At 60.2% G+C, this 57,671-nt stretch carries 49 protein-coding genes (1 of these 49 running past the window's edge); 22 read left to right on the plus strand and 27 right to left on the minus strand.

Annotated features, from left to right (window positions below; genetic code table 11):
- Both I6L47_RS18530 and I6L47_RS18535 read right to left on the minus strand, forming a co-directional pair.
- Window positions 1–688, minus strand: the 5' portion of a protein-coding gene (locus tag I6L47_RS18530; protein ID WP_216948069.1) for an NAD-dependent epimerase. The gene continues 326 nt to the left of window position 1, outside the view; only the first 688 of its 1,014 coding nucleotides appear in the window; its start codon is at window positions 686–688; the stop codon falls past the left edge of the window.
- Window positions 685–2,064 carry a UDP-glucose/GDP-mannose dehydrogenase family protein gene (locus I6L47_RS18535; RefSeq protein WP_216948070.1) on the minus strand — a complete coding sequence of 460 codons (1,380 nt, stop codon included), beginning with the start codon at window positions 2,062–2,064 and terminating at the stop codon, window positions 685–687. The genes I6L47_RS18530 and I6L47_RS18535 overlap by 4 nt, the downstream gene beginning before the upstream one ends.
- 243 nt (window positions 2,065–2,307) lie before the next feature.
- Between I6L47_RS18535 and I6L47_RS18540 the strand changes: the two genes are divergently transcribed.
- On the plus strand, window positions 2,308–2,919 hold the full coding sequence (locus I6L47_RS18540) for a YitT family protein (protein ID WP_005349421.1): 612 nt from the start codon (window positions 2,308–2,310) through the stop codon (window positions 2,917–2,919).
- Window positions 2,920–3,020: 101 nt separating this feature from the next.
- Here I6L47_RS18540 and I6L47_RS18545 read toward each other — a convergent pair whose 3' ends face one another.
- The 5 genes from I6L47_RS18545 to I6L47_RS18565 form a co-directional block, all read right to left on the minus strand.
- Window positions 3,021–4,067 carry an ABC transporter ATP-binding protein gene (locus I6L47_RS18545; RefSeq protein WP_139443114.1) on the minus strand — a complete coding sequence of 349 codons (1,047 nt, stop codon included), beginning with the start codon at window positions 4,065–4,067 and terminating at the stop codon, window positions 3,021–3,023.
- A complete protein-coding gene (locus I6L47_RS18550) occupies window positions 4,064–5,122 on the minus strand; it encodes an ABC transporter ATP-binding protein (protein ID WP_216948071.1) in 1,059 nt (352 codons plus the stop codon). Before I6L47_RS18550 ends, I6L47_RS18545 begins: the two co-directional genes overlap by 4 nt.
- A gap of 31 nt (window positions 5,123–5,153) precedes the next feature.
- Complete coding sequence (locus tag I6L47_RS18555; protein WP_216948072.1) at window positions 5,154–6,971, minus strand: extracellular solute-binding protein; 1,818 nt, start codon at window positions 6,969–6,971, stop codon at window positions 5,154–5,156.
- A 149-nt stretch (window positions 6,972–7,120) separates the two neighbouring features.
- Window positions 7,121–8,164, minus strand: a complete 1,044-nt coding sequence (locus I6L47_RS18560; protein ID WP_013724081.1) for an ABC transporter permease — start codon at window positions 8,162–8,164, stop codon at window positions 7,121–7,123.
- Between the two features lie 106 nt (window positions 8,165–8,270).
- Complete coding sequence (locus I6L47_RS18565) at window positions 8,271–9,296, minus strand: ABC transporter permease subunit (RefSeq protein ID WP_216948073.1); 1,026 nt, start codon at window positions 9,294–9,296, stop codon at window positions 8,271–8,273.
- 739 nt (window positions 9,297–10,035) lie between these two features.
- Here I6L47_RS18565 and I6L47_RS18570 point away from each other — a divergent pair.
- The 8 genes from I6L47_RS18570 (at window position 10,036) to I6L47_RS18605 (ending at window position 19,184) form a co-directional block, all read left to right on the plus strand.
- Window positions 10,036–12,591, plus strand: a complete 2,556-nt coding sequence (locus tag I6L47_RS18570) for a TonB-dependent receptor (RefSeq protein ID WP_042060020.1) — start codon at window positions 10,036–10,038, stop codon at window positions 12,589–12,591.
- Between the two features lie 108 nt (window positions 12,592–12,699).
- Window positions 12,700–13,464, plus strand: a complete 765-nt coding sequence (locus tag I6L47_RS18575) for a DUF3450 domain-containing protein (RefSeq protein WP_160881524.1) — start codon at window positions 12,700–12,702, stop codon at window positions 13,462–13,464.
- Window positions 13,461–14,834 carry a MotA/TolQ/ExbB proton channel family protein gene (locus I6L47_RS18580; RefSeq protein WP_216948074.1) on the plus strand — a complete coding sequence of 458 codons (1,374 nt, stop codon included), beginning with the start codon at window positions 13,461–13,463 and terminating at the stop codon, window positions 14,832–14,834. Before I6L47_RS18575 ends, I6L47_RS18580 begins: the two co-directional genes overlap by 4 nt.
- A gap of 10 nt (window positions 14,835–14,844) precedes the next feature.
- Window positions 14,845–15,372 (plus strand): MotA/TolQ/ExbB proton channel family protein, encoded by a 528-nt coding sequence (locus I6L47_RS18585; protein WP_005338936.1) that lies wholly within the window; start codon window positions 14,845–14,847, stop codon window positions 15,370–15,372.
- Window positions 15,373–15,439: 67 nt separating this feature from the next.
- Window positions 15,440–15,847: a biopolymer transporter ExbD gene (locus I6L47_RS18590; protein ID WP_005338933.1), complete on the plus strand. Its 408-nt coding sequence runs from the start codon at window positions 15,440–15,442 to the stop codon at window positions 15,845–15,847.
- A gap of 16 nt (window positions 15,848–15,863) precedes the next feature.
- Window positions 15,864–16,499 carry an energy transducer TonB gene (locus tag I6L47_RS18595; protein ID WP_064337222.1) on the plus strand — a complete coding sequence of 212 codons (636 nt, stop codon included), beginning with the start codon at window positions 15,864–15,866 and terminating at the stop codon, window positions 16,497–16,499.
- Between the two features lie 11 nt (window positions 16,500–16,510).
- Window positions 16,511–17,752, plus strand: coding sequence for a lipopolysaccharide assembly protein LapB (locus I6L47_RS18600; RefSeq protein WP_021230403.1), 1,242 nt, complete (start codon window positions 16,511–16,513; stop codon window positions 17,750–17,752).
- A 511-nt stretch (window positions 17,753–18,263) separates the two neighbouring features.
- Window positions 18,264–19,184, plus strand: a complete 921-nt coding sequence (locus tag I6L47_RS18605; RefSeq protein ID WP_005338927.1) for a L,D-transpeptidase family protein — start codon at window positions 18,264–18,266, stop codon at window positions 19,182–19,184.
- A gap of 91 nt (window positions 19,185–19,275) precedes the next feature.
- Here I6L47_RS18605 and sppA read toward each other — a convergent pair whose 3' ends face one another.
- On the minus strand, window positions 19,276–21,120 hold the full coding sequence (sppA, locus tag I6L47_RS18610; RefSeq protein ID WP_101531282.1) for a signal peptide peptidase SppA: 1,845 nt from the start codon (window positions 21,118–21,120) through the stop codon (window positions 19,276–19,278).
- 208 nt (window positions 21,121–21,328) lie between these two features.
- On the opposite strand from sppA, the gene I6L47_RS18615 reads away from it, so the two are divergent.
- Both I6L47_RS18615 and I6L47_RS18620 read left to right on the plus strand, forming a co-directional pair.
- Entirely contained in the window at window positions 21,329–23,356 is a 2,028-nt protein-coding gene (locus I6L47_RS18615; protein ID WP_216948075.1) for an NADPH-dependent 2,4-dienoyl-CoA reductase, read from the plus strand.
- 114 nt (window positions 23,357–23,470) lie between these two features.
- Complete coding sequence (locus I6L47_RS18620) at window positions 23,471–24,019, plus strand: NAD(P)H nitroreductase (RefSeq protein WP_159158291.1); 549 nt, start codon at window positions 23,471–23,473, stop codon at window positions 24,017–24,019.
- Between the two features lie 380 nt (window positions 24,020–24,399).
- Here I6L47_RS18620 and I6L47_RS18625 read toward each other — a convergent pair whose 3' ends face one another.
- The 4 genes from I6L47_RS18625 to I6L47_RS18640 all read right to left on the minus strand — a co-directional run bounded on the left by I6L47_RS18625 (window position 24,400) and on the right by I6L47_RS18640 (window position 28,635).
- Window positions 24,400–24,954 carry a sugar O-acetyltransferase gene (locus I6L47_RS18625; RefSeq protein WP_139478641.1) on the minus strand — a complete coding sequence of 185 codons (555 nt, stop codon included), beginning with the start codon at window positions 24,952–24,954 and terminating at the stop codon, window positions 24,400–24,402.
- A 66-nt stretch (window positions 24,955–25,020) separates the two neighbouring features.
- Entirely contained in the window at window positions 25,021–25,998 is a 978-nt protein-coding gene (locus I6L47_RS18630; RefSeq protein WP_216948076.1) for a D-2-hydroxyacid dehydrogenase family protein, read from the minus strand.
- Between the two features lie 202 nt (window positions 25,999–26,200).
- Window positions 26,201–27,079 (minus strand): 50S ribosomal protein L11 methyltransferase, encoded by an 879-nt coding sequence (gene prmA / locus I6L47_RS18635; protein ID WP_005358410.1) that lies wholly within the window; start codon window positions 27,077–27,079, stop codon window positions 26,201–26,203.
- A gap of 539 nt (window positions 27,080–27,618) precedes the next feature.
- A complete protein-coding gene (locus tag I6L47_RS18640; RefSeq protein WP_216948077.1) occupies window positions 27,619–28,635 on the minus strand; it encodes a zinc-binding alcohol dehydrogenase family protein in 1,017 nt (338 codons plus the stop codon).
- Window positions 28,636–28,735: 100 nt separating this feature from the next.
- Here I6L47_RS18640 and I6L47_RS18645 point away from each other — a divergent pair, with 100 nt between their 5' ends.
- The gene (locus I6L47_RS18645) at window positions 28,736–29,608 is read left to right on the plus strand and encodes a LysR family transcriptional regulator (protein ID WP_162504381.1); all 873 of its coding nucleotides are present in this window, start codon (window positions 28,736–28,738) and stop codon (window positions 29,606–29,608) included.
- Window position 29,609: 1 nt separating this feature from the next.
- Here I6L47_RS18645 and I6L47_RS18650 read toward each other — a convergent pair whose 3' ends face one another.
- The 7 genes from I6L47_RS18650 to acs form a co-directional block, all read right to left on the minus strand.
- The gene (locus I6L47_RS18650; RefSeq protein ID WP_042080616.1) at window positions 29,610–31,037 is read right to left on the minus strand and encodes a PTS transporter subunit EIIC; all 1,428 of its coding nucleotides are present in this window, start codon (window positions 31,035–31,037) and stop codon (window positions 29,610–29,612) included.
- An 89-nt stretch (window positions 31,038–31,126) separates the two neighbouring features.
- Window positions 31,127–32,584, minus strand: a complete 1,458-nt coding sequence (gene panF, locus I6L47_RS18655; RefSeq protein ID WP_139443124.1) for a sodium/pantothenate symporter — start codon at window positions 32,582–32,584, stop codon at window positions 31,127–31,129.
- A complete protein-coding gene (locus tag I6L47_RS18660; protein ID WP_216948078.1) occupies window positions 32,574–32,837 on the minus strand; it encodes a YhdT family protein in 264 nt (87 codons plus the stop codon). Before I6L47_RS18660 ends, panF begins: the two co-directional genes overlap by 11 nt.
- Window positions 32,838–33,044: 207 nt before the next feature.
- Window positions 33,045–34,385, minus strand: a complete 1,341-nt coding sequence (gene accC / locus I6L47_RS18665) for an acetyl-CoA carboxylase biotin carboxylase subunit (RefSeq protein WP_005338910.1) — start codon at window positions 34,383–34,385, stop codon at window positions 33,045–33,047.
- 15 nt (window positions 34,386–34,400) lie between these two features.
- Entirely contained in the window at window positions 34,401–34,859 is a 459-nt protein-coding gene (gene accB, locus I6L47_RS18670; protein WP_005338908.1) for an acetyl-CoA carboxylase biotin carboxyl carrier protein, read from the minus strand.
- Window positions 34,860–34,895: 36 nt separating this feature from the next.
- The gene (gene aroQ, locus I6L47_RS18675; RefSeq protein ID WP_216948079.1) at window positions 34,896–35,345 is read right to left on the minus strand and encodes a type II 3-dehydroquinate dehydratase; all 450 of its coding nucleotides are present in this window, start codon (window positions 35,343–35,345) and stop codon (window positions 34,896–34,898) included.
- Window positions 35,346–35,633: 288 nt separating this feature from the next.
- A complete protein-coding gene (acs, locus tag I6L47_RS18680; RefSeq protein ID WP_158111979.1) occupies window positions 35,634–37,580 on the minus strand; it encodes an acetate--CoA ligase in 1,947 nt (648 codons plus the stop codon).
- Between the two features lie 169 nt (window positions 37,581–37,749).
- On the opposite strand from acs, the gene I6L47_RS18685 reads away from it, so the two are divergent.
- Window positions 37,750–38,028, plus strand: coding sequence for a hypothetical protein (locus I6L47_RS18685; protein ID WP_139740026.1), 279 nt, complete (start codon window positions 37,750–37,752; stop codon window positions 38,026–38,028).
- Window positions 38,029–38,058: 30 nt separating this feature from the next.
- On the opposite strand, the gene I6L47_RS18690 is transcribed toward I6L47_RS18685, so the two are convergent.
- From I6L47_RS18690 to torC, 5 genes are all read right to left on the minus strand, one after another.
- Window positions 38,059–40,470: an EAL domain-containing protein gene (locus I6L47_RS18690; RefSeq protein WP_254204874.1), complete on the minus strand. Its 2,412-nt coding sequence runs from the start codon at window positions 40,468–40,470 to the stop codon at window positions 38,059–38,061.
- A 189-nt stretch (window positions 40,471–40,659) separates the two neighbouring features.
- On the minus strand, window positions 40,660–41,028 hold the full coding sequence (locus I6L47_RS18695) for a hypothetical protein (protein ID WP_216948081.1): 369 nt from the start codon (window positions 41,026–41,028) through the stop codon (window positions 40,660–40,662).
- A 7-nt stretch (window positions 41,029–41,035) separates the two neighbouring features.
- Window positions 41,036–41,704, minus strand: coding sequence for a molecular chaperone TorD (gene torD / locus I6L47_RS18700; protein WP_021230390.1), 669 nt, complete (start codon window positions 41,702–41,704; stop codon window positions 41,036–41,038).
- Window positions 41,705–41,803: 99 nt separating this feature from the next.
- Window positions 41,804–44,296: a trimethylamine-N-oxide reductase TorA gene (gene torA, locus I6L47_RS18705; protein ID WP_216948082.1), complete on the minus strand. Its 2,493-nt coding sequence runs from the start codon at window positions 44,294–44,296 to the stop codon at window positions 41,804–41,806.
- Window positions 44,297–44,323: 27 nt separating this feature from the next.
- A complete protein-coding gene (torC, locus tag I6L47_RS18710; RefSeq protein ID WP_080771394.1) occupies window positions 44,324–45,490 on the minus strand; it encodes a pentaheme c-type cytochrome TorC in 1,167 nt (388 codons plus the stop codon).
- A gap of 145 nt (window positions 45,491–45,635) precedes the next feature.
- Here torC and torR point away from each other — a divergent pair, with 145 nt between their 5' ends.
- Window positions 45,636–46,349: a two-component system response regulator TorR gene (gene torR, locus I6L47_RS18715; RefSeq protein ID WP_042080622.1), complete on the plus strand. Its 714-nt coding sequence runs from the start codon at window positions 45,636–45,638 to the stop codon at window positions 46,347–46,349.
- Between the two features lie 36 nt (window positions 46,350–46,385).
- Here the strand turns inward: torR and I6L47_RS18720 are convergent, their stop codons facing one another.
- Complete coding sequence (locus I6L47_RS18720) at window positions 46,386–46,790, minus strand: GFA family protein (protein ID WP_216948083.1); 405 nt, start codon at window positions 46,788–46,790, stop codon at window positions 46,386–46,388.
- Between the two features lie 37 nt (window positions 46,791–46,827).
- A complete protein-coding gene (gene torT / locus I6L47_RS18725; RefSeq protein WP_216948084.1) occupies window positions 46,828–47,874 on the minus strand; it encodes a TMAO reductase system periplasmic protein TorT in 1,047 nt (348 codons plus the stop codon).
- A 70-nt stretch (window positions 47,875–47,944) separates the two neighbouring features.
- Between torT and torS the strand changes: the two genes are divergently transcribed.
- The gene (gene torS / locus I6L47_RS18730) at window positions 47,945–50,770 is read left to right on the plus strand and encodes a TMAO reductase system sensor histidine kinase/response regulator TorS (protein WP_216948085.1); all 2,826 of its coding nucleotides are present in this window, start codon (window positions 47,945–47,947) and stop codon (window positions 50,768–50,770) included.
- Between the two features lie 50 nt (window positions 50,771–50,820).
- Here torS and I6L47_RS18735 read toward each other — a convergent pair whose 3' ends face one another.
- A complete protein-coding gene (locus tag I6L47_RS18735) occupies window positions 50,821–51,105 on the minus strand; it encodes a hypothetical protein (RefSeq protein WP_139409659.1) in 285 nt (94 codons plus the stop codon).
- A gap of 324 nt (window positions 51,106–51,429) precedes the next feature.
- Here I6L47_RS18735 and glyA point away from each other — a divergent pair, with 324 nt between their 5' ends.
- The 7 genes from glyA to nusB all read left to right on the plus strand — a co-directional run bounded on the left by glyA (window position 51,430) and on the right by nusB (window position 57,661).
- A complete protein-coding gene (gene glyA, locus I6L47_RS18740; RefSeq protein ID WP_216948086.1) occupies window positions 51,430–52,683 on the plus strand; it encodes a serine hydroxymethyltransferase in 1,254 nt (417 codons plus the stop codon).
- A 150-nt stretch (window positions 52,684–52,833) separates the two neighbouring features.
- Window positions 52,834–53,283, plus strand: a complete 450-nt coding sequence (nrdR, locus tag I6L47_RS18745) for a transcriptional regulator NrdR (protein WP_005338880.1) — start codon at window positions 52,834–52,836, stop codon at window positions 53,281–53,283.
- A 199-nt stretch (window positions 53,284–53,482) separates the two neighbouring features.
- Entirely contained in the window at window positions 53,483–54,592 is a 1,110-nt protein-coding gene (gene ribD / locus I6L47_RS18750) for a bifunctional diaminohydroxyphosphoribosylaminopyrimidine deaminase/5-amino-6-(5-phosphoribosylamino)uracil reductase RibD (protein ID WP_216948087.1), read from the plus strand.
- A 55-nt stretch (window positions 54,593–54,647) separates the two neighbouring features.
- Window positions 54,648–55,301 carry a riboflavin synthase gene (locus tag I6L47_RS18755; RefSeq protein ID WP_216948088.1) on the plus strand — a complete coding sequence of 218 codons (654 nt, stop codon included), beginning with the start codon at window positions 54,648–54,650 and terminating at the stop codon, window positions 55,299–55,301.
- 149 nt (window positions 55,302–55,450) lie between these two features.
- The gene (gene ribBA / locus I6L47_RS18760; RefSeq protein ID WP_005358461.1) at window positions 55,451–56,560 is read left to right on the plus strand and encodes a bifunctional 3,4-dihydroxy-2-butanone-4-phosphate synthase/GTP cyclohydrolase II; all 1,110 of its coding nucleotides are present in this window, start codon (window positions 55,451–55,453) and stop codon (window positions 56,558–56,560) included.
- Window positions 56,561–56,762: 202 nt separating this feature from the next.
- Window positions 56,763–57,233: a 6,7-dimethyl-8-ribityllumazine synthase gene (gene ribE, locus I6L47_RS18765; protein WP_216948089.1), complete on the plus strand. Its 471-nt coding sequence runs from the start codon at window positions 56,763–56,765 to the stop codon at window positions 57,231–57,233.
- A gap of 14 nt (window positions 57,234–57,247) precedes the next feature.
- Complete coding sequence (gene nusB / locus I6L47_RS18770) at window positions 57,248–57,661, plus strand: transcription antitermination factor NusB (RefSeq protein ID WP_005343514.1); 414 nt, start codon at window positions 57,248–57,250, stop codon at window positions 57,659–57,661.
- Window positions 57,662–57,671 lie beyond the last annotated feature (10 nt).

Here is a 57,671-nt window from a genome sequence, read left to right on the forward strand (position 1 = left end):
CGAGGATCCCCTCGACGATGTCGTCTATGTAGGTGAAGTCGCGGCTGAGATCGCCGTTGTTATAGACGTCGATAGGCTCTCCCGCGAGGATGGCGCGAGTGAACTTGATGATGGCCATGTCGGGCCGACCCCAGGGGCCGTAGACGGTAAAGAAGCGCAGCCCTGTGGTGGGCAGGCCATAGAGCGCCGAATAGGCGTGGGCCATCAGCTCGCCGCTCTTCTTGGTGGCGGCGTAGAGGGAGACCGGGTGATCTACCTGCTGCGCGGTGGAGTAGGGCATCTGATCCCCCATGCCATAGACCGAGCTGGAGGAGGCGTAGAGCAGATGCTGAATCCCGTGGTGACGACACCCCTCCAGCACCGTCAGCATACCGGTGAGGTTGCTGTCGGCATAGGCGAACGGATTGTCGATGGAGTAACGCACCCCCGCCTGCGCGCCCAGATGGATCACCCGCTCGAAACGGTGGCTGGCAAACAGGGTCGCCATGGCTTCACGATCCGCCAGATCCAGCCGCTCGAAGTGAAAATGGGGGAAACTGGCCAGTTGGGCCAGCCGCGCCTCTTTCAGACTCACCTCGTAGTAGTCGTTGAGGTTGTCGATCCCCACTACCCGATGACCTGCGGCGCACAGCTGGCTGGCCACGTGAAAGCCGATAAAACCGGCAACGCCGGTGACCATATAGATCATGGTTGGGTCTCCGGGTTGCAACTGGTGTTGGCAGGCTGCTTTTTGGCGGGAAGATGTGGCCGCCCGATGGCGCGATAGTCAAACCCGAGCTCGCTGAGCTGGCGCGGATCATAGAGGTTGCGGCCATCGATGATGACGGACTGGTTGAGCAGGGCCTTCAACTGCTGGAAATCGGGGGCACGAAACGCCTGCCACTCGGTGCAGATGAGCAGGGCATCGGCCCCTTCCAGTGCCGCTTCCTGAGTCGGGCAGAGCAGCAGATCCGGCCGCTGGCCGTAGATCTGGCGGGCACGCTCCATCGCCTTGGGATCAAAGGCCTGCACCCGGCCACCGGCAGCCCAGATGGCGGCCAGCAGCGGGCGGCTCGGTGCATCGCGCATATCGTCGGTGCCGGGTTTGAACGCCAGCCCCCACAGGGCGAAGGTGCGGCCACGCAGATCCGGGCCGAAGCGGGTCAGCAGGGTTTGCGCCATCTTCTGTTGCTGGCGCTGGTTGACCTGCTCGACCGCCGCTAAAAGCGGGGCGTCGCAGCCGACACTCGCCGCGGTATGGCGCAACGACTTGATATCCTTAGGGAAGCAGGAGCCGCCGTAGCCGCAGCCCGGGTAGATAAAGTGGTAACCGATGCGGGGATCGGCACCCATCCCCTGGCGCACCGCCTCGATATCGGCACCCAGCTGCTCGGCGAGGGCAGCCATCTCGTTCATAAAGGAGATCTTGGTGGCCAGCATGGCGTTGGCGGCGTATTTGGTGAGCTCGGCGCTGCGCAGATCCATCACCACGATCCGGTCGTGATTGCGGTTGAAGGGGGCGTAGAGGGCGCGCAACTGCTCAAGTGCCCGCTCGCTGTCACAGCCGATGATGATGCGATCCGGCCGCATGCAGTCGTTGACTGCTGCTCCCTCCTTGAGAAACTCGGGGTTGGCCGCCACCTCGCAGATGAGGGTCAGCCCCCGTTCAGCCAACTGCAGCTCAATGTGTTCTCTTACTTGCTGCGTTGTGCCGACCGGCACAGTGCTCTTGGTCACCACCAGCTTGGGGCGGCTCATCAGTCGGCCTATGGTGTCGGCCACCGCCAGCACATGTTGCAGATCGGCCGAGCCATCCTCGTCAGCTGGTGTACCTACGGCGATCAGCAGCAGGTCGGCGTGTGCCACGGCAATGGCGGGATCGACCGTGAAGCTCAGGCGGCCGCTGGCAAGATGGCTCTCGACCAGCGGGGCCAGCCCCGGCTCATAGAAGGGGATCTGCCCCAGCCTGAGGGCGGCGATCCGCTCGTCATCCACATCCACGCAGCAGACCTGATGGCCCACCTCGGCCAGAACGGCGGCCTGCACCAGCCCGACATAGCCTGTGCCAAAAATGGTGACCTTCATGAAAAGTGCCTCGTGCTGTGAATGGAGTGATGGCGCGCTTAAACCGCGGCATGCTGCATCTTGGTGCAGCGAGTGTCAATGCCAGATGACAGGCACCAGAATGGGGCGTTCAGCCTGACTGTTGTGATCCTTTTCACAAAAAATAGACTGGACCCCATAACGAAGCCCTGTGGACAGGGCTCGCAGCCCGCCCGCAACGGCAGGCGACAGACACTCTCTCTTTACTTCGCTTGGATACAGGTTATGGACAACACCTCGATTCGCACTGCCCATCCCATTTATGAGGATGTGCTGGCCCTGCTGACGGCGGCCGGCTTTGTTTCTCTCGGCATCTTTCTGTTTCATCAGGTTGGCCTGCTCACTGGCGGCACCGCCGGGCTGGCGCTGCTGCTGCAAAAGGTGACTGGCATCAGCTTCGGCCTGCTGTTTTTCGGCATCAACCTGCCCTTCTATGCGCTGGCATGGCTGCGGATGGGGCCCCGTTTTACCTTCAACACCTTTGTCTCGGTGGCGGCAGTCTCCTACATGACCGATCACCTCAACGGGGTGTTGCAGATCGGCAAGATAGAGCCCCTCTATGCGGCGCTGATCGGCGGTACCCTGATTGGCATGGGGCTGCTCATCATGTTTCGCCACAAGTCGAGTCTGGGGGGCTTCAACATACTGGCGCTCTTTATTCAGGATCGCTTTGGCATCCGGGCGGGCAAGCTGCAGATGGGGCTCGATTGCGCCATTGTTGTCGCCTCGTTTTTCGTGGTGCAGCCCTGGATTCTGGCGCTCTCCATCGTGGCGGCGGTTATCTGTAATCTGGTGTTGACACTTAACCACAAGCCGGGCCGCTACCAGATTGCCTGACAAGCGGCAGCCGTGGCTCGATAAGACAAGAGTGACCCGATAGCACGAGGCGGCCTGATGGCCGCCTCGTCTGTTTCTACCCTGGGGTTTGTTCGCTGCGCCTAGCTCGCCTGCTCCAGCCTGTTGTCACCGCTCATGGCGTTGCCACTGATGGCGCTGCCGCTGATGGCGTGACCACTGACGGCGAGCGGGGTGTGGCAGGCCACCTGATGATGGGCCTCATCACACGCCTCAAGCTTGGGCGCCTTGCTTTTGCACAGCTCGGTCGCATGTGGACAGCGCTGGTGGAAGTGGCAGCCGCTTGGCGGCGAGATGGGGGAGGGCACATCGCCGGTCAGCAGAATGCGCTGGCTGCGCCTGCGCGGGTCCGGTACCGGAATGGCAGAGATCAGCGCCTGGGTGTAAGGGTGGCGCGGCGCCAGATAGAGCGACTGGGCATCCGCCAGTTCGACGATCCGTCCCAGATACATCACCGCGATGCGATCCGAGATATGTTTAACCACCGACAGATCGTGGGCGATGAAGATGATGGAGAGATTCATCTCCCGCTGCAGGCTGAGCAGCAGGTTGACGATCTGCGACTGCACCGAGACATCGAGGGCCGAGACCGCCTCGTCGCACACCAGCAGCTTGGGCTTGAGAGCGATGGCGCGGGCGATGCCGATCCGCTGGCGCTGGCCGCCGGAAAACTCGTGGGGGTAGCGATCCACCGCGCTGCCCGGCAGGCCCACTTTCGCCAGCAGCTCCTGCACCCAGCCGCGCCGCTGCTCAGTGTTGCCTTTACCGTGGATGATAAAGGGCTCCTCCAGGATCTGGCCCACGGTGTGGCGGCTGTTGAGGGATTCTGCAGGGTCCTGAAACACCATCTGCATCTCCTGACGCAGGGATCGCATCTCCTTCGGGCTGAGGGCGGTGATGTCGCGCCCCTCGAAGGTGATGGTGCCTGCGGTCGGCTCGAACAGCTTGAGAAGGCTGCGCCCGAGGGTGGACTTGCCGCAGCCCGACTCACCCACCAGCCCCAGCGTCTCCCCCTGCTTGAGATCGAAGCTGATGCCATCCACCGCATGAACCGTATATTGCTTGCGCAGGAAACCGCCTCCCAGCCGGAAGTGCTGTTTCAGATCCCTGACCGATAACAGAGTGCTCATACGGTCAACTCCTTCCAGTAGTGACAGGCGACATGGTGGCGCGAATTGAGTTGCTCCACCGCCGGAATGGCGCTGATGCAGAGATCAGTCGCATGGGGGCAACGGTTGGAGAAGCGGCAGCCAGCGGGCATCTCGTGCAGGGCTGGCACCTGTCCCTTGATGGTCTTGAGCAGGCTCTTGGGCTCATCCTCGAGGCGCGGGATCGAGCTCATCAAGCCGTGGGTATAGGGGTGACGGGGATGGTCAAACAGCTCGAACACATCGGCCTGCTCTACCGCGCGGCCGGCGTACATCACCACCACTTCGTCGCACAGCTCAGCTACTACCCCCAGATCGTGGGTGATAAAGATGATGGCCATCCCGGTCTGGGCTTGCAGCTCTTTCATCAGTTCGAGGATCTGGGCCTGAATGGTGACATCCAGCGCCGTGGTCGGCTCGTCGCAGATAAGCAGGTCTGGCTCGCAGGAGAGGGCCATGGCGATCATCACCCGCTGGCGCATACCGCCGGAGAGGTTGTGGGGATAGACCGCAAAGCGCTGGGCAGGCTCAGGGATCCCCACCTTCTGCAGCATGGCGATGGCCGCGGCTTTGCGCTGGGCCTTGTCATACTCGGGGCGGTGGAGGCGAAACACCTCCATCAGCTGCTCCCCCACCGTCTGCACCGGGTTGAGGGCCGTCATCGGCTCCTGAAAGATCATCGAGATGCGGTTGCCGCGCACCTTGTACATCTGATCCGGCGCCAGCGTGAGCAGATCCTCCCCCTGAAAGCGGATAGAACCGGCCACCACCTGACCGTGGGGTTTGGGCAAGAGCCCCATGATGGCCAGTGAGGTGACACTCTTGCCACAGCCGGACTCGCCGACGATCCCCAGCGTCTGACCCGGGGCCACCTTGAAGCTGACCCCGTCGAGCACCTTGATCTTGCCGTCATCGACGGCGAACTCCACCTCAAGATCGCGTACTTCGAGGATTGGGGCCTGGTGCTGGCCGTTATCAGCGGCGAACTCCCCCCCGTTATCCGGTACGTCAAGAATGGGGGCCTGAGTGTTGGGCATAACGGCTGCTCCCTTCGCAATGGCCTGAATATCAATGACGTGCATAGGTCTTGTCGAGCAGGTTGATGGGCGCCAGCGCCTCCCCTGCCTCCTTGGCGTTGCGGGTATCTTCCTTCACCTTGGGATCGAGCCAGAGCAGACCACCGCTACTGTGAGGATAACCGTCCATCGGCCAGTAGAGCAGATCCGGCGTGTTCTTGGTGGCAGGCACCTCCGGCAGCATCACATAACGCCAGCTGCTGGCACGCACATAGTTGAGCTGCACCCCGGGCACGAAGATGGCGAGATCATAGATGCGCTGCTGGATCTGCTGGGAGAGCTTTGCCCGTTTGGCCATGTCGAATTCGACGTTGTAGGCATCGATCAGCGCGTCCAGCTCCTTGTCAGCCACGTTGAACAGGTTGTTGGTCTGCGGTTTGTTGGCGTTGGCGGAGTGGAAAAACTCCCAATATTGCGGATAGAGACCGCCGCCGCCCCAACCGAGCCAGGCCGCCTCGTGTTTCTTCTCCAGCATCACCTTGAAACCGGTGGCGCCATCCACCAGATTGAGCTCCAGATCCAGACCTGCCTTCTTGGCCTCCTCTTTCAGCACGGTCAGTCGCTTGGAGTGCTCCTGACTGGTGTAGGTGAGCGCCAGCGTCAGCCGCTCACCCTTCTCATTTTGCAGGATGCCGTCCGGCCCCGGCTTGTTGTAGCCGCCCTTGGCAAAGTACTCCCGCGCCTTGCTTATGTCATAAGCCCGCTCCGGAAGCGTGATGTCAGTGAACTCGCCAAAGCCCGAGTCGAAGGTGGTGGCTCTGTCATAGTCGCCGCGCAGCACGGTCTCGATCATCTTGTCGATGTTGAAGGCGTGCTGGATGCCGAGGCGCACGTTCACATCCGCCAGCTTGGGGTTGGCCACATTGAGGTGAACCCCCTGACCGCCCTGTTTGGTATCGGTCATGGCCATTACCTTCTGCACGTAGCCTTTTTTGTACTCCGGGGTGACCGCTTTTTCATGCCACCAGTTGGGCAGGATCATCTCGAAGGTATCGATCTCCCCTTTCAGGAAGTGGCGGAAGGCGATGTTGTGGTCGCGGATCACCTGCACCTTGATGGTGTCGATGTTGAATCTGTGCTGGTTATAGCGATCGTCTTTTGCCCACCAATCCTTCTGCTTGCTGAAGGTAACCGACTTGCCCTTCTTGACGTCGCTGATCACGTAGGGACCTGTGGTGGGCACCACGGCCCAGTTGTACTGCTTCACCCAGTTGGGGGTCAGCTTGTAGTAGTGCTTGGGCTGGGGCCACAGCTCGGTGGTGTTGAGCAGGTCCATCTTGGCCTTGCGGTTGCCCGCTTTGACCATAATGGTGTGATCATCGATCTTCTCTACCGCCACTACTTCAGTGGTGTAGTAGTTGTTGAACCAGGGCCCCTTGATGTGTTTGGAGCGCATCATCTCGTAGCCGAAGGTGTAGTCATCGGCATTGACCGGCTTGCCATCCGACCATTTGGCTCGCGGATCCAGCTTGAAGTAGACGGTCTGGCTGTCTGGCGCTATGGCCCAGTGGGTCGCCAGCGAGGGAATGGGGTTGCCGGTATTGGGGTGGAAGCTGATGAGTCGCAACTGGTTATCGAGAATAAAGGAGCGGAACGATCCGTTGGAGTCAGGCCCCACGGTGCGAAACGTCAGCGGAAAGCTCTCCACAAACATATTGAGGCTGCCGCCCGACAGCGCCTTGGGGGAGGCGAACACAGGATCCGTGTCGTTGGTCTCCCATTTGAGATCCGCGGGCAGGCTGGCCGCCCAGACCCAGGATCCGTTTACCAGCACAAAGAGAGCACCTATCCATTTGATTTTATTTTTCATGTTTGACTTCCAGGTCTGGCCCCTGCACTGGGGGTCTTGATTGATAACGGGATTATCCCTTGCTCCCGGGACCGCCGATGGCGGCGGCCCGTCCTTCATTTATCACTGTTCGTTATCCGGCGCCTGCCGATGCGCTGGCATCGGCTGGCTTATTGGTAACGGGTAAATTTGCGCGGATCAAACGCCTCGCGGATCGCCTCACCAATAAAGGAGACCATGATCAGCACCAGACTCACCGCGGCCACCACCGAGCTGACTATCCAGATGGCATCCAGATTGTTGATGCCCTGGGAGAGCAGCTCCCCCCAGCTCGGGGTCGGCGGTGCCAGCCCGAAGCCCAGATAGTCGAGCGCTGTCAGGGTGGAGATATTGCCCACCACGGCGAACGGCGCCAGGGTGACGATCATCATCAGGGTGTTGGGCAGGATGTGGTTGAAGATGATCCGCCCGGTGGTCGCCCCTTGCGCCCGCGCTGCCATCACATAGTCCCGCGCCCGCTCCTTGTAGGTGAGGGTGCGCATATACCAGGTGATCCCCATCCAGCCGAACAGCACGTTGATGGCGACAAACAGGCCGAAGTTGGGCTTGGCCAGTGACACCAGGATCATGATGACGTAGAGAAACGGCACCTGGGACCAGATCTCGATAAAGCGTTGCAGGATGAGATCAAAGCGGCCGCCGAGAAAGCCCATCAGACAGCCGATGGTGACCCCGATGGCGTAACTGGCCGCCAGCGCGATAAAGGCAAAGCCGATGGCGATGCGAAAGCCGTAAACCAGTCGCGCCAGCACGTCGCGGCCGCTGGTGTCGGTGCCGAGGAAGTGGCGCTCAGCCGCGCTGGGGGCGTAGGGCGGGTAGGCATCCTCCTTGAAATCCTGCTCGTAGGGATTCCAGGGCACCGGCGGCAGCAGCACCCAGTCGCCCTGGCCCTCTGCGGCAAATTTGGCCTTGAGCTGGCGGTAGTTGGTTTCGTACTCGTAATCGAGCCCGAACTGCTGGCCGGGGATCACATCGCCATAGGTGGGGAAGTGCAGCTGGCCCTGATAGCTCACCATCAGTGCCCGACTGTTGACCAGCAGCTCCGCCAGCAGGGAGAGCAGCACCAGGGTGGTGAAGATGATGAAGGAGTAGTAACCGCGCTTGATCGACTTGAAGCGCTTGAGTTTTTTCAAGGTAACCGGATTGAGCTTCATGGTCAGTCTCCAAACCGCACGCGCGGATCAACAAGGGCAACGCAGATATCGGAGACGATATGGCGTGATATCAGCATCGGCATGGCAATAGAGGTCTGGTTCATGGTCAATCTCCAAATCGCACGCGGGGATCAACAAGGGCAACACAGATATCGGAGACGATATTGCCAATCAGCATCAGCATGGAGGTGATGGCCAGAATGCCCATGACGGTGGGGTAATCCCGCTCGACGATCGCCTCGTAACCGAGCAGGCCGATGCCGTCGATGTTGAAGATGGTCTCGATGAGGAAGGAGCCGCCAAAGAAAACGGTGAGCACAGACCCCAGGTGACTGGCGATGGGGATCAGGCTGTTGCGCATGGCATGGTCGGTGACCGCCTTGCGAAACGGCAGTCCCTTGGCCACGGCGGTACGCACATAATCGGCCGACAGGTTCTCCATCAGGCTGTTCTTCATAGTCATGGTGAGGATGGCGAAATCGCCGATGGCGTAGGCGATAAGCGGCAGCAGGGCGTGGGCAAAGACAGTGCGGATCCGATCCCAGCTGCTCTCCATGTACTCAAAGTCGTCCCCCGGAAAACCTCCCATCGGCAGCCACTCCAGATGGAAGGCGAAGACAGTGATGAGGAAGATCCCCACCACGTAGGCGGGCAGGGCATAGGCCATGTAGATAAGCATGGAGCTCAACGAGTCGAAGCGGCTGTTGTGCCTGAGCGCCTTCGCCACACCCAGCGGAATGGAGACCGCATAGCTCAGCAGAAAGGTTGCCAGCCCGAAGAAGGCGGTAACGGGGAGCCGCTCCTTGATGAGATCCCACACCGGCTCGTAGTAGCGGGTCGATTCGCCCAGATCGAGTACCGCCAGCTTCTGCAGCCACTCCCAGTAGGCGACCAGCATCGGCTTGTCGAGGCCATAGAAGGCCTTGAGCTCCTCGATCTGTTCATCGGAGAGGGCCTGCGCCCCCTTGCTGCCACTGGAGCGGCCAGATTCATTCTGGGAAACCTGGGCTTGCAGCAGCATGCGTTCGACCGGACCGCCCGGCACGAAACGGGTGATGGTGAAGACGAGCAGGGTGATACCGAGAAACGTCGGGATGATCAAAAGCATCCGGCGTAGGAAATACGACAGCATGGTGGAACCTCGTCCTTGTTGTTCTTTTTTGCGGCCAGTCAAATCCGGTGACGGGCCTGTCCTTCCTGGCATTACGCGCTGGATTGGTTGGCAAACAGCAGACAATCCGCTTGGCCACTGTAAAAGCTCTGCAACAAAAATCAAGTACAAGGAAATGGAAAACTGGGACAAATGACCCGCTGAGACCAAAAGCACCGAAAAATGACGTTTTTTATCTGAAAAGTGAAAATCAAAACAAAACGCTACTGCTCAACATTATTTTAAAAAATATAAACAGCTGTTTATTTGAGTTTTTGGTGTTTTTAAGTTGTTGATTAATAGTGTTTTTGTTTGAACGGTGAAATTGAAGGAAAACGATATCATCTCGACGATTTTAACAGTTATCCCCATGGGAGCGGTCAGGTTCAACCCTCATGAAGTTAGTGTTTTATTCTCATTAAGGCCGATAAATCAAAATAAGATATAAACGGACAGCACGTTAACTAATAAGTTCATCAAATTTTAATTCAGCGCCATTTACGCCATTTAACAATGTTTTTACATTGTGTGAATTGTTTTTGGCAGAATTATTCACTAATTATGCCGGTCAAAATTAATACACTCCGCTTATTCTACGCCTGACCTCGCTACACCCCTGCTCCATTGACGTCGCTAGTCAAAGATTGATAAGCCTTACACATCGCTCCAAAGAGGGCGGTATCAGGAAGCAAACAATAAACAACCAGGAAGGATATAAGCGATGCTTAGGAAGAGCAGAATCTCTGCTGCGATTGCGTTCGCCTTGGCGAGCCTTGCAGCGGCCCCATCCGTATCTGCCGAAGAAGGGCAGAACGTCGAAAAACTGCAGAAAATCAAAGTCACTGGCTCCCGTATCTCCCGTGTTGATGTTGAGGGGGCGACTCCGGTTGTCTCTGTCAGCAAGGCTCAAATTGAACAGTCTGGTCAGCAGACTGTGGCGGATTATCTGAAACAGGCCTCCTACAACTCCTTTGGTGGTTTCTCCCCATCCTCCGGTAGTTCTGCCCAATCACAAGCCACAGTAGGGCTGCGTGGTCTTGGTGAAGATCGCACGCTGGTGCTGCTTAATGGCAAGCGTATCGCCGGTTCTCCCTCCATGGGCGGCACTGCCATCAACCTCAACACCATCCCCATGGCGGCGGTTGAGCGGGTGGAAGTGAACCTGGATGGTGGCTCCGCCCTGTATGGCTCTGATGCCATCGGCGGCGTTATCAACGTGATCCTCAAAGAGGGTTTCGAAGGGCTGACTTTCCAGGGACGTATTGGTTCACCGACCGAAGAGGGTGGTGACGAGCAGAGTGGCTCCATCGTTAGCGGCATCTCGGGTGAGAAAGGCTCCCTGATGATGGTCTACGAGCACGATGTGAAAGACGAGATCTATTACAAGGATCGCGACTATCTGGCGAAAGAGGGGGCAACTGCTCCGAGTCTCTATGGCCGCAATATCAAGGGAGTGGATGCCACTACCGGCAAGACGGTTACCCGTACCCTGAATGGTGTTGACTGTGAAGGTACCGGCACCGGTTTCGTCACCAAGGGCACGGCTTGCCGCTTCGACTTTGCTCAAGTCGCTGCCAAGACTGCCTCTCGTACCCGTGACACCGTCTACCTCAACGGTCGCTACCATATCAACGACAATGTGGATTTCGTGCCACAGATGATTGGTTCTCGCGTCACCAGTTTTGGTCGTTTTGCGCCAGCTGCCGGTGCCTTCACCGTGGATGGTTCCACCCCTGAAAGCGCAGCAGTGCTGTCTGCCAACAACTTCAGCACCGCCAAGGCTGCGACCGTTTACTACCGCTTTAACAACGTCGGTCCCCGTGACAACGATGTGACTGACTTGACCGGTACCCTGAACCTGGGTTTTGAAGGGGTGGTTCCGACCGAAGCCGTAGGCGATCTGGAATGGAATGCCGGTTACATGTATTCCAAAACAGATAACCAGAGCACCGGCAATGGTTATGTCTTGGCACCTGCCGTGGAAACTCAGGTCAATACCGGCAAGTTTGTTAATGGCAGCTTCTCTGATGCGGCGACTAAGGATCTCTCCTATACCACCAGCCGCAATTCCAAGATGGACTTCTTCCAGTGGTACGGTGGTGTAGGTTGGGATATGGGCGAACTGCCCGCTGGCCCGGTCAGCTGGTATCTTGGGGCCGAGTATAACGATTGGGTTTACTCCGATACCTATGACAGCCAGTCCGAAGCGGGTAACGTACTGGGTTCATCCGGTAACTCCGGTGGTGGTGTGCGCGATGTGTTTGCCACCTACATCGAGAGCCTGATCCCCATCACCGAGCAGATCGAACTGAACCTGGCGGGTCGTTATGACAAGTACAGCGATTTTGGCAGCGCCTTCTCGCCCAAAGCGAGTCTGCGTTATCAACCGCTCGACCAGCTGATGTTCCGTACCTCCTGGTCCCAGTCTTTCCGCGCGCCGGGTCTGAACGATCTCTACGCGGCTGATGCCCAGTCAGCGGACTTTGCCAAGGACTATGTCTACTGCCAGGCCAATGGCATTGCCAACTGTTCCGAAGCGCAGTACGAGACAACACGTCAATCCAACAAGAACCTGAAGGAAGAGACGGCTGACACCTTTACCATCGGTGCTGCTTACAACCCGCTGGACAACCTGAACCTGTCGCTCGATTACTACTACATCAAGATTGATGACGTGATCCAGCTGGCTACCACCCAGACCCAGTTCTATCAGGAGCTCAATACCGGCAGCAACCCGAACGTCATCCGTGATGCCAACGGCGATGTCGAGAAGGTCTATGCCGGCATGGTCAACCTGGGGCAGCTCAAGACCAGTGGTATCGACTTCAAGGCGGACTACAAGTACGACTTCAACTCTTTCACCCTGCGTTACGACTTTGGCAGCAGCTACATCCTGAAATATGAGGAAGGTCTGTTTGCTGGTGGCCCAATGGTCGACAAGAAGGGCTGGAATGGCAAACCCGACTTCCGCTTCAACTCCGGAATCGGTGCCAACTTCCCGCAGCTGTGGAATCTGGATACCTACCTGAGCACCAACTATATCGACTCCCAGAGTCAGGACTATGTGGATGACAAGGAAGAGGGCCATATCGCTTCCAACACCATCTGGAACCTGAACGTGGCGGTTGATACCAGCTGGAATGCCAAGATCCAGACCGGTGTGAAGAACATGTTCAACCGTGGGCCTTCCCTGTCCAACGATGGTTTCACTTACGATGAATACCTCTACGGCATCGACGGTCGCGTCTACTACATCGACTACACCCAGAAGTTCTAATCAACCCCGTTGATATACAACCTCAGCCGGCCCGGTCGGGCCGGCTGTGCCCAACGTCCAAGGAAGTTACGGAGATAGGGTAATCCTATGAAGACAAGGACCATTACAATGAAGAAAGCGCTCCTTGGCAGCCTGGTTTCGGCCGCCTTGTTGACCAGCTTCAATCTGAGTGCCGCCACTGCCGGTCAGGCCGTGGACGCTCAAGCCGCCACCGACAACGCATCCAAAGTTTCCCAGCAGAAGATCGACAGCTATGCCGAATCTGCCGAATCCGCATTGGCCCAGTACAAGGCCGCCCTGCGTCAGGTCGACAGTCTGCGCACCTACAACGAGCAGGTGAGCAAGATGGTCGAGTCCCAGAGTGCCGAGCTGGCGTCGATGCAAAAGCAGATCGCCCAGATTGATCAGACCAGCACCGAAGTCGTCCCACTGATGCTCAAGATGATCGACTCCCTCGAGCAGTTTGTGGCGCTGGATCTGCCGTTCCAGAAGGTCGAGCGCGAGGACCGCGTAGCAGCCCTGACCGACCTGATGAACCGGGCCGATGTCACCATCTCCGAGAAGTACCGCAAGATCCTGGAGGCCTACCAGATCGAGGAGGGCTTCAGCCGCACCATCGAATCCTACAAGGCGAGCCTGGACAAGGATGGCAGCGAGAAGACCTACGAGTTCCTGCGGGTTGGCCGCATCGCGCTGCTTTATCAATCCCCGGATGGCAATGAAACCGGGATGTGGAACAAGCAGACTCGCCAGTGGGAAGAGTTGCCCCAGGAGTATCGCAGTGCGGTTGAACAGGGCCTTCGCATCGCCAAGAAGCAGGCGCCTCCCGCGCTGATCAAGCTGCCGGTTCAAACTGCGGAGAAAGCATCATGAAAGGAATCAAACTTGCGATTGCCTCCCTGATTGCGGGAGCAACCCTGGTCACCCTGCCGGTGACCGCCGCCGAAAAACCGGTGGATCTCAATGCGCTGCTGAACCAGGTCAAGGCCTCCAGCCTGAGCGAATCCCAACTCAACAAGGAGCGGGAAGCCCGCTTCCTGGCTGACAAGAACGAGCAGGGGGCGCTGCTGGCCAAGGCCAAGGCCGAGCTGGCTGCCGAAACCGCCAAGGGCGAGCAGCTCAAGGCGACCTTCGATGCCAATGACAAGCAGCTGACCGAGCTGACTGAAACCCTGCGCCAGCGTTCCGGCAACATGGGCGAGATGTTCGGCGTACTGCGTCAGTTCGCCGGTGAGTTCAAGGGGATCTTCAATGCCTCCGCCCGTCGGGTCGAGCATCCGGAACAGACCGCGCTGCTGACCCGTCTGGCCGAGAGTAAAGAGCTCCCCTCCAGCGACGATCTGGAAGCTTTCTGGACCACCACCCTCAGCCGCATGGTGGACGGTGGCAAGGTGAGCCAGATCCCGGCGACCGTGGTCTACGGCGAAGGCAACCAGGCCGAGAAGACGGTCACCCAGATCGGTGAGTTCAACACTGTCTCCGAAGGCAAGTACCTCACCTTCGTGCCGGAGACCGGCAAGTTCGAGCTGCTTTCCCGTCAACCTGACAAGGGGGTGCTGGAACCGATCGCCGAGTTTGAACAGGGCGGTGACGGGGTCAAACCCATCTTTATCGACCCGTCTCGCGGCGTGATCCTCTCTCTGCTGGTACAGTCACCGACTCTCAAGGAGCGGATCGATCAGGGTGGTGAAGTGGGTTACGTCATCATGGTGCTCGGTGTGCTCGGTACCCTGCTGGCCATCTTCTGCGGTATCCGGCTGTCGTTGATCGGCTCGTCCATGCGCAAGCAGCTGAAATCCGATCAGATCATCAAGGGCAACCCCATTGGTGACATGCTGGGAGCCTACCAGAGCCATCGCGGTGACAACATCGAGGATCTGGAGTCCAAGCTCGACGAGATCATCCTGCGCAACGTGCCCAAGTTCGAGAAGGGTATCAGCATCATCAAGCTGATCGCCTCGGTCGCGCCGCTGCTGGGGCTGCTCGGTACCGTAGTGGGGATGATTGCCACCTTCCAGGCCATCACATTGTTCGGTACCGGCGATCCCAAGCTGATGGCGGGCGGTATCTCCGAGGCGCTGGTGACCACCATGCAGGGTCTGGTCGTCGCGGTGCCCATGCTGTTCCTCTACACCATTGTGCAGACCCAGAGCCGTCGTCTGATCCAGGTGCTGGAAGAGCAGAGCGCCGGTTTCGTCGCCCGTTATCAGGAACGTCTGCACGCCTCCAAAGCCGCAGCGTAAGGAGTCACCCATGTGGTTCTGGTTGATTGAAGAAGTCGAGTCGGTCCGCCGGTTTTTGGGATTGGGGGGCGATGTACTGGTCGCCCTGTTCTTCCTGACCCTGATGATGTGGGCCCTGTTGCTGGAGCGCTGGTTCTACTTCATGGCGGTCTACCCCAAGCAGGTGAAGCAGACCAAGGCCACTTGGCTGGCCCGCACCGATCACCTCTCCTGGTCTGCCAAGCAGATCCGGCGCGAGCTGGTCTCACGGGTTGCCATGGCGGTGGACAAGGGGATGCCGGTCATCAAGGTGCTGATTGCTCTTTGCCCGTTGATGGGGCTGCTCGGGACCGTGGTGGGGATGGTGCAGGTGTTTGACACACTGGCCATCACTGGCACCGGTTCGCCGCGGGCGATGGCATCGGGGATCTCCAAGGCAACGGTACCGACCATGGCGGGCATGATCGCCGCCCTTTCCGGCCTGTTTTTTGTCAACCAGCTCGATCACAAGGCCAAACTGGCGGTGCAAAAGCTGGAAGACAACCTGAAACACGGTTGATGCAGGATGCATACCCCCGGCGAGGCATGGCCTGCCGGGGGCACAGAACAAGCAAGGAGTTTCTGCTATGAGAAAACGTTACAGCGACAGCGGTGCTGACGAGGCGGCTATCGATTTGACCCCCATGCTGGACATAGTGTTCATCATGCTGATCTTCTTCATCGTCACCACCTCCTTCGTCAAGGAGTCCGGTGTCGAGATCAACCGTCCCAGTGCCAGCACGGCCGAGACGGTGAAGAAGGGCAATATCATGGTCGCGGTGCGCGAAAACGGTCAGGTCTGGGTCGACAAGCGGGTGGTCGAGGTGGGGGCGGTACGCGCCAACATCGAGCGGCTGCGGGCCGAAAACCCGGAGAGCGCCGTGGTGATCCAGGCCGATAACGAATCCCGTTCCGGTCTGGTGGTGCAGGTCATGGATCAGATCCGCATGGCCGGTGTCCAGAACATCTCCATCGCGGCAGACAAGAGCAGCTGATGCCGGAGAGAGACCTATGAGATACCTGATATCGTTGGCGGTCTCCTGTGTGGTGGTGTTCTTTCTGTTTCTGGGAATGAACAAGCTGATCACACCGGATCACCGGGAGCTGGTGGAGAAGGAGGACGTCAGCATGACCGATTTCATCCGCCTCAAGCCCCAGGAGACCCTGCAAGAGAAACAGCGAGAGCTGCCCAAACCGCCGCCGCCCAAGCGTCCGCCACCGCCTCCCGAGATGGAAGTGGCCAGCACGGATCGGCCTAAGATGGAGAGCGCGCCGATGGACATGCCCAAGCTCGACATCCCGGTCAACATCGGTGGTGGCAACGCGCTGGGTGCCTACAGCACCGGCGGCGGTGGTGGCGGCGTCGGTGGCAACAACGGCGCCATTCCGCTGGCAACCTTCGAGCCCATGATGCCCCGCAAGGCGGCACTGGCGGGGTTGGCCTCCGGCAAAGTGCTGGTGGAGTTCACCGTCACCGAGCGCGGCACCGTCAGCAACGTGCGGATCGTCAAGGAAGAGCCGCGCAGTTATGACCTCGGCAAAGAGGCGCGCAAAACCATCGCCAAGTGGACGTTCAAACCGGCCATGGTGGATGGCAAGCCGCAGGCGAGCCGTATGCAGCAAGAGATCGAGTTTGCGGTCAACTAAGGAAGGTGGCGATGAACAAGTTACACAAGATGATCCTCGCCCCGGTCGCCATGGCGGTGCTGCTCAGCACCGCCAGTTGGGCCGCCGAGCAGCCGGCCCTGTCGGATCGGGCCTATCGGGCGGTCAACAAGGCGCAGGAGCTGATCACCGAGAAGAAATACGGTGAGGCCAATGCCAAGCTGCAAGACGCGCTCTCCGGCGCGGGCGAGCGGGTCTACGACAAGGGGGTCATATTGCAGACTCTCGGTTTCGTGGCCGCCCAGCAGGAGAAATACGGTCAGGCGACCAAGTACTTTGCCGATGCCATCGCGACAGGCGGCCTGCCGCCACCGGTGGCCCAGCAGGTGCGCTACAACCTGGCCCAGCTCTATATGGCGGAGGGCAATTATCAGGGGTCGATCAAGACCATGAAGGAGTGGTTTGCCAACCAGGGCAAGGATGACAAGCCCAACTCTCATGCCTATATCACGCTGGCCAACGCCCACGTGCAGCTCAAGCAGTACCGTGACGCGATCCCGGCGGTGGATCAGGCGATCAAGCTGTCGGCAGGTAAAGCGCCGGAGTCCTGGTATCTGCTGAAGATGGGGGCTCACTACGAGCTGAAACAGTACAAACCGGCGACCGAGGTGCTGACCTCTCTGGTCAATATGTTCCCGGAGAAGAAGAAGTACTGGACCCAACTGTCGGCCATGCACATGCAGGCAGGCAACGATGCCAAGGCGCTGGCGGCGCTGGAGTCGGCCTACAACCTCGGCATGTTGACCGAGGCCGCCGAGCTGCAGCGCCTCGCCAACTACCTCGCCTTCACCGGCATTCCTCATCGCGCCGCCCGGGTGATGGAGAAGGGGATGAAGGACGGGGTGATTGAGCAGAGCGCCAGCAACTACAAGACCCTGGCCAACTACTGGCATCAGGCCAAGGAGCTGGATCCGGCCATCGACACCCTGGCCAAGTCCTACCAGCTGGCCCCGAGTGCCGAATTGCAGCTGAAAATGGCGCGCATGATGATCCAGAGCAAACGCTATCAGGATCTGGTGGCGCTGGCCGCCAAACCGGCAGCCAATGCCAATGGTGAACAGCGGGCGGATCTCAAGTTCCTGACCGGTGTCGCCTATTTTGAGCAACAAAAGCCGAAGGAGGCCCTCAACGCCTTCACCCAAGCGGCTCAGAATGGCAACGTCAGCGGTCGGGCATCTCCGTGGATCAGCTTCCTCAAAGAGCAGAGTGGCACCGGGGAGGCAGCCGTCCAGTAATTCCAATGACAACTACCTGTAGTCCCTTTTATGGTTGCCTGGTGGCTCCATTAACCGCTCTTCGGAGCGGTTTTTTTATGGTGGCTGCCAGCACCGGCGGGTGGCCGACGCACGGTTTTATCCCTCTTCATCCCAATAAAGAGCCTACGTCGACATTGGTTTATCTCCCCGGATGCGACAAACGTTTTAGCTAGGGCTGCAACTGTGAAGCAAGGTGGCGCTGCGCTGTGGTTGACTAGGGCTATGGTGGCTCGCTGAGAAGCGGGCAGTGCCATTCATCTTTCTCTTTGCTGCGACTTGCCAGTGTGGCTTTTGCCCTGTTGATAAGCGTCACACCAAAAACGGCTACTTTTAACAAGAAAAGCAACATATGGAAGTTGAAATTTTGGCCGACTCAGGAAAGAATGCGCGCTCGGTTATTGGCGTCGTGGGGCAGGTTGACCCGCCACCGGCAGACCGAGGATGAGACGGCCCCCGGCCCATTTGGTACAGGAAACCACACAGGAATTTTATGAATCCCCTTCGCACTGCCGCTTCGGCCCTTTTATGCACTTTTGCGCTGGTCAGCCAGCAGGCTGCCGCCGTCGAGTACCGTCTGCCTGCGGCCAACAGCCGCCTGATCGGTGAAAACCAGGAATACGTGGTGCCTGCGGACAACCGTCCGCTGGAGCAGATCGCTGCTGACTTCCAGCTGGGTCTGACTAACATCATGGAAGCCAACCCGGGCGTTGATCCCTATCTGCCGAAAGCGGGTAGCACCCTGATCATCCCCCACCAGCTGATCCTGCCCAACGCGCCCCGCGAAGGGATCGTCATCAACGTTGCCGAGATGCGTCTCTACTACTACCCGAAAGGGAAGAACGTGGTGGAAGTGCTGCCCATCGGCATCGGTCAGCTGGGGGTAAACACCCCGGAGAACTGGATCACCAAGGTAGAGCGCAAACGCGCCAACCCGACCTGGACCCCGACCGAGAACATCCGTCGCCGCTATGCTGCCCAGGGCAAGACTCTGCCGGCAGTATGGCCAGCCGGTCCGGATAACCCCATGGGTCTGCATGCCCTCTATATCGGCAACCTCTATGCCATCCACGGCACCAACGCCACCTTCGGTATCGGTCTGCGGGTGAGCAGCGGTTGCGTGCGTCTGCGCGCTGACGACATCAAGTATCTGTTCGACAACGTGCCGGTCGGCACCCGCGTCCAGTTCGTCAACCAGCCGGTCAAGACCACGGTCGAGCCGGATGGCGGTCGCTACATGGAAGTACACGAGCCGCTGTCGCGCACCGAGGAGGAGTTCAACTCCACCGCCTCCGTGCCGCTCCCGATGACACCGGCTATCACCCGCTTCATCGCTCACGCCGAGTCTGACTCCAACGTGGTCAAGCAGGTGCTGGAACAGCGTACCGGTATGCCGACCCGTCTCAATCCCTGATTGAGCAAGTTGGCGGTGCCGCGCGCACTGGCTGAATAAAGAAAACGGCGACCAGATGGTCGCCGTTTTTTATGGGGGAGTCACCGCTTGCTTACTGCACGCAGACCGGGCAGAAGGCGTAGGTGCCTTGCGGATCGTTGAAGCGGGTAAGCGGGTCGAGACTGCGGTTCACTTCCACCAAGGCCTTGCCAAATCCTGCCGGCAGCCAGCTTTGCAACTGGGGGGCCAGCACTTGGGCACTGCTGTCAAACAGCTGGCGCAGGAACTTGTCCTTGGTGGACTCCTCCTGCTCGATGGGGGTCACCTGCCACTCCTTGAGGTTGGCCAGTTCGGCTGCTGCCTTGATGGCGTCATCCAGATTGCCGAACTCGTCCACCAGACCCAGGGCCTTGGCATCCTCACCAGTCCAGACCCGACCTTCGGCCGCTTTCTCGGCCTCTTCCGGGCTCAGACCACGGCCCTTGCTGACCAGACCGATGAAGCGCTGGTAGGTATCTTCCACGCTCAGCTGGATTGCCTGACCGACGTGATCCGGCAGGGCGCGGGTCGGGCCGACGCCAACGTAATCTGTGGTGCCAACCCCGTCGGTATGGACGCCGAACTGGGCCAACGCCTTGTCGATGGTGGCGAACATGCCGAATACCCCGATGGAGCCGGTGAGGGTGGTGGGGGAGGCGAAGATCTTGTCAGCATCGGCGGAGATCCAGTAGCCACCGGAGGCGGCATAGCTGCCCATGGAGACCACTACCGGTTTGCCTGCCTGTTTCAGGGCCAGCAGCTCGGCGCGGATCTGCTCGGCGGCGAAGGCGCTGCCGCCCGGGCTGTCGACCCGCAGGACCACTGCTTTGACCTTGTCATCGCGGCGGGCATCTGCCAGCAGGTCGGAGAGACTATCACCTCCTATGGTACCGGCAGGCTGGACGCCATCCATGATGGCGCCGCTGGCGACCACCAGACCCACCTCATCCTTGCCGCTCTGGGGATATTGTTCCGGAATGGCAGCCAGATACTCTTTCAGGCCGACCCCTTTCCAGCCGTGGTCGTCCGCTTCACCCACCTCTTTAATGACCGCCTGGGTCATCTCGTCGCGGGTGGCCAGCTGATCCACCAGCCCGTTGTCGAGGGCGTAGTTGGCGGCATTGCCACCGGCTTTGCGCAGCAGCTCGAGGAAGCGCTCCTTGCCCGGTGCGACCGCATCGGGTTCGATCTCCCGCTGCTCGGCGACATCGGCCACATAGGATTGCCACAGCTGATCCAGCCAGCGCTGGTTCGCCTCTTTGCTCTCGGGGGACATCTCGTCGCGGGTATAGGGTTCGACGAAGGATTTGTAGGTGCCGACCTTGAATACATGCGGGGTGATGTTGAGCTTCTCCAGCGCCGACTTGAAGTAGGTCTGGTAGACACCAAGCCCCTCAATCACCACGGCGCCGCTCTGGTTGAGCAGCACGTGATCGGCGTGGGCCGCCAGCAGATACTGGCCTTGAGTGTAGAAGTCGGCCATGGCGATCACCGGTTTGCCGCTCTCCCGGAAGGAGTCGATGGCGCTCGCCACCTCCTGCAGTTTGGTGAAGTTGGCTCCCTGCAGCCCTTGTGGCTTGATCACCAGCGCCTTGATGCGCTCGTCATCCTTGGCACTCTTGATGGCCCACAGCAGGTCGGAGAGGACGATCTCGCTCGGCTGCTCGTCGCTGCTGTCCATCTGGCGCAGCAGTTGTACGGTGGGATCTGTCTGGGAGCGTTGCTCCACCAGCACGCCGTTGAGATTGAGGGTCAGCGCCCCTTCGATGGGCGCCTTGGGGGCCTCTTTCTGGCTGACGCTGAAGACGATGACCAGCACTACGATGAGAAACAGCAGATTGACCAGCATCAGCCGGGTGAAATTGAGCAGGCGCCACAGGCTGCGGAACAACCAACCCAGACCTTTGAAAATAGACATAGTCGCGTTATCGCCCTGTTAATGGGTAGAGAAGAGCCATTATTAACCAGTTGCGGGCGAAATTGCCATTTCCGACTGGCAGATCCCGCCTATCTTCGTTCAGGGCACGGCTGTTCGCTGAAAAATTGTCCAAACATTTGTTTGAAAAAGAATTTTCGATTCTTTACTCTAGCCTCAGTTTGATAACAAAAAATTAACTGGAGGCATCGTGAGCCGCTATCCGACCCTGCTGACCCCGCTCGACCTTGGTTTTACCCAGCTGCGCAACCGTGTGTTGATGGGCTCCATGCATACCGGCCTCGAAGAGGAGAAGGGCGGTTTTGACAAGCTGGCTGCCTTTTATGCCGAGCGTGCCCGTGGTGGAGTAGGCCTTATCGTCACCGGCGGCATTGCCCCCAATCTGCGCGGTCGGCTGGTACCTCACGGCTCCCAGCTGAGCTTTCCCTGGCAGGTGAGCAAGCACAAGAAGGTGACCAGCGCCGTGCATCAGGAGGGGGGCAAGATAGCGCTGCAGATCCTCCATGCCGGTCGTTACGCCTATCATCCGTTCAGTCTGGCGCCGAGCGCCCTCAAGGCACCCATCTCCCCGTTCAAACCGCGCGCCATGAGCGAGCGGCAGATCCGCGGCACCATTCGCGACTTCGCGGCTACAGCAGCGCTGGCCAAGGCGGCCGGTTATGACGGCGTCGAGGTGATGGGCTCGGAAGGCTATCTCATCAATCAGTTCATCTGCGAACGTACCAACAAACGGACCGATAGCTGGGGCGGCAGCAGCGAAAACCGGATGCGCTTTCCGGTGGAGATTGTCCGCGCCATCCGCGAGCGGGTCGGCACCGACTTCATCATTATCTTCCGCCTCTCCATGCTGGATCTGGTGGAGCAGGGCTCGACCCTGGAAGAGGTTATCGCCCTTGGCAAAGCGCTGGAAGCGGTGGGGGTGACCCTCATCAACACCGGTATCGGTTGGCACGAGGCGCGTATTCCCACCATTGCCACCAGCGTGCCGCGCGGCGCCTTCAGCTGGGTGACCGCCGAGCTGAAAAAGCATCTCAAGGTGCCGCTTATCACTACCAACCGGATTAACACCCCGGAGGTGGCAGAGCGGATTCTGGCGGGTGGCGAGGCGGATATGGTCTCCATGGCGCGCCCCTTCCTGGCTGATCCCGAATTTGTCATCAAGGCGGCCGAGAACCGGGCGGACGAGATCAACACCTGCATCGCCTGCAACCAGGCTTGCCTCGACCATGTGTTCAAGCAGAAGCGTGCCTCCTGTCTGGTCAATCCTCGCGCCTGTTTCGAGACCGAGCTGACCTTTGGCCGTGTGCCCCAGCCCAAAAAGCTGGCGGTGGTGGGGGCGGGCCCGGCCGGGCTGGCGTTTGCCTGCTACGCTGCCGAGCGCGGTCATCAGGTGAGCCTGTTCGATCAGGCCAGCGAAATCGGCGGCCAGTTCAACTTCGCCAAGCAGATCCCGGGCAAGGAGGAGTTTCACGAGACTCTGCGCTATTTCGCCAAACGGCTGGAGAAGTGCGGTGTCGAGCTCTATCTGGGCCAGCGCCAGAGTGCCGAGAGCCTGCTCGGCGGCGGTTTTGACGAGGTGATCCTCGCTACCGGTATTCGTCCGCGCACCCCCAATATTCCGGGGATCGAGCATCCCAAGGTGATGAGTTATCTCGACGTATTGCGGGATCACAAACCGGTCGGCCAGAAGGTGGCGGTGATCGGTGCCGGCGGCATCGGCTTCGATGTAGCTGAGTATCTGGTCGAGAAGAAGGTGGAGACGGATGCCGATGGGCACCGTGATCACTGGCTCAAGGAGTGGGGCATCGACAAACAGCTTGGCGAGCGCGGTGGCCTCACGGCTCCTGAAATTGACGCCCCCGAGCGCCAGATCTGGCTGCTCCAGCGCAAGGAGAGCAAGGTGGGTGACGGACTTGGCAAGACCACCGGCTGGATCCATCGTACCGTGCTCAAGAACCGCAAGGTGCTGATGCTCTCCGGGGTGCAATATCTGGGGATCGATGACGAGGGCTTGCACATTCAGGTGGGCGAGACCAAACAGTATCTGCCGGTGGATCAGGTGATCATCTGCGCTGGGCAGGAGCCCCTCAAGGAGCTGCAGGCCGGGTTGCAGGCGGCGGGCAAGCCGGTGCATATCATCGGCGGTGCCGACGTGGCCGCCGAGCTGGATGCCAAGCGCGCCATCCGGCAAGGGGCCGAGCTGGCTGCGGTCATCTAGCCAGCTGTACCCGCTTGCCCTCTATCGTGCGATAAGCCCCTGAGCCTCAGGGGTTTTCTTCATTCGGTGCTGTGCTAAGGTAGCGCCATCATTGCCCCAGAGAAGGAATTGCCCATGGATGCCCTCACCCTGTTGCTCAACCGCCACTCCTGTGGCCGCCTGACCACACCCGCCCCCAGTGGTGAGGTGCTCGACAATATCCTCAAGGCGGGCCTGCGCGCGCCGGATCACGGCACCCTGACTCCCTGGCAGTTCATTCTGTTTGAAGGGGAGGGGCGCGAGCGGCTGGGCAAGCTGCTGGCCGAGGCGGCCCGTGCTCGTGGCGAAGATGAAGAGAGCATCAAGAAGTGCAGCGAAGCGCCGCTGCGGGCGCCCTTGGTCGTCGCCGTGGCAACCCGTTATCAGGATCACCCCAAGGTGCCGAAACTGGAGCAGGAGCTCTCTGCCGGTTGTGCCCTGATGGCGATGCAGATGGCCGCGCAGGCGCAGGGCTTCAACGGTATCTGGCGCTCCGGCTGGTTTATCTTCGATGAGCAGATCAACAAGGGATTGGGACTGGCGGCAGAGGATCAGCTGGTGGGTTTCCTCTATCTCGGTACTCCCATGCTGGAAGCACGCAAACTGCGCGAGCTGCCGCTCGATGAGTTTGTCCGCCGTTTCTGACTTTTCGGCCACGTTGCGGTTGAGAGAAGCAAAGCCTCGAGAAATCGGGGCTTTTCTGTTTAACCGTGAATAGTAACCAGAGAAATTGGGGAAAATAAATGGCTCAAAGAGGCTTCGCGCGCCATAGCAGGTAATTATTTAAATAGTGCGATGTACCTCGCAATCCTGTTGTATTTCACTATGTAAAACGTTTGCGCATTCGCTAATATCTCCCTGCCAGTTTAGAAGGGCACTCCTTCTAATTTTTCTGCGATGAGAGTCGCAATTCCGTAGCACCTTTTAACAGCCCAACGTCTTCGTGACATTGGGCTTTATTTTTATGGGGTGTCGGGGCTGTTGTGAGTTGATGGCGGCATCAAGATGCAGCCCGGTTGGCTGCCTTATGCCCTGTTTTTGGCTGGCAGGATCCGGGCTGGGTTGCCGACTACCCGAGCACCGGCCGGTACATCTTTGGTGACTACGGCACCCGCGCCGACGATCGCCTCCCGCCCTATGGTGACGCCGGGCAGCAAGATGGCGCCGCCACCAATCCAGACCTTGTCTTCAATGGTGACCGGCAGCGCCGTCTCTGTTCCCTGAATTCGTTCGTCGGCCTCCAGTGCATGGGCTGCGGTATAGATCTGCACGTTTGGCCCAATCATCACGTTGGCTCCGATACGGATGGGGGCATTGTCCAGCAGGGTCACTCCCATATTGATGTAGGAGTCCTTGCCCAGGTGGATGTGGCGGCCATAGGTGCAGTAGAGTGGCGGGCAGATAAAGGCGTTCTCTGCCAGTTCACCAATCAGCTCCGCCAGTAGTGCCCGCTGCTCAGCTTCCTCTTCCGCCTGATTGAAACGGCGATAGCGCCGTGCCGCCTCCCGGCGCAACTGGGCCAACTCGGATGCCATGCAGTTGTAAGGTTGGCTGCAAATCATCTTCTGGTATTCGATCATGAAGGTTGCTTTCCTTTATCTGCCAGGGATTTGAATATTGGCGCCAATACGGCAGAAGTAACGTGATCATCCACCCGATATGGGCAGAACCAGGTTGGCAGGTCTGCCTTCGGCAAAGGCCAGCACATTCTCGAACGCCACGCGAAAGTAGAGTTCGTAGCTGTTTTGCTCCACATAGCCGAGATGAGGTGTCGCCAATACGTTGGGCAGGCGCAGCAGGGGCTCGTTTTGTAGTGTTGCCGGCTCGATGTCAAATACATCGAGCGCGGCCCGTTTCTCAGGATGGTTACTGAGCTCTGCATAGAGGGTGCCCGGCTCGATAAGTTCGGCACGGCTGGTATTGACCAGCAGAGAGTCAACTTTCATGCGGGCCAGGTCTGCGCGGGTAACAGCGCCGCGGGTTGCCTCGCTCAGGCGCAGATGCAGCGTGAGGATATCGGCTTGACTGAAGAGAGCCTCCTTGCTGGAGGCGCAGGCATAGCCATCCAGCTCGGCCTGCCTGCGCGAAGCCTCACTGCCCCATATCAGTACCGACATGCCAAATGCCTTGCCATAGCGGGCGATCCGCTGGCCTATCTTGCCGTAGCCCCAGATACCGAGCGTCAGCCCATGCAGCGTGCGTCCCAAACCGAGGTCACCAGATTGCTGCCATTGGCCTTGGCTTAACGCCTGGCTGTAAGCAGGTATATGGCGGGAGGCTGCCATGATGAGCGCCCAGCAGAGCTCGGCGGGAGCAATAGGGCTGCCGATCCCTTCTGCCACGGCAACGCCGTACTGCTGGCATAGTGCCGGGTCGATATGCTGGCTGACTTTGCCGGTCTGGCTGATGAGTTTAAGGGTGGGAAGCTGTATCAGCAGCTGTTCGTCGATGCGGGTGCGCTCGCGGATCAGCACTAGCGCCTCCACGCCTTCCAGCCTGGCGGCTAGGCGCGCCGGATCGGGTTCGCTCTGGTTGAGGATGGTGACGTCATGACCCGCCAGCAGGGCAAAGCAGGGGAGGTGGCGCACCTGATCCTGATAGTCATCCAGAATGGCAATCCGCATAAGAAATCCTTCTCGGTTGCGTTGGCTCGGACCGCTATCTTACCGGAATAAAAGGTGTCTGTTGTTTTCAAACGAACACAATCAGAAGGGAGGGCGATCAAGCCCATGTCCACGGACCGGGAAGAGCCCGACAGGCCAAAACAATCAGGGCCCCCGAATGGGAGCCCTGATGGCATGAGGTTGGCGTCTATGTTGCCCGCGTTTAGCCGTGTTTGCGACCGGAGAGACGGCACCACTCCTCCTTGACGGCGGTCGGGTCCATCTCGAACCACTGGCCGTAGATGGTTTCCAGTTCCGGGGCCTGGCTTTCGAGTACGCCGGAGAGGGCCATCAGGCTGCCCGGCTTGCCGTGGCCGGCGATAAGTGGAGCCAGTTCGCGCAGTGGGCCGGCCAGGATGTTGGCGACCACCACGTCAGCTTCGACATCTTGCGGCTGGTCGGCCGGCAGGTAGAGCTCAATTTGGTCGGCGACGCCATTGCGCGCGGCGTTGTCGCGGCTGGCCTGAATGGCCTGCGGGTCGATGTCGATGCCGATGACGCGGGCAGCACCCAGTTTCAGGGCGGCGATGCCGAGAATGCCGGAGCCGCAACCAAAGTCGACCACGGTTTTACCGGTCAGATCGAGGCCGTCCAGCCACTGCAGGCAGAGGGCTGTGGTGGGGTGGGTACCGGTACCGAAGGCCAGACCCGGATCCAGCATGACGTTGACCGCATCGGGGTTCGGCACGTCGCGCCAGCTCGGGCAGATCCAGAGGCGCTCGCCAAACTGCATGGGGTGGAAGTGATCCATCCACTCGCGCACCCAGTCCTTGTCCTCCAGCTGCTCGACCTTGTAGCCGACGTTTTCGCCGAAGATCTGCTGGAAGAAGGCGATGGTGGGGGCCGGGTCGGTTTCGGCATCGAACAGCCCCATCACTTCGGTCTCGCCCCAGAGCGGGGTTTCACCGGGCATGGGTTCATAGACGGGCACATCCTTGGCATCCATAAAGGTCACCGCCTGGGCTCCACGCCCCAGCAGCATGTTGCTCACCTTGTCTGCGGTCTTGGCAGTGGCGTTGATTCGAATTTGTATCCAGGGCATGGCGTCGACTCTTCATAAATGTGAAACCGCGAGATTCTACCATCATGGGGCAGTGCTGTCGTGGTTTGCCCATGACGTGGAGGGATACGGGGGGCTTTTTGCCGGATTGGCACGGTTCCTGTATTGCTCTATGCAGGCGAAGACGACCGGTTTTCGCTGAACGCTTTGCTCAAGTTCCGTCATCTTTCACTGCCACCCTCGGGTGGCATTTTTTTATCTGCACTTGTTTGCCAGGTAAACAGTCTGCCAGACAAAAAAAGAGCAAGGTCGGCACCTTGCTCAAGGACGGGCTGACGCCGTTTTGGCGCATTCATGCTGCTGTTGGCATGCCAGATGCAAAGACTAATATGTCCTGCATAAGGATATGTGTGTGATTGTTACCCCAATGTTCAGGTATTCAGGCCATTTCTCGCGAAATGGCCTCTTTTTTGGCTGATTGTCGGACGTTGGCCTGCCACAGGCTGTCATGAGTGCCGCTGGTTGTGCCCGTTTGGGGCATCTCCTTGGTGAACTTATCCCATCATGGTGCGTTTGAGGGCTTAGTTGGCAAAGCTGCTCATGTCGATCACCAGCTTGCCTACCATGCGGCCTGCTTCCACTTCTGAGTGGGCCTGAGCCAGCGTGACCGGGGTCAGTGACGGGATGGTTCTGGTCAGGGTGGTCTGCAATACCCCTTCATCGACCAGTGCCGCCACCCGGCCGAGCAGGCGGTGCTGTTCGATCATGTCCGGCGTCTGGAACAGGGAGCGGGTGAACATGAACTCCTGGCTGAAGGTGACGCTCTTGCTCTTGAGCAGGGAGAGATCCCACGGCTCGCTCGATTCGGCGATGGTGCAGATATGGCCAAACGGGCGGATCAGCCCTGCCATGGTAGCCCAGTGCTCGGCGGTGGCGTTGGTGCAGAAGATGGCATCGACCTGAGTGATGCCAAGGGCGGTCAGCTCCTCCTGCAACTTGTGGTGGTTCACGACCTGATGGGCGCCCATTTCGAGGCACCATTCGCGGCTCTCGGGGCGGGAGGCGGTAGCAATCACCTCCATGTCGGTGAGCTGGCGAGCCAGCTGGATGGCGATGGAGCCCACGCCACCGGCGCCGCCGATGATCAGCAGTTTGCCACGGCTTTCGCGGGTAAGAGCGAAGCGTTCGAACAGGGTCTCCCAGGCGGTGATGGCGGTGAGCGGCAGGGCGGCGGCCTCCACATCGCTCAAGCTGGTGGGGGCGATGGCGGCGATGCGCTCATCCACCAGTTGCAGGGCGCTGTTGCTGCCCGGACGGCTGATATCGCCGGCATACCAGACCCGGTCGCCCGCCTTGAACAGGGTGACTTCGCTGCCAGTGGCGACCACTTCCCCCACCGCATCCCAGCCCAGTACCCGGGGCGAGCTTTCAATTTTGGCCTTGGGGGAGCGCACCTTGGTATCCACCGGATTGACGGAGGTGGCGGTGACCCGCACCAGCAGATCCCGCGGACCCGGAACCGGATCGGGCAGGTTAGCTGCGATGAAGCAGTCGGGGTGGTCGCTTGGCAGATAGTGAGTCAGGGCAATGGCTTTCATGGTTTTTCCTTTCAAATCGCTGTGTTCGGGATTGCCACTCACTCTAGTCTGGTTGATTATCAAGATTAAGATGGGTAATAGGTAAAGACTGTTTGAATATATGAACAATGTCGATCTGGAGTTGATGGGACTGTTTGCCACCGTGGTGGAGCAGGGGAGCTTTACCCGGGCCGCCGAGCTGCTTGGTATGCCCAAGTCATCGGTGAGCCAGAAGATCTCGCGGCTCGAATCCCAGCTCGGGGTGCGGCTGTTGCAGCGCACCACCCGCAGGTTGAGCCTGACGCCACAGGGTGAACTCTATGTGGAGCACTGTCAGGGGCTGCTGGCACTGGCCCGCAGTGCCAATCTGGCGATGGCACGGCTGCGCTCTGCCCCGGCGGGGCGGGTGCGGATCACCGCCCCCGAGGCGACCGGCACCCTGCTGCTTGGCCGGATCCTCGCCGAGTTTCGCGCCCTCTATCCCGAGGTGGTGCTGGAGCTGACCCTGAGCGACGATCAGCTCGATCTGGTGGGGGAAGGTTATGATTTGGCGCTGCGGGCGGCGCCGCTGAAAGACTCCAGCCTCATCTGTCGGCGCATCGGGCAGGTGGCGCGTCATCTGGTGGCAGCGCCCGCCTATCTGGCGGCCCACGGCATGCCGCAGCAGTTGAGCGAGCTGGGCCGTTATGCCTGTCTGGTGCACTCGGCCATGCCGGTGTGGCCATTGCAAGAGGGAGGCTGGCGGCCGCAGGGGGCCTGTGTCAGCAACAGCTTGCTGGCGCTGCGGGAGATGGCACTCCATGACGGGGGGATTGCCCTGTTGCCCCACCATGTCTGTGAAGGGGATTTGGCGGCGGGGCGGCTGCAGAAGGTGTTGCCGGATCAGCCCATTCCGGCCAACCCGTTCTACCTAATCTATCCGAGTCGGGAGCATCTGGCCCCCGCCCTGCGCACCCTGATGGATTTCGTGGCCGAGCGGTTGCCGTTTGCCTGAGTTACCAACTGCTCTGGCTGGCCGACTCCTGATTGGGTTTGAGGCCGAGGGGGACCGACTGGCGCTCCGCCAGCATGCGGATCTGCCCTTCAATCAGGCTGGCACTGGGGCCCAGCACCAGCACCAGCTGGTGGTCGTTGAGCTGGATCCAGGAGAGGCAGCCCAGGCCCAGCAGGCGGGATTCATCCACCAGTGAAATATCGCGCACCCGCAGGCTGAGGCGGGTGATGCAGACACTCATCGCCACCAGATTGTCCATCCCGCCCAGCACCTTGAGGTACTGGATCGCCAGCATCTGCGGGTCTGAGGGGGCAACGCTGGCAAGGCGCGGATGCTCCACTGCGATGGGCTTGCTCGGCATGCTGAGGGGGGCGCGCTCCAGCAGTTGATAGAACAGCAGGGTGTAGGCAACGAAGAACAGGATACCGACCGGGATGAGCCAGAAGCTGTGCTCCCCTGCCTGATAGCTCAGCACCAGATCCAGCAGACCGGCGGAGAAGTAACTGCCCACCTTGATCCCCAGCCCGCTACAGACAGCGAGCGATAGCCCGGTCAACAGGGCGTGGGCGAGAAACAGCCAGGGGGCGGTAAAGGCGAACAGAAACTCGATGGGCTCTGTGATCCCCACCAGTGCCGAAGTGAGCGCCAGGGTGAGCAGCAGCCCGCCCTGTGGCAGCCGCTGCATCCGTTGGCGGTGCAGCCAGATGGCAAAACAGGCGCCCGGCAGGCCGAACATGATGATGGGGTAGAGACCGGCCACATACCCTTCATGAAGGGGCTGGGCGGTGGCCAGCGCCTGCAGGTTGCTCTCGCCAAGGCCGATGACGCTGCCCAATACCTGATGGAGCCCAAGCGGGATCAGCAGTCGGTTGAGGGTGCCGTAGCAGAAGGCGCCAAACGGCGTGGTGAGCAGCTCGGAGGTGAGCAGGGTCAGCCCGCGCTCCAGTGGCGGCCACAGTAGCGAGAGGGGGATGGCGATCAGCAGGCAGGCCAAGGCCGACACCAGCAGGCTGGGAAACTCCCCCCTGGCGATCTGCAGCCAGCGGGGCAACGTTTGCTGGTGAACCCAAGGGTAGATGATGGCGGTGGTGAGCCCCGCCAGCAGGCCGCAGATCATGTCGGCGTGCAGGTTGGGGGCCAGCGTATTGAAGGCGGTGCTGAGCAGCAGGAAGTTGACCGCACCCGCCAGCGTCTGTCCGCCCAGCTCCTGTCGACTCAGGCCAAAGGCGATCGCCACCGCATAGATAAGCGGCATCTGGCTGAAGATCGCCTGACCGGTGAGGGAGAGCACCGCCAAATCGAGCACGTCGGGTTGCCCAAGCCGGTAGATCAGCGCCGCCATCGGCAGGATGGAGACGGGCAGCAGCAGGGCATAACCGAGCCGCTGCAGGGCTTGAGTAACGACTTGTCGAGTGGCTTTAACGGGCATACAGCGGCTAGGTTCTGTGACTTGGCGCACAGTTTAACCGGAAAACACCTATTTGGGGATAGTTTTGGAACCCCTAATTTATATTTTTATTATTTCTGCCCGAAAAGCTCGCGTACTTCCCGCGAGGGCGGTGCCGTCAGCAGGCTGACCGTGATAAAGACCACCAGCGCCAGCGTGAGGCTTGGCACGATGGCGTGCAGGCCAGCCAGCTTGATCCCCCACTGACTCAGTACCCCATAGCTGACGATGCCGCTGACCATGCTGGCCAGCGCGCCCGGGCCGTTGGCCCGCGACCAGTAGAGACCGAGCACCAGCGGCCAGAGGAACACCGCCTGCAGGCCGCCAAAGGCAAGCAGGTTGAGCCAGATGATCATCTCGGGCGGTTGCAACGCCGCCAGTAGCACCAGAGTGCCGAGGATTAGGGTGCAGAGCAGGGAGAGGCGGGGGATGCGCACCTCCAGCTTCTCCTGCTTTGGACTCAGATAGTTGAGGTAGAGATCTTTCACCAGAGTGGCGGAAGCTTGGATCAGCTGGGAGTCGATGGTGGACATGATGGCCGCCATCGGCGCCGCCAGAAAGACCCCGGCCAGCCAGGGGGGCAGCACTTCCATCATCAGGGAGGGCATGATCTTGTCCGGGCTGTCCATGCCGGGCAGGATGGCGCGGCCAAGGGCACCCGCCAGATGCATGCCAAACATCAGCAGGGCGCTGACCACGGTGCCGATCAGAATGCCGCGATGGAGCGCCTTGCTGTCGCGATAGCCAAAGCAACGCAGCGCCGAGTGGGGCAGCCCCACCACCCCGACACAGACCAGGATCCAGAAGCTCAGCATAAAGGGCTGGGTCAACATGTCGCCAGCCCCCTGCGGGCTCACCAGCTTGGGGTCGATCTCCCTGAGCTGGTGGATAAGGTTTGGCAGGCCGTCACCGGCAATCAGAATTCCTGCCAGCAGGGCGCCGGTGCCGATCAGCATGATGATCCCCTGCAGGGCATCGGTCATCACCACGGCGCGAAAACCGCCGATGATGGTGTAGAGCAGTACGCAGCTGGCAAACAACATCAACCCCTGCTGGTAGGAGAGGCCGGTGGCGGTCTCCAGCAGGCGAGCGCCGCCGATAAACTGCACCACCATGGTCGCGATAAAGGCGAGGATGATAGTAATGGAGCCGAGGATCACCACCGCCTTGCTCTGGTAGCGGGCCCACAGCATGTCGTTGATGGTCACCGCATTGACCCGGCGGGCGATGATGGCGAACTTCTTGCCAAGCACTCCCAGAGTGAGCCAGACGGTGGGCAGCTGGATCATCGCCAGCAACACCCAGCCCAGACCGATCTTGTAGGCCGCACCCGGTCCGCCGATAAAGGAGGAGGCCGAGGTGTAGGTGGCCACTAGCGTCATCGCCAGCACCAGCCCACCCATGCTGCGGTTGCCGATGAAATACTCCTGCACGAAGTTGCCTTGCGCGCGATGGCGGCTGGCCCAAAAACCCACCCCCAGCACCAGCACCAGATAGATGACGAGCGGCAGCATCAACTCAAGATTCATGGGATGACTCCTTGCCGGAAGGGAAGTGGGTATCGAGGGGGATCTCCACAAACAGCCGGTTCACCATCAGGGCGCAGAGCAGAATGAACAGCAGCGGCATCACCATGCAGCTGAGCAGGAACCACAGCGGCAGCCCCCACAACTCCAGCTGGAGCGGGATAAAATAGGCGGTGCCATACCAGGCAAAGAAGTAGAACAGGGTCAGCAGCAGGCAGAAAGCTGCTTCCCGGCGGGCGAGAGCAAAACGGTTCACCTTGGCCTCCGACAAATTTGAGGGGCGCAAGGATAACAAAAAAGGGCCATGTCGCCATGGCCCTTTTTCAGCAGAGGCTCCTTGCGGAGCAGACTTCCACCGGAAGTCCGGTCTCTATCAGCGATCCTTACAGACCTAACTTCTTGTGCAGATAGTGGGCGTTGGTACTGCCACCGTGCAATGTCATCGGGTCTCTATCAGCGATCCTTACAGACCTAACTTCTTGTGCAGGTAGTGGATATTGGTGCCACCGTGCTGGAAGTTTTCGTCTTTCATGATCTCTTTTTGCAGCGGTACGTTGGTCTTGATCCCTTCCACCACCAGCTCGTCCAGCGCATGACGCATGCGGGCGATGGCAATGTCACGATTCTCGCCGTAGCAGATCAGCTTGCCGATCATCGAATCGTAGTGGGGCGGTACCTTGTAACCGGCATAAATGTGGGAGTCCCAACGCACGCCCAGACCACCCGGCGCGTGGAAGCGCTGCACCAGACCCGGAGAGGGCATGAAGGTGGCCGGATCTTCGGCGTTGATCCGGCACTCGATGGCATGACCACGGATGCGGATATCCTGCTGGGTGATCGACAGGGGCTGACCGGCGGCGATGCGCAGCTGCTCCTTGATCAGATCGATACCGGTGACCATCTCGGTGACCGGATGCTCAACCTGGATACGGGTGTTCATTTCAATGAAATAGAACTCGCCGTTCTCGTACAGGAACTCGAAAGTACCCGCACCGCGGTAGCCGATCTCGATACAGGCGCGCACACAGCGCTCGCCGATGAACTTGCGCATTTCGGCGGTGATGCCGGGCGCCGGCGCCTCTTCCACCACTTTCTGGTGGCGACGCTGCATGGAGCAGTCACGCTCGCCCAGATAGAGGGCGTTGCCCTGGCCGTCTGCCAACACCTGAATTTCGATGTGGCGCGGGTTTTCCAGGTACTTCTCCATGTAGACCATGTCGTTCTTGAAGAACTGGCCTGCTTCGGATTTGGTCAGGGCGATGGCACCCGCCAGTTCCGCTTCATTGCGCACCACGCGCATACCGCGACCACCACCGCCACCGGCGGCCTTGATGATCACCGGATAGCCGATGCGCTTGGCAATGGCGGCGTTGTGCTTGGCGTCGTTGTCGACGGGGCCGTCAGAGCCCGGTACACACGGTACGCCCGCTTTCTTCATCGCTTCGATGGCGGAGACCTTGTCACCCATCAGGCGAATGGTCTCGGCGCGCGGGCCGATGAAGATGAAGCCGGATTTTTCGACCACTTCGGCGAAATCGGCGTTCTCGGAGAGGAAGCCGTAACCCGGGTGGATGGCCACGGCACCGGTTACCTCGGCGGCGGCGATGATGGCCGGGACGTTGAGGTAGGATTCAGTACTGGCCGGTCTGCCGATACAGATGGATTCGTCGGCCAGCAGCACATGTTTGAGCTCCCGGTCGGCGGTGGAGTGAACGGCCACTGTCTTGATCCCGAGCTCTTTACAGGCGCGCAGGATCCGCAGGGCAATTTCACCGCGGTTGGCGATGACTACTTTGTCCAACATGGGTGGCGATTTCCCTTATTCGATGATGAACAGCGGCTCGTCAAATTCGACGGCCTGACCATTTTCAACCAGGATCGCTTTGATCACACCGGCCTTGTCAGACTCGATTTGGTTCATCATTTTCATGGCTTCGACGATGCACAGGGTGTCGCCGACATTGACTTGCTGACCCACTTCCGCGAACGGCTTGGCATCCGGGCTGGAGGAGCGGTAGAAGGAGCCAACCATCGGGGAGCGCATCAGGTGACCGCTCGGGGCGGCATCGGCGGCCGGTGCAGCGGCAACCGGGGCGGCAGCGGCAGGTGCGGCAACCGGAGCAGCTTGCTGCATCATCATCTGCGGCATGGCGGTGGTCACCTGACCGGAGAAGTTGCGGCTGATGCGAACGGACTCTTCACCTTCGGAGATCTCCAGTTCGGCGATGCCGGACTCTTCAACCAGTTCAATCAGCTTCTTGATTTTGCGGATATCCATTAGCATTCTCTTTCTTCTTTATCTGATCAGTGATTATCAAGCCGCGCGCAGATGGTGCACGGCCGCGGTTAAAGCGAATTGGTAGCCATCGGCCCCCAGACCACAAATGACTCCTTTGGCGACATCAGACAGATAGGAGTGATGACGGAACGGCTCCCTGGCATGGACGTTTGACAGGTGAACCTCGATAAAAGGGATGGCGACACCCAGCAGCGCATCGCGAATGGCGACGCTGGTGTGGGTGAAGGCGGCCGGATTGATGATGATAAAATCAACCTGGCCCATGGCCTGATGGATGCGGCCGACCAACTCATGTTCGGCGTTGGATTGCAGATGTTCCAGAGTGACACCGAGTTCGCTGGCGTTAAGCTTCAGATCGGCGACGATCTCATCAAGCGTCTTGCTGCCGTAGATATCCGGTTCCCGTTTGCCCAGCAGATTCAGGTTTGGTCCGTTGAGCAGGAGAATGCGGTGATTTTGCGACATATTGAGTACATCCTCGATGATAATGCTGCTATCTATCAGCTATCTTGTGGACTACCAGAAATCTAGCCATTTTCTGCGCAAATCGGTGTGCCCTGGCACACAGATTTCGCAATTATATTGATTTCGTGAAAATTAGCAGCATTTTACTGGTCTAATCTCTACATCTGGCTATTTATTGCACGTTTCGACCTGAGATACTTCGTCGCTGCCACCTTGCTGTTTGCTGGCAGATAAGAAACGACAAAGCCGGCACATGGCCGGCTTTGTTGAGCAACAAACGAAGCGGGATCAGGCTGCTTCCGACTTCTCGCGGATGAGTTTGTCTACTACCCCCGGATCCGCCAGGGTGGAGATATCCCCCAGGCTGTCGGTCTCGCCGGTGGCGATCTTGCGCAAGATGCGGCGCATGATCTTGCCGGAACGGGTCTTCGGCAGCCCCTCCGCCCAGTGGATCACGTCCGGCGTGGCGATGGCACCAATCTCCTTGCGGACCCACTCCTTCACTTCTTTGTGCAGCTCGCGGCTCGGCTCTTCCCCGGCGATCAGGGTGACATAGGCATATATGCCCTGACCCTTGATCTCGTGAGGAACCCCCACCACCGCGGCTTCAGCGATCTTGGGATGGGCCACCAGCGCCGATTCAATTTCGGCGGTACCCATGCGGTGGCCGGAGACGTTCAGTACATCATCCACCCGGCCGGTAATCCAGTAGTAGCCGTCCTCGTCGCGACGGGCACCGTCGCCGGTGAAGTAGCGGCCCGGGAAGGTGGAGAAGTAGGTCTGCTCGAACCGCTCGTGATCGCCGAACACGGTGCGCATCTGGCCCGGCCAGGAGTCGGTGATCACCAGGTTGCCCTCGGTAGCCCCCTCCAGCGGTTCGCCCATGTTGTCGACCAGCGCCGGTTGTACCCCGAAGAAGGGACGAGTCGCCGAGCCCGGTTTCAGGTCGGTGACGCCGGGCAGCGGCGTAATCAGGATGCCGCCGGTTTCGGTTTGCCACCAAGTATCGACAATGGGGCAGCGCTCGTCACCAATGGTGCGGTAGTACCACTCCCAGGCTTCAGGGTTGATGGGTTCACCCACCGAGCCCATGATGCGCAGGCTCTGGCGCGAGGTGCCGGTGACCGCTTCGTTACCCTTGGCCATCAGGGCGCGGATGGCGGTAGGGGCGGTATAGAGGATGGTGACCTGGTGCTTGTCCACCACCTGACTCATGCGGTTGGTGGCCGGGTAGTTGGGCACCCCTTCGAACATGATGGTGGTGGCGCCGTTGGCAAGCGGCCCGTAGACCAGATAGGAGTGACCGGTAACCCAGCCCACATCGGCGGTACACCAGTAGATATCCTCTTCGTGGTAGTCGAACACATATTTGAAGGTGAGGGTGGCATACACCAGATAGCCGCCAGTGGTGTGCAGCACCCCCTTGGGTTTGCCGGTGGAGCCGGAGGTATAGAGGATAAAGAGCGGGTCTTCGGCGTTCATCGCCTCGGGCGGGCAGTCGCTGCTGACGGCGGCGGTCGCTTCATGCCACCAGATGTCGCGGTGGTTGTGCCAGGCGACATTGCCGTCGGTGCGCTTGAGGACGATCACCTTGCTGACCTGGGTATCCGGGTTGGTGAGCGCTTCATCCACATTCTTCTTGAGCGGCACCGGACGGCCGCCACGCAGCCCTTCATCGGCGGTGATCACGATGCGCGAGCCGGAGTCGATGATGCGACCAGCCAGCGCTTCCGGCGAGAAGCCGCCGAAGACGATGCTGTGTACCGCGCCGATGCGGGTACAGGCCAGCATGGCGATGGCGGCTTCGGGTACCATGGGCATATAGAGGCAGACCACGTCGCCGCGGTGAACCCCTTGTGCTTTCAGTACGTTGGCAAACTTGCACACTTCGATGTGCAATTCGCGGTAGGTGAGTTTGCGATCTTCGGCGGGGTTGTCCCCCTCCCAGATGATGGCGACCTTGTCGCCCCGTTCGGCGAGATGGCGATCGAGACAGTTGGCAGAGACGTTGAGCTGGCCATCTTCAAACCATTTGATGGAGACATGGCCCGGATCGTAGGAGGTGTTCTTGACCTTGGTATAGGGTTTCATCCAGTCGAGAATTTTTCCCTGCTCTCCCCAGAAGGTATCGGGATCCTCGACGGAGGCCTGATACATGGCGGCGTAGTCGCCCTTGTCTAGCAGTGCATTGCTGCTGATATGGGGTTTGACCGGGTAGACCTTGCTCTCGCTCATCACTCACTCCTTTGAATACATACTTTTAATAATTAAGTAACAACTTATACCTTTGGCTGATGGGGGCAATTAGACTTTTGGATAGACAGCAACATTTGGTTACAGGGTTATGGGTGACACTCACGCAGTGAGTCGGTAAAAAGGAGGACTTCGATGGATGGAGGTAGTTATGTTCTCTCTATTGCTCTGTGCATCCCTGTGGCAGTTTGATACGACTGTTCTTGCAGACAAACCTCCCAAAGAGTTTGCGATTACACACCAGGAACCTTCACAGACTGTGCGGGAGCGGGTTGCTGATCAGCTTGGTCATGCATGGCAGGACAAAAAGTCGGGAACCAAGTTTTCCCTCAGTGAACCAAGATCCCGTTACTCTGGCGACTCACCGCTCACTCGCATGGCCAATGACCGGGATAATGGTGGTGTTCCTACCCTGACGTTTGGAAAATAGTTTGATTGACCGTTTGTTTCCTTGGTATCGCTAATGTTGAACGTTTTGGCAATCCAAGCGTTCGTGCATCTGTTCTACATGCAGTGGTTTGCTGAACAGATAGCCCTGTCCTTCGCCGCAGTTGAGTGACTGCAAAAAGGCGTGTTGTGCCTTGGTTTCAATCCCTTCGGCGGTGACCTCCATATCCAGACTGTCGGCCAGATTGATGATGGTGCGGCAGAGCTCCCGACTGTTCTTGTCTTCCGGTAATGCCTGCACAAACGCCCGGTCGATCTTGATGCGATCGATCGGCAGGGTCTTGAGCAGACTCAATGACGAGAAGCCGGTACCAAAGTCATCGATGGCAATCTGCACGCCGAGATTTTTCAGGCGGGTAAAGAGATCCAGACTCTGTTCGACCCGCTGGATGATGCTCTCCGTCACCTCGATCTCGAGCCGTTCTGGCGGAAACCCTGTCTCGGCCAGGATGGCGGCGACCCGTTCAACATAGCCCGGGGAGCGCATCTCCCGCACCGACACATTGACCGACAAGCGGGGCACCGGCAGGCCGGCGGCCAGCCAGTTTTGTCCCTGCTCGCAGGCGTTGCGCATCACCCATTCCCCAATTTTCTCGATCAGGCCGCACTCCTCCGCCACCGGAATAAAACGGGTCGGCGCTATCATTCCCTCATTCGGATGCTGCCAGCGCAGCAGGGCCTCCAGTCCACTCAGGTGGCCGTTGGCCAGATTGGTCATGGGTTGATAGAAGATGCAGAGCTGTTCGAGCTCCAGGGCCTTGAGCAGACCCTGCTCAATCTGCATCCGCTCGCGGGCTCGAGCCGCCATGCAGGGGGTATAGAACTGGAATCCGTTGCGCCCCTGACTTTTCGCCTCGTACATGGCGCTGTCGGCGGCGCTGACCAGGGTTTCCGGGCTGTCTGCATGATCCGGATAGATGGCGATACCGATACTTGCCGAGATCGCCACCAGCTCATGGGCCAGCTCAACCGGTTCACGCAACACGGTCAGCAGGGTATTGGCCAGGGTTGCCAGCTCGTCAGGCTCCTCCAGATAGGGGATCAGCACCAGAAACTCGTCTCCCCCGAGGCGGGTCGCCAGATCGTTGTGCTGCAGGCAGCTGCGGATCCTCTCTGCCAGCCGCTTGAGCAGCTCATCGCCAACCCCGTGGCCCAGGCTGTCGTTGATCAGCTTGAAGCCATCCAGATCGATAAAGAGCAGCCCCAACCGTTTGCGATTGAGCTGCGCGGTTTTCAGCTCAAGGGCCAGCCGCTCCTGCAACAGATGACGATTGCCCAGCTCGGTCAGGGGATCGTGATAGGCAAGGTGATTCAGTTCGGCCTCCACCTTGCGAATGGCGCTGATGTCGGAGAGGGCGATCACATAGTGAGTAGTGTTGTTGAAGTTGTCATAGACAGCGCTGATCTGCTGCCAGGAGGAGAAGTAGCTGCCATCCTTGCGCAGACAAACCATCTCGCCATGCCAGGCGTTGTTACCGGGGCGCAGGTGATACCAGGGATAGTCGAGGTCGGTGTAGCGCCTGGGATGCATGATGATATCCGGGGTACGGCCTATCACCTCCTCGGCATTGTATTGGGTCAGCATGGTGAAGGCCGGGTTGACCGACAGAATATGGTGCTCGCTGTCGAGGATGATGATCCCCTCGGCCGTGGTATCGAATACCACGTTGGCCTGATGGAGTCGTTCCTCCTGACGGCGGCGGGCGGTGGCATTGTGAATGACTCCCATGACCCGGTGGCCGACCGACTCGGTGGCGGGGACATGGTCGGCATGAATATCGACCCAGTGGCGCTCGTTGAGAGCGGTGAGGTAGCTCAGGGTGAGATGGATGGGGTCATGACTTTGCAGGGCGGCCTTGAGCTGGCTGCCGGATTCCGGTTCAAAACAGTCGACGAACGCTTGCAGCCCACCGTGGAACTGGTTGGCCTCGATGCCCAGCAGCGGCTCAATCTGGCCGTCGAACAGCAGTCTGTCCTCCGCCACGTGCCACTCCCACACCCCGATTTGGGCCGCTCGCATTGCCAGCTGCAGCCGTTGTTCGGTTTCGTACTGCTCGGTGATGTCCCGCACGATGGCGAGGATGCCGTTCAGCTCCCCTTTCTCATCCCGCATCGGGCTGTAGGTGGCCTGAAAGCGGCGTGAGCTGCTGTCGTACGCCGCGGTTTGGCCCGTGATGGCGATATCCACGTAGGGCATGCCGCTGCGCATGATCTGCTGAAACATGGGCTCCAGAGTCGGTGCCAGCTTGGGAACCACCTCTCTGAGGTGCTTGCCCTGATGCTCCTCGATGCTTTTGCCATTGATGTCGGCCAGCACCTGATTGACTTTACGGTAGCGAAATTCGCAGTCAAAGACGCCGATGCCCAGAGGGGCATTATCCATCAGCTGTTCCAGGACGGTGTGATCTGACAGCTGGGTCAACATTGCCTCGGTGTCGGCGTTGAAAAGCTTCCCATCCATGATGACCTCGGCATTGATTGTTTTATCACTTGCATCAGCTGTCAGTATGGCACGAACTGTTTGGCCGGGAGTCAAGCGGAGTTATCTGGTTGTTTTGACGGCAAGAATAGGCAGAAAAACCTGATAAAAAGGATGGAGAAAGGGGGCGAGTGGTTATCCCTTCTGGCGACCAAACGCCTGAATACCGCGTACAAATACCAGCCAGCCGAGCAGATGGAACGGGAGGGCAAGCAGATAGAGCAGCAGGAAGTGCGACTCGCTGCCGCTGCTGTTGATGAAGTCGATCCAGGCGGCCAGCAGCGCCAGCATGCCGGCAATCTGGAAGCGGCGGCGCAACACCACCTCGACGCCGAGATTGGCAAGGTAGAGGGTGAGCAGGATGCCGGCAAAGCCGGTGAGCTGGGCGGTGCCGTAGAGCTCGCGATCCGGGTTGAACAGCAGCGAGATCAGGGGAGTAATGCCCTGATCCAGCGGGATCAGGGCCAGCAGCCAGCATGCAATCAGAAGCAGGGCTGTCTTCATCGCGGCCTCAGTCGGCAGACGGTGCCGGTTTGACCAGAGAGAGGTAGTTGGCATCCATCTTGAGGAAGACCCCCAGCAGACGGGCACTGGCGCCGTAGAAGCCAAACCGGTCGGCGGCGCGACAGGCGCTTTCGAACTTGTCAAACCAGCCCAGCAGATGGCCGTGCAGCAGCGCTTCCTGCTCGTCGAGCCAGCGTTCCCGCTCGGCTGCGCTCTTGGCTTCCGCCGCGCGGATGATGAGATTGCCCATCAGATCCAGCTCGATGGCCAGATGGTCGGCAGGCTCTTTGTATTTATCGCTGACATTGATGCCGAGGCGATCGAGGCGGGCCTGCATCTCGGCCATCGGGGCCTGCATCAGCAGCTTGGCCTCACCACGATAGAGCGATTCGTAGGGCAGGGCGCCCTGTTTGGGATCCACCAGAAACAGGCCGGCGAAGTCGGCGGCTAGTTCCAGCTGGCGATCCGGGCGCACCAGCAGGCGGGCGATGGCCTCGTTGAGCTCGGCCACGGCTTCGCGCATCGGATCCAGGGTGGAGAGGCTTTTCAGGAAGCTTCGCACATCATAGGTGTCATATTCGGCGATCTGCTCATCACTGAGTTCGGCGGCGAACAGGGTGGAGAACCACCAGTAGAGTTCGGCCCGGCGTTCGCTGGTAGCCATAAATTCCTGCATTTTTCCTCCGTGGATGGCAATCGGGAGCCTTGATGGCTCCCGATTCTAACGACTTTAAAAATAAAGGAAACTCAAGGGGGCGCTTTCGTCCCCCAGGGGTCAGAGTGCCGGGAACATGGGGTCGATGCCCTTGGCCGATTCCGGCGCGCCGAAGGCAGTGACTGCCGGTGCCTGTCCGCGGAACTTCTCGATCTCCACCAGCGCGGTATGGGCCGTGGTGGCCTGCGCCAGGCTGGAGGAGCCGATGTCGGCGGTCAGCACGTTGGGATCGCCGTAGGTACAGAGAGTCCCTACCTTGCCGCCCTCTTGCGGGCCATACCAGGCCCCTTCCTGAATGCGCACCACCCCGGGAGCGTAGTCATCGCTCACCACCAGCCCGGCCAATACCTGACCGCGACCGTTGAACACCCGCACCAGATCGCCGTCCTTGAGGCCGCGGGATTTGGCATCCTGCGGATTCATGTAGACAGGCTCGCGACCCTGCACCGTGTAGGTGGCGCGGTAGTTGTCGGAGGAGCAGAGCTGGCTGTGCAGCCGCTTGTCCGGGTGGCAGGATTGCAGGTGCAGCGGGTACTGTTTGCTGCCCGGCCCGCCGTGGGAACGCTCGTAGGGTTCAATCCAGACTGGATGGCCCGGACAGTCCCCATAGCCGTAGTCGGCGATGGTCTTGGAGTAGATCTCGATAAGGCCGGACGGGGTACCGAGCGGTTCCAGATCCGGCTCCTGACGGAACGACTCGTGGCGCACCCAGGGCTGGCCCGCCGGGAAGGTGACGAAGCCCTCGCCGTGCCAGAACTGGCTGAAACGGGGCAGACGGATGCCGATGCCGCGACCCTGCAGGCGGGCGTCGTCATAGATGCTCTGGATCCACTCCAGCTTGCTCTTGCCGCCGGTGAACTCGGCCTCACGACCGAAGCGACGGCAAAGATCGGCGAAGATGTCGTAGTCATCCCGCGCCTCGAACAGCGGCTCTACCACCTTGTACATGGCCAGAATGCCCGCGTTGGAGTGGGAGCCCCACTGCTCGATGTCATCCCGCTCATAAGTTGTGGTGGCGGGCAGCACGATATCGGCAAAACGGCAGCTGGCGGTCCACTGGTGATCGATGCTGACCACGGTTTCCAGCTTGCGCCAGGCCGAGACCATCTTGTTGCGATCCTGCTGGTGGTGGAACGGGTTGTTGCCGCAGAACACCGCCATCTTCATATGGGGGTAGGTGATGGTCTGGCCGTTGAAGGCGATCTGCTTGCCCGGATTGAGGATGCAGTCGACGAAACGGGCCACCGGAATGTATTTGGAGTAGCCCTTCCAGTCGCCGTCATGGAGCGGCTTGACCCCGGGGATGACCGAGCTGAAACCGGACATGATGGGGCCGCTGGAGGTGATGGTGCCCGCCCCGTTGTAGTGCCAGCCAAAGCCGTAACCGCCCCCCGGCAGGCCGATCTGGCCAATCATCGAGGCCAGTACCACCAGCATCCAGGCGTACTGCTCGCCGTGGTGCATGCGCTGTACACACCAGCCGCCGATAAGCTGGGTGCGGCCGCTGCTCATGGCGCGGGCCAGCTCGCGGATGGTCTCGGCTGGTACGCCACAGATGGCGGCGGCCCACTCGGCATCCTTCACCTGACCATCGCTGGTGCCCAGCAGGTAGGGCAGGAACTTGTCAAAGCCGGTGGTGTAGTTCTTCAGAAACGCCTCGTCGTGGCGCTTCTCGCTGTAGAGGGTGTGGGCGATGCCCAGCATCAGCGGTACGTCGGTTTGCGGATTCAGGGTCACCTGATCGCAATTGAGGTACTTCTGGGTCTTGGATTTGACCGGATCGACACTGATCACCCGGATCTCGCCCTTGGCCACCTTCTCTTTGAGCTGCGCCCAGTAGTCGTAGACGCTGTGATCCGGCACCAGCCAGCCCACCTGCAGGTTCTTGATGGGATCGGAGCCCCAGATGACGATAGTCTTGCTGTGTTCCAGCACCAGCGGCCAGGAGGTTTGCTGCTCATACACCTCCATAGCGCCCGCCACGTGGGGCAGGATCACCTGGGCGGCACCGGTGGAGTAGTCACCGGCCTTGGCCAGATAGGTGCCGTGCAGGTTCATGGCGCGTCCCAGCATGGCGCCAGCGGAGTGCAACTTGCCCACCGACTGCCAGCCGGAGTGACCGGCATAGAGGGCGCTCGGGCCATAGGTCTTCTGTACCCGCTCCAGCTCGTGATAGAAAAAATCGAGCGCCTGGGACCAGGTGACCCGCACGAAGCGGTTTTGGCCGCGTTCGCTGGTGTCGGACTGGTGGCCCTTGCGCAGCCAGTCCAGCCGCACCATGGGGTAGCGGATGCGGGAGGGGTTGTAGACCACCTCACTCAAGGCCTTGAGCATGTCGGTGGGGTGCTTGTCGTGCTCGAACGGCAGGGTCTCGACCCAGCGGCCATCGACCACCCGGGCACGGAAGGCGCCCCAGTGGGAGCCGGACTGCACCAGCTTGTCGCCAGACTCGGCGGCCATCACGGCGCGACCGAGCAGGGAGGGGCCGATCAGGGCAGAGGCACCGCTGGCCAGCAAGCCACCCAGAAAACCACGACGGGAAATATTGATCATCTTGTTATTCCTCTTTCGAATCCGGACTTAGTGGCTGCCCTGACCACCGGTATCGGCGGCATGGTTTTGCAGGTATTTGAGCAGGGTGCGCTCCTCTTCCTTGCTCAGGCGATAGTAGGCAGACATCGCCTTGAGTCCCGAAATCCAGCCGTTGGCAGTGAAGTGGGCGGGATCCGGCGCGCCGTGACAGGAGTTGCAGGTGGATTTGTACATCTCGCCGGCGTAATCCCAGATCGGCTTGAGCGAGGACTCAAAGCCCTTGCCATCGACCCAGGCCTGAACCTGAACCTGTTCCCACTTGATATGGGTGGCGCTGTCGGTCTCCTGCTTGAGCACTTTCTCGCTCGCTTTCAGTTCGTCACGGATGGTGGCGACGAAGACCCGCTTGCCCATGTATTCGCTCAGCACCCGGCCCTTGCCATCGCTCTCGCGCCACCCTTCGATGGTCACCTTGAGGCGATCGCCGCTGCGGTCTACGACGTCGATGCGGGAGGCGGGCAGCAGTTTGCCGACCGGGTCGCTGCTCTGTTCGCTGGCATAGAGATCTTTTTCACCCAGGTTGTAGAGGGTCTCGGCGGCTGGCGCCTCTTGCGCGTCGTTAACCAGGGTGGCGTAAGTGGCCCGGAAGCCGCCCGCCATGTTGGGCAGTTCGTGGGCGATGCCTTTGTGGCACTCGATGCAGTTCATGTTCTTCGCCGCCGCATCTTTCATCGCCAGCGCGGCCGCCGGGGACTGTTTGGCGTGATCCATGTTGTCGTAGCTGTGGCAGGACTTGCAGGTCTTGGAGTTCTGGCTGCTCATCCGTGCCCACACCTTCTCGGCCAGATGCAGGCGCCGGTCCTCGAACTTCTCCTGGGTGTCGATGCTGTGGCCTATGTACTCCTGATAGAGGTCGTTGGCCGCCTCCATCTTGCGGGCCACCTTGCCGACGAAATCTTTCGGCTGATGACAGTCGGTACAGACCGCCTGTACCCCTGAGGCATTCTTGAAGTGGATGGACTCCTTGTACTCCGGATAGACGGTGTCTTTCATGGAGTGGCAGGAGATACAGAATTCGAGGCTGCTGGTTTTCTCAAAGCCATAGTGCAGGCCGACGGTGCCCGCTAGGGTGACGCCGACGCCCACCAGAAGCAGCGCCAGTACCGACCAGCGACGGCTGGGGGTGCGCAGGAAGTGCCACAGTTTTTTCATCATGCTCTCTCACATCACTTTTTTGATGGGAGCCATGATAGGGAGGCGTTGTGAACAGGGCTGCCGCCACAAATTAATGAAATAGGGGTATTTATGACAAAATGTGAATAGAATAATCCTCCCTTGTCGACCATCGTGAACCCTGCCCATGAGCTACCACATTCTGGTTGTTGAAGATGATGCGGTTACCCGCGAGAAGCTGACCGGCTATTTCGAGCGGGAGGGCTATCGGGTGACGGCGGTCGAAAATGGCCAGGAGATGCGCGCCGTGCTGGCGGAACAGACGGTCGATCTGGTGATGCTGGATATCAACCTGCCGGGGGAAGATGGTCTGCTGCTGACCCGTGAACTGCGGGCGCGCAGCACGGTAGGGATCATTCTGGTCACCGGCCGCAGCGATGCGGTGGACCGGATTGTCGGCCTCGAGATGGGGGCCGACGACTATGTCACCAAGCCGTTCGAGCTACGGGAGTTGCTGGTGCGGGTCAAGAATCTGCTGTGGCGGATCTCGCTGGCAGCCGCCGCGCCGAGCGAGCCTGCGGTGGCTGACGATGCGGTGCGCTTTGGCCCCTGGCGTTTTGATATTCCCCGCCGCCAGCTCAGCAAGGACGGAGTGCCGGTGCGTCTGACCAAGGCCGAATATGAAGTGCTGGTGGCCTTTGTCGCCCATGCCGGGCGGGTGCTCAGTCGGGAGCGGATCCTGACCCTCATCAGCCATCGCGGCGATGGCCCGAGCGATCGCACTATAGACGTGTTGATCCGGCGGCTGCGCGGCAAGATGGAAGCGGATCCGCGGGATCCCCAGCTGTTTGTCACCGTCCATGGTGAAGGCTATCTGTTTGCCGGCGAGATAGCTTCCTGACCCCGTTGCGGCGGACTTGAGCTGTTTGACCGGGTATCAGACCGGCGGGCGGGTATCAAATTGCGGGCAGTCGTCGCCAATCTGGTGCCAGGGCGCCTTGGAGCCGACAAAGATGTGAAACGCGGGCCGCTGGCTCGGCACGTCGTCCAGTACCCCGAGGCGCAGGTTGATCTTGCCGCTGCTGCTCTTCTGGCTGAACAGGCTGGAGCCGCAGTGACGACAGAAGGCGAGGGTGGTCTCTGCCGATTTCCGGTAGCGGCCGATGGCCTCTTCCCCCTTCACTATGGTGACCTTGCTGCCATCCAGTCCGCCGACCGAGGCGTAATCTCCCCCTGAAAACTTGCGGCATTCGCTGCAGTGGCAGTTCCCCATATAGTCGAACTGATCCGGCAGGGCCAGGGCGACGGCGCCGCACAGGCAGCTGGCATGTAACTCTTTCATCTCTTCTCCTTGAGTGTGCTAATCGGATTTGGAACGGCTATTCGACCCGATAGACGGGGCGAAAAGCGCCATCCGAGAGGGAATCTGCGGGGTCGGCCAGCGGTGCAGAGAGCGTCAGAATGGGGGGCCCCATCACCCGAGGGCACTGCTCGGCATTGGCATCAGGGTGTTGCAGCAGACAGACCGCCTGAGCGACCGCAAGGCGCCCCTGCAGCCGCATCTGATCGCTGTTGGCGGCCAGGATCTTGCCCCGGCGCAGGCCCCGCTGTACCCCGTGGCTGAAGTAGGTGCTCAGCACCTGAGGCCTGTCGAGATGGCGCTGTGACAGTTCGTTGACGGCGACTTCGGCGGCGATGGCGCCCCCCACCAGATAGTCGAGGTCGGGATAGCGGGCCAGCGTCTGCTGCACCAGGGTGCGCTGGATTTCCCGGCTGTTGTCGCCGCGCTCGGTGGTGACCAGCTTGATGGCGCTCCCCTTGATGGCGTCGGCAAAGCCCGGCTCGACGAAGTTGTTGCCGCCGCTTGCCTGCGGGCCGGGGAAGAGGGCGACCGAGACCGGCTTGCTGCCGGTGGGGTGACGCTGCGCCAGCCAGTGGCCAATCTGCCAGCCTATCTGGTACCAGGAGACCCCCACCTTCGCCTGCACCAGACCGTTGGGCAGATCGTTGACCAGGCCAAAGAGCGGCAGCGGCGTGGCCTTGATGGCCTCGCGCAGGCCCTGATAGCTCACCGCGCCGAGCAAGATGGCATCGCTCCCTTCCTGCACGCAGCGCTGCAACTGCTGGCGCTGCTCGGCGAGGGCGCCATAGCCCCCCGCTTCGTGGATCTGCAACTTGACTCCCAGCCGCTTCGCTTCGTCCACCATGCCCTGATTGACCGAGAGCCAGTAGGCGTCGCGCAGATGGGGGTAGAGGGCACAGAGGGTCAGCGGTTTGGTTGCGGCGGCGGGTTCCTGCCACTGCTGGCGCAGTGGCTGGCCGCTGAATTCGCCGCCGGGCCAGATATCGACCGCAAAGGCGAGGGCGGCTCGGGGAAGCATTAGCAACCAGATCAGCAACAACGGGGAGAGATAGACGCTTCGCATGGCCAGGGGTTTTGTTAAAGTGTTGGGCCATATTATCCGGTCAAAGCCGACCACAACCAAGGGACTTCCCGTGAGAATCTTTTCCGGCCTGGGTGGCAAGTTGCTGCTGGCCTTCTCCCTGATGGCGTTATTGACCCTGAGTGCCTCCCTGCTGGGCTGGGTGGGGCTTAGCCATCTGCGCCAGCTGGAGCAAGGGGTGCAGCAGACCCTGGCCGATCAGGAGCTGGCCCGCACACTCTCTCGCCTCAGCGGTGAGATCCAGAGCGCGTCACGGCTGCTGGCCACCGCAACCAGCGAGCAGGAGCGGGAGCATCAGGGGCGCTTGCTCACTCTGCAGGGGCAACAGCTACAACAGGTACTGGCGCAACTTGGCCGTGGGCAGGGTTCAACAAGCCTCGATCAGCTCAGTCAGAGCATCATCGGCAATCTGGGCCAGCAGGGCTGGCTGGTGGGAGAAAGATTGACCCTGATGGCGCAGGGGGAGGCGCAGCGGGCCCGTCTGGTGGCGGCGGCTGGGCAGATCGCCGAGCTGGCGCGTAGTCAGATGGAGAACGCCGAAACCGTGATGGTGGCGGGGCTGGGTTCCCTCTACCAACAACAAGGTGAGCAGGCGACCCGGACGCTGGACCGCCTGCTGGAGCAAGATCTCGACTGGCTGGAGCAGATGACCGAGCTGCGTCATCGCACCCTGATGCAGCAGCAGCGCATCGAAGAGATGTGGCGCTGCGAACAGCAGGGGCAATTGCAGGCCCTGTTGCAGGAGGGACAGCGGGAGCTGGCTATCTTGCAATTGCGAGCCGGGGCTGTGACCGATCCTGCCCGCCGGCAGGCGGTGGAGCAGGCGCTGACTGTGCTGGCGCAGAGCGACAAGCTGGTGCAACTGCGCAGCGACTGGCTCGGCAAGGGGGAGGCGCTGCGGGTGCTGGCCAATGCCAATGAGGCCCTGATGAGCAGCCTCAACCAGCAGGTCGGTGAGCTGGTCAGCCGTGCCCGCGATTCGCTGGGGCAGAGCCAGCAGGCGCTAAGTCAGCGCCTCAGGCTGCTGGAGCAGGCGCTGATGGCCATTGGCCTGCTCACCCTGCTACTGCTGATGCTGCTGATGTGGCGCATGGTCTACGGCAGGATCGTCTGGCCGCTGCAACGGGCGGTGGCGGGGATGAGCCGGTTGGCGCGCGGGGATCTGGCCCCCCTTGAGCCGATCGCCAGTACCGGGCGCGATGAGCTGGCGGAGCTGGGGCGGGCCCTGCAGGTGTTTCGTGACAATGCGGTGGAGCTGGGCCGCTATCAGCGCGAGCTGGAGTCGCGGGTCGAGGAGCGCACCGGCCAGCTCAGCCACGCCAACGAGCGGCTCAATGAGGAGGTGGAGAAGCAGCGGCAGGCCCGCGCCGAGGCAGAACAGGCCAACCGGGCCAAGTCGGTGTTTCTCGCCACCATGAGCCACGAGATCCGCACCCCCATGAACGGCATTCTGGGTGGCCTGACGCTGCTGGAAGATACCCACCTGAGCGATACCCAGCAGCGCTATCTGGCCGCCATCGAGCACAGCGGCGAATCCCTGCTGGAGATCCTCAACGACATTCTCGACTACTCCAAGATAGAGGCGGGCCATGTGGAAGCGCGCCGCGAGCCCTTCCCCCTGTTCCAGTTGGTGGATGAGCTGAGCGCGCTGTTCCGGCCAAAGGCTGCGGCCAAGGGGGTCACCCTGGCGCTGGAATATGCGCCCGGGCTGGCGCCTGTGGTCGAGGGGGATCTGGGCAAGCTGCGCCAGGTGCTCGGCAACTTGCTCGGCAATGCGGTCAAGTTTACCGCCCGTGGCCAGATTACCCTGACGGTGGCGCCCCTTGTCTGCCAAGGCCCTTGTGCTGAGCCCTGCATCCGCTTTGTGGTGCGCGATACCGGCCCCGGCATTCCGGCCGATGAGCAGGAGGCGGTGTTCGAGGCGTTTCGCCAGCGCAAGCGTGATATAGGCCATCAGGGCGGCACCGGGCTGGGACTGGCGATCAGCCGCAAGCTGGTGACTGCCATGGGGGGCGAGCTGAACCTTGTCAGCGAACCGGGCAAGGGGTGTGAATTCAGCTTCAGCCTGCCCTTGCAACGCTCGAGTGCCCAGCTGCCTGCCGAGGCGCAACCGCTGCACCTTGGCCAGTCCCGTGACATCTTGCTGGTGGAGGATAACGAGATCAACCGGCTGGTGGCGCACGGCATGCTGACCCGCCTCGGCCATCGCGTCACCCAGGCCGAGGATGGTCGCAGTGCGCTGGCGCTGGTGACCGAGCGTCCCTTCGAGCTGGCGCTGCTCGATATCAATCTGCCCGATATGGACGGCATGACCCTGCGCGAGGATCTGGCAGCCATCAGCGAGGAGATGCATGAGCGGCCGCTGCCCGCCATCGCCATCTCGGCCCAGATGTATCCGGAGGATATCCGCCACTGCCTTGCCGCCGGCTTTGTCGATTTTGTCGGCAAGCCGGTGCGGCTGGCGGTGCTGGCGAACGCCATCGATCAGCTGTTTCGGCAAGAAGGGGCCTCTATCGAGCCTCATGTGCAGTTATCAGTAGCCGTGCCCCCAACTAACCAGCCTGAGTGGGCCAATCCGGTGCTGGACGCCGATCTGCCCCTGCTCGGCATGGCGCGGATCCGCCAGCTGGTCGCGCTGTTTGAGTCGCAAGGGCGGGTGTTGGTAGATGAGTTGGCTCAGGATGAGGGAAGTGAGCAACGTCAGCTGGCGCACAAGCTAAAGGGGAGTGCGCTGGCGCTGGGGTTGACCGAATTTGCCAGCCACTGTGCGGCTCTTGAGGCGGGAGGCGAGGAGCCTGCGACAATCGGGGCGCAATTTGACGCGGCGGTGAGCGGGTTGCAGCAGTGGCTGACAGCCAACAGGGATGCGCCGTTCTGATCCCTGCTGGCGATGCACAACGTTTAGGGAGGGGGCCAGTTCCTGCGCCGTTATTCGATCTCGCGAAACAGCACCTGCTTGCACTTGGCACAGACCCATTCCCGGCGAAAATCGGTCAGGTGCACCATGCCCACCTCCAGCAACTCGTGGTGGCCGCAGTGATAACAGAAGATGATGTCGCCATCGACTGATTCAGGGTGGGCCGCCAGATAGTCGGCTTTGGTGGGGAGCTGCTCCCACGAGGTGGTGGAAACATGTTTGCGTTGGCTGGTGTAGTAGACCCAGTAGAACAGAAAAAAGACAGCCAGGATCACGAATGTCAGCAGATGGTCCATCTTGAACTCCTCCGGTTAGGCGCAGCCCCTCGGATGCATGGCTGCAATCAGCTCCATCATCATTAAATTTGTTTCGAATGAATATGTTACAGGAAGGATAAAGAGGGCGTTGTGATCCCCTTCGGGTTTTGCCCGCCCGCAGCGGGATGAAAAATGTGTCGTTTGGCGGAGCGGCCAGGGTATTGAACGGGGAGGGAATCTTGCTTTTTACAACATAAATTCAACATTTTTTTAGGTGGTTGGACTGTCTCTTTGATCCAGCTCACGTTACAATGCCCGCGCCCACTTCACCTAACGCGCAAACGATTTTCAGGAGAGAAACGGATGTTGAAACGTGACATGACCATCGCCAATTATGATCCGCAATTGTGGCAGGCCATCACAGACGAAACCCGTCGTCAGGAAGAGCATATCGAGCTGATTGCGTCTGAGAACTACACCAGCCCCCGTGTCATGGAAGCCCAGGGCTCCCAGCTGACCAACAAGTACGCCGAAGGTTACCCCTCCAAGCGTTACTACGGTGGTTGCGAGTATGTGGATGTGGTCGAAACCCTGGCTATCGAGCGCGCCAAAGAGCTGTTCGGTGCCACTTACGCCAACGTGCAGCCGCACTCCGGCTCCCAGGCCAACAGCGCCGTTTACATGGCTCTGCTGCAGCCGGGCGACACCGTACTGGGCATGAACCTGGCCCACGGCGGTCACCTGACCCACGGCTCTCCGGTCAACTTCTCCGGCAAGCTTTACAACATCGTGCCTTACGGTATCGATGAGTCCGGCAAGATCGATTACGACGACATGGAACGTCAGGCTGTCGAGCACAAGCCGAAGATGATGATCGGTGGCTTCTCCGCCTACTCCGGCATCGTTGACTGGGCCCGCATGCGCGAAATCGCCGACAAGGTCGGTGCCTACCTGTTCGTCGACATGGCCCACGTGGCGGGTCTGATTGCCGCTGGCGTCTACCCGAACCCGGTTCCCCACGCTCACGTGGTCACCTCTACCACTCACAAGACCCTGGCCGGTCCGCGCGGTGGTCTGATCCTCTCCGCCGCTGACGACGAGGAGCTCTACAAGAAGCTCAACTCTGCCGTCTTCCCGGGTGGTCAGGGTGGCCCGCTGATGCACGTCATCGCCGGTAAAGCCGTTGCCTTCAAAGAGGCGCTGGAGCCGGAGTTCAAGACCTATCAGGCTCAGGTCGTCAATAACGCCAAGGCGATGGCCGCCACCTTTATCGAGCGCGGTTACAAGATCGTCTCTGGCGGTACCGATAACCACCTGATGCTGGTTGATCTGATCGGTCGCGAGCTGACCGGTAAGGATGCTGACGCTGCGCTGGGCAAAGCCAACATCACCGTCAACAAGAACTCCGTGCCCAACGACCCGCGCTCCCCGTTCGTCACCTCCGGTGTGCGGATCGGTACCCCGGCCATCACCCGCCGCGGTTTCAAGGAAGCCGAGTCCATCGAGCTGACCCACTGGATCTGCGACGTACTGGACAACCACGACAACGATGCCGTGCTGGCCACCGTGCGCGAGAAGGTGCTGGATATCTGCCGCCGCTTCCCGGTTTATGGCTGATAAGTCAGACCATCCGGTTTGAGACCAATGCCACCTGCGGGTGGCATTGTTTTTTCTGGCTTTTACCGGTTTTGGATGGCCGTGCTACACTGGCCGACCTAGATCCTGGCCCGCCGGGCCGGTCCCTGTTCCATTAACGCCGGAGGTCCGATGCATTGCCCATTCTGTAGTGCGGTTGATACCAAGGTGATCGATTCCCGTCTGGTGGCAGAAGGCCATCAGGTGCGCCGCCGTCGTGAGTGTCTGCTCTGTCACGAGCGTTTTACCACCTTCGAGATGGCCGAGCTGGTGATGCCCCGCGTCATCAAGTCCAACGGCTCCCGCGAGCCGTTCAATGAAGACAAGCTGCGTGCCGGCATCCTGCGGGCGCTGGAGAAGCGGCCGGTGAGCATGGAGGCCATCGAAAAAGCGGTCAACCATATCAAATCCCGCCTGCGTGCCACAGGCGAGCGTGAGGTCGCCTCCGAGCTGGTGGGCAATCTGGTGATGGATGAGCTCAAGAGTCTGGACAAGGTGGCCTATATCCGCTTTGCCTCCGTCTATCGCAGCTTCGAAGATATTCGCGAGTTCGGCGAAGAGATCGCCAAATTGGAGAAATGATGGTATCGGATGGGCAAGTGGATATCCGCTTCGCCCCTCTCTACCTCAGGACACGAAGATATTCGCGAGTTCGGCGAAGAGATTGCCAAGCTGGAGAAGTAAACCGCCATTCTCACCCATGTTGCCGCGTCCGATTACGCTGCGCTAATCGAACCTACGATACTGCGTAAAGTCGAGATGTGTTGTCAAAGGAGCCCGAATGTTTAGTCAAGATGATTACCAATGGATGAGTCGGGCCCTCGAACTGGCCCGCCGCGGCCGCTACACCACGGCCCCCAACCCCTGCGTCGGCGCCGTGCTGGTCAAAAATGGCGTGGTGGTTGGCGAAGGGTGGCATCAGAAGGCGGGCGAACCCCATGCCGAGGTCTATGCCCTGCGCGCCGCCGGTGACAACGCCCGTGGCGCTACCGCCTATGTAACCCTCGAACCCTGCTCCCATCACGGTCGTACTCCCCCCTGCGCCGAGGCGCTGATCAATGCTGGCGTAGCGCGGGTGGTGGCGGCCATGGTCGATCCCAATCCCCAGGTGGGTGGGCGTGGCCTGCGCATGCTCTCCGAAGCGGGGATCAAGACCGATTTCGGCCTGTTGGCGAGTGAAGCCGAAGCGCTCAACCCGGGCTTTTTCAAGCGGATGCGTACCGCCTTCCCGCGGGTGACCGTCAAGCTGGGGGCCAGCCTCGATGGCCGCACCGCCATGGCGAGCGGCGAGAGCCAGTGGATCACCTCCCCGGATGCGCGCCGTGACGTGCAGCGGCTGCGGGCCCGCCACGATGCGGTGCTCTCCAGCGCCGAAACCGTGCTGGCCGATGGCGCTTCCCTGACCGTGCGCTGGGACGAGCTGCCATCCTCGGTCAAGGCGAGTTATCCCAAAGAGACCCTGCGCCAGCCGCTGCGGGTCATTGTCGATTCGCAAAACCGGCTCACCCCGGATCTGCCGCTATTCCAGAGCGAGAGCCCGGTGCTGCTGGCCCGTCACAAGGCGTCCGGCGAGTGGCCCGAGTGGGTGCAGCAGCTGGAGCTGCCGCTGCTGGATGGCAAGCTGGATCTGGTCAGCCTCTTCATGTTGCTGGCCAAACAGAACGTCAACTCGGTGCTGGTCGAGGCGGGCCCGCGGCTCTGCGGCGCTCTGCTGGAAAAAGGGCTGGTGGATGAGCTGGTGCTCTATCAGGCGCCCAAACTGATGGGTGACGAAGGGCGCGGCCTGTTCCATCTGCCGGGTCTGACCCGGCTGTTCCAGGCGCCCAAGCTCGCCATCAAGGATGTGCGCATGGTGGGGCCGGATATTCGCATTACCGCCAAAATAGCCTGATTTATCAATGTTCAAGGGGGCATAATCAGTCCCCGTCATCAGCAAGGTGATCTGCATGTTTACCGGAATTATCGAAGCGGTGGGAACCCTGGCCGAGCTGCGCCGTCAGGGCGATGACATGGCCCTCACCGTCCACACACCAGGTCTGGATTTTAGCGACGTCAAACTGGGCGACTCCATCGCCACCAACGGCGTCTGCCTCACCGTGGTGGCGCTGGGCGACAAGAGTTATACCGCCGACGTGTCGCTGGAAACCCTCTCCCGTACCGGTTTTGCCGCCGCCAGAGTGGGCGATCGGGTCAACCTCGAGAAGGCGCTGATGCCCACCTCCCGCCTCGGCGGCCATCTGGTCTCCGGCCATGTGGATGGGGTAGGGGAGGTGAAAAGCGTCTCCAGCAGCGGCCGCGCCATCGAGTACTGGATCAAGGCGCCGGGCGAGCTCTCCCGCTATATCGCCGAGAAGGGCTCCATTGCGGTGGATGGCATCAGCCTCACCGTCAACGCGGTGCAGGGCGATCTGTTCCGCCTGACGATCGTGCCCCACACCGCGCAGGAGACCACTATTGCCAGCTGGAAGCCGGGTCACAAGGTCAACCTCGAGGTGGATCAGATCGCCCGTTATCTGGAGCGACTGATGATGGGCAAGTCCCAGGAGAGCAGCGCCTCGACCCTGACCATGGAGACGCTGGCCAAGGCCGGTTTTCTCTGACAGTGTGCGCTGAATCTGGCCACCAAAACGATTTTCTGTGATCCCGCTCTGATTGAAATGGAGCCGCTAGCCCCAATCTAGAGCAACATACACTCGCATTTGCGTTGAGCCTGCTGGCTCAACCCCCAAGCACACTGATGGAGTAGCCCATGGCGCTGAGCACAACCCAGGAAATCATTGCCGATATCAAGGCTGGCAAGATGGTGATCCTGATGGATGACGAAGACAGGGAGAACGAAGGGGACCTCATCATGGCCGCCTCCTGCGTCCGTCCGGAGGATATCAACTTCATGGCCCGCTACGGCCGTGGCCTCATCTGCCTGACCCTGACCCGGGATCGCTGCAAGCAATTGGCGCTGCCGCTGATGGTGGATCGCAACAATGCCCAGTTCTCCACCGCCTTTACCGTCTCCATCGAGGCGGCAGAAGGGGTGACCACAGGTATCTCCGCCGCCGATCGTGCGGTGACCGTGCAGGCCGCTGTGGCGCCCAATGCCAAGGCAGCCGATTTGGTGCAGCCGGGCCACATCTTCCCGCTGATGGCGCAGGATGGCGGCGTGCTGACCCGTGCCGGCCACACCGAAGCCGGTTGCGATCTGGCCCGTCTGGCCGGTTTCGAGCCTGCCGCCGTCATCGTCGAGATCCTCAACGAAGATGGCACCATGGCGCGCCGTCCGGATCTGGAGGTGTTCGCCGAGGAGCACGGCATCAAGCTTGGCACCATCGCCGACCTTATCGAGTACCGCAACCAGCACGAGACCACGGTCGAGAAGGTGGCCGAGTGCAAGTTGCCCACCGAGTTTGGCGAGTTCGACCTCATCACCTTCCGCGACACCATCGACAATCAGGTTCACTTCGCCCTGAAAAAGGGTGAGGTGCAGGCCGACCAGCCGACCCTGGTGCGCGTCCATCTGCACGATGTGCTAAGCGATCTGCTGTTGACCGACCGCCATGCTGCCCGCAGCTGGCCGCTGCCCAAATCCATGGCCCGCATCGCTGACGAGGGCGGCGTGCTGGTGATTTTGGGGGCGGAATCCCATGGCGCCGAGCTGCTGGCCCGGGTCAAGGGTTTTGAAGCCGCCGACAAGGGGCTAGCGCCGGAAGGAGCCAAGTGGCAGGGCACCTCGCGCCGGGTTGGCGTGGGCTCCCAGATCCTCAAGGCCCTTGGTGTAAGCAAGATGCGTCTGCTGAGCTCGCCGAAGAAGTACCATGCCCTCGGTGGCTTCGGTCTGGAAGTGGTTGAGTACGTCGGCGAGTAAAGTTCCACCAGAGAAGTACCATCCCCTTCGGGTGGTTTCGGCTTGGAAGTCGTGGAATTTACCGGCGAGTAAGCGCGCCGGACTGGTTAAATCGTGATCATGGCTGTCTATTGCGGCCATGGTTTTTGTCGTGGGTCTGTTGTGCTAGAATGTGCGCACTTTTGACTCCGGCCCTTTTGATTGCACAGATACAGGATTTCCAATGAAGGTTATCGAAGGAAATATCGCCGCTCCTGAGGCGCGCGTTGCTATTGTTGTTGCCCGTTTCAACAGCTTCATCAACGACAGTCTGGTGAACGGTGCGGTGGACGTACTGACGCGTCAAGGTCAAGTGCAGGACAGCAACCTGACACTGGTAAAAGTGCCGGGCGCGGTTGAAATGCCATTGGTCATCAAGAAGCTGGCCAAGAGTGGTCAATACGACGCCATCGTGGCGGTCGGTACTGTCATCCGTGGCGGCACCTATCACTTCGACCTGGTGGCAAACGAGAACAGCAAGGGCATGGCCCAGGTAATGATGGAATATGAAATTCCCGTTGCCTTCGGTGTGTTGACCACTGAAAACATTGAACAAGCCATCGAGCGTGCAGGTACCAAGGCGGGTAACAAGGGTGCAGAGGCTGCACTGGCAGCGCTCGAAATGATCAACGTCCTGAAAGAACTGGACGTGTAACGAGGAGAAGTACATTGAAACCGTCTGAGCGCCGTAAAGCCCGCCATTGCGCCACCCAGGCCATCTACCAGTGGCAGATGACCAAGGCTAACGTGGGTGACATCGAAGAGCAGTTCAAGATCGATCAGGACACCAAGGGTGTAGACCTGAACTATTTCCGCGATCTGCTGTTCGGGGTAGCCCTCCACTGCAGCGAGCTGGACAAGGTGTTTGCACCTTTCCTCTCCCGTCCGCTGGAAGAAGTGGACATGGTGGACAAGGCGATCCTGCGTCTGGCGACCTATGAGCTGACCCGTCGTGATGATGTACCGCCGCGCGTGGTCATCAACGAAGCGATCGAGCTGGCCAAAGCTTTTGCTGCCGATGACAGCCACAAGTTTGTCAACGGTGTACTGGACAAGGTGATCAAGTCGCTGAACAAGCGTTGATCCTGCTGTC

This window comes from Aeromonas sp. FDAARGOS 1417 (assembly GCF_019046985.1).
Lineage (GTDB): Bacteria > Pseudomonadota > Gammaproteobacteria > Enterobacterales > Aeromonadaceae > Aeromonas > Aeromonas veronii.

Bases quoted from the DNA above. Each gene is read 5' to 3' on its own strand.
- I6L47_RS18535 (WP_216948070.1), bottom strand. From the start codon at position 2,064: ATGAAGGTCACCATTTTTGGCACAGGCTATGTCGGGCTGGTGCAGGCC.
- I6L47_RS18540 (WP_005349421.1), top strand. From the start codon at position 2,308: ATGGACAACACCTCGATTCGCACTGCCCATCCCATTTATGAGGATGTG.
- I6L47_RS18545 (WP_139443114.1), bottom strand. From the start codon at position 4,067: ATGAGCACTCTGTTATCGGTCAGGGATCTGAAACAGCACTTCCGGCTG.
- I6L47_RS18550 (WP_216948071.1), bottom strand. From the start codon at position 5,122: ATGCCCAACACTCAGGCCCCCATTCTTGACGTACCGGATAACGGGGGG.
- I6L47_RS18555 (WP_216948072.1), bottom strand. From the start codon at position 6,971: ATGAAAAATAAAATCAAATGGATAGGTGCTCTCTTTGTGCTGGTAAAC.
- I6L47_RS18560 (WP_013724081.1), bottom strand. From the start codon at position 8,164: ATGAAGCTCAATCCGGTTACCTTGAAAAAACTCAAGCGCTTCAAGTCG.
- I6L47_RS18565 (WP_216948073.1), bottom strand. From the start codon at position 9,296: ATGCTGTCGTATTTCCTACGCCGGATGCTTTTGATCATCCCGACGTTT.
- I6L47_RS18570 (WP_042060020.1), top strand. From the start codon at position 10,036: ATGCTTAGGAAGAGCAGAATCTCTGCTGCGATTGCGTTCGCCTTGGCG.
- I6L47_RS18575 (WP_160881524.1), top strand. From the start codon at position 12,700: ATGAAGAAAGCGCTCCTTGGCAGCCTGGTTTCGGCCGCCTTGTTGACC.
- I6L47_RS18580 (WP_216948074.1), top strand. From the start codon at position 13,461: ATGAAAGGAATCAAACTTGCGATTGCCTCCCTGATTGCGGGAGCAACC.
- I6L47_RS18585 (WP_005338936.1), top strand. From the start codon at position 14,845: ATGTGGTTCTGGTTGATTGAAGAAGTCGAGTCGGTCCGCCGGTTTTTG.
- I6L47_RS18590 (WP_005338933.1), top strand. From the start codon at position 15,440: ATGAGAAAACGTTACAGCGACAGCGGTGCTGACGAGGCGGCTATCGAT.
- I6L47_RS18595 (WP_064337222.1), top strand. From the start codon at position 15,864: ATGAGATACCTGATATCGTTGGCGGTCTCCTGTGTGGTGGTGTTCTTT.
- I6L47_RS18600 (WP_021230403.1), top strand. From the start codon at position 16,511: ATGAACAAGTTACACAAGATGATCCTCGCCCCGGTCGCCATGGCGGTG.
- I6L47_RS18605 (WP_005338927.1), top strand. From the start codon at position 18,264: ATGAATCCCCTTCGCACTGCCGCTTCGGCCCTTTTATGCACTTTTGCG.
- sppA (WP_101531282.1), bottom strand. From the start codon at position 21,120: ATGTCTATTTTCAAAGGTCTGGGTTGGTTGTTCCGCAGCCTGTGGCGC.
- I6L47_RS18620 (WP_159158291.1), top strand. From the start codon at position 23,471: ATGGATGCCCTCACCCTGTTGCTCAACCGCCACTCCTGTGGCCGCCTG.
- I6L47_RS18625 (WP_139478641.1), bottom strand. From the start codon at position 24,954: ATGATCGAATACCAGAAGATGATTTGCAGCCAACCTTACAACTGCATG.
- I6L47_RS18630 (WP_216948076.1), bottom strand. From the start codon at position 25,998: ATGCGGATTGCCATTCTGGATGACTATCAGGATCAGGTGCGCCACCTC.
- prmA (WP_005358410.1), bottom strand. From the start codon at position 27,079: ATGCCCTGGATACAAATTCGAATCAACGCCACTGCCAAGACCGCAGAC.
- I6L47_RS18640 (WP_216948077.1), bottom strand. From the start codon at position 28,635: ATGAAAGCCATTGCCCTGACTCACTATCTGCCAAGCGACCACCCCGAC.
- I6L47_RS18645 (WP_162504381.1), top strand. From the start codon at position 28,736: ATGAACAATGTCGATCTGGAGTTGATGGGACTGTTTGCCACCGTGGTG.
- I6L47_RS18650 (WP_042080616.1), bottom strand. From the start codon at position 31,037: ATGCCCGTTAAAGCCACTCGACAAGTCGTTACTCAAGCCCTGCAGCGG.
- panF (WP_139443124.1), bottom strand. From the start codon at position 32,584: ATGAATCTTGAGTTGATGCTGCCGCTCGTCATCTATCTGGTGCTGGTG.
- accC (WP_005338910.1), bottom strand. From the start codon at position 34,385: ATGTTGGACAAAGTAGTCATCGCCAACCGCGGTGAAATTGCCCTGCGG.
- accB (WP_005338908.1), bottom strand. From the start codon at position 34,859: ATGGATATCCGCAAAATCAAGAAGCTGATTGAACTGGTTGAAGAGTCC.
- aroQ (WP_216948079.1), bottom strand. From the start codon at position 35,345: ATGTCGCAAAATCACCGCATTCTCCTGCTCAACGGACCAAACCTGAAT.
- acs (WP_158111979.1), bottom strand. From the start codon at position 37,580: ATGAGCGAGAGCAAGGTCTACCCGGTCAAACCCCATATCAGCAGCAAT.
- I6L47_RS18685 (WP_139740026.1), top strand. From the start codon at position 37,750: ATGTTCTCTCTATTGCTCTGTGCATCCCTGTGGCAGTTTGATACGACT.
- I6L47_RS18690 (WP_254204874.1), bottom strand. From the start codon at position 40,470: ATGTTGACCCAGCTGTCAGATCACACCGTCCTGGAACAGCTGATGGAT.
- I6L47_RS18695 (WP_216948081.1), bottom strand. From the start codon at position 41,028: ATGAAGACAGCCCTGCTTCTGATTGCATGCTGGCTGCTGGCCCTGATC.
- torD (WP_021230390.1), bottom strand. From the start codon at position 41,704: ATGCAGGAATTTATGGCTACCAGCGAACGCCGGGCCGAACTCTACTGG.
- torA (WP_216948082.1), bottom strand. From the start codon at position 44,296: ATGATCAATATTTCCCGTCGTGGTTTTCTGGGTGGCTTGCTGGCCAGC.
- torC (WP_080771394.1), bottom strand. From the start codon at position 45,490: ATGATGAAAAAACTGTGGCACTTCCTGCGCACCCCCAGCCGTCGCTGG.
- torR (WP_042080622.1), top strand. From the start codon at position 45,636: ATGAGCTACCACATTCTGGTTGTTGAAGATGATGCGGTTACCCGCGAG.
- I6L47_RS18720 (WP_216948083.1), bottom strand. From the start codon at position 46,790: ATGAAAGAGTTACATGCCAGCTGCCTGTGCGGCGCCGTCGCCCTGGCC.
- torT (WP_216948084.1), bottom strand. From the start codon at position 47,874: ATGCGAAGCGTCTATCTCTCCCCGTTGTTGCTGATCTGGTTGCTAATG.
- I6L47_RS18735 (WP_139409659.1), bottom strand. From the start codon at position 51,105: ATGGACCATCTGCTGACATTCGTGATCCTGGCTGTCTTTTTTCTGTTC.
- glyA (WP_216948086.1), top strand. From the start codon at position 51,430: ATGTTGAAACGTGACATGACCATCGCCAATTATGATCCGCAATTGTGG.
- nrdR (WP_005338880.1), top strand. From the start codon at position 52,834: ATGCATTGCCCATTCTGTAGTGCGGTTGATACCAAGGTGATCGATTCC.
- ribD (WP_216948087.1), top strand. From the start codon at position 53,483: ATGTTTAGTCAAGATGATTACCAATGGATGAGTCGGGCCCTCGAACTG.
- I6L47_RS18755 (WP_216948088.1), top strand. From the start codon at position 54,648: ATGTTTACCGGAATTATCGAAGCGGTGGGAACCCTGGCCGAGCTGCGC.
- ribBA (WP_005358461.1), top strand. From the start codon at position 55,451: ATGGCGCTGAGCACAACCCAGGAAATCATTGCCGATATCAAGGCTGGC.
- ribE (WP_216948089.1), top strand. From the start codon at position 56,763: ATGAAGGTTATCGAAGGAAATATCGCCGCTCCTGAGGCGCGCGTTGCT.